Annotated in this window: 39 protein-coding genes; 26 read left to right on the top strand and 13 right to left on the bottom strand. The window is 54.1% G+C overall.

The features are described 5' to 3' along the window. Nucleotides 1-200 precede the first annotated feature (200 nt). The 6 genes from E4P00_RS20600 to E4P00_RS20575 all read left to right on the top strand — a co-directional run bounded on the left by E4P00_RS20600 (nt 201) and on the right by E4P00_RS20575 (nt 3651). Nucleotides 201-587, top strand: coding sequence for a hypothetical protein (locus E4P00_RS20600; RefSeq protein ID WP_248132784.1), 387 nt, complete (start codon nt 201-203; stop codon nt 585-587). A 57-nt stretch (nt 588-644) separates the two neighbouring features. After that, nucleotides 645-1277, top strand: a complete 633-nt coding sequence (locus tag E4P00_RS20595) for a hypothetical protein (protein ID WP_248132782.1) — start codon at nt 645-647, stop codon at nt 1275-1277. A gap of 13 nt (nt 1278-1290) precedes the next feature. Further along, nucleotides 1291-1581, top strand: a complete 291-nt coding sequence (locus E4P00_RS20590) for a hypothetical protein (RefSeq protein ID WP_248132780.1) — start codon at nt 1291-1293, stop codon at nt 1579-1581. Beyond that, a complete protein-coding gene (locus E4P00_RS20585) occupies nt 1550-1741 on the top strand; it encodes a hypothetical protein (RefSeq protein WP_248132778.1) in 192 nt (63 codons plus the stop codon). The genes E4P00_RS20590 and E4P00_RS20585 overlap by 32 nt, the downstream gene beginning before the upstream one ends. Nucleotides 1742-1873: 132 nt before the next feature. Continuing rightward, entirely contained in the window at nt 1874-2824 is a 951-nt protein-coding gene (locus E4P00_RS20580; RefSeq protein WP_248132776.1) for a hypothetical protein, read from the top strand. Beyond that, nucleotides 2821-3651, top strand: coding sequence for an autotransporter outer membrane beta-barrel domain-containing protein (locus E4P00_RS20575; protein ID WP_248132774.1), 831 nt, complete (start codon nt 2821-2823; stop codon nt 3649-3651). Before E4P00_RS20580 ends, E4P00_RS20575 begins: the two co-directional genes overlap by 4 nt. A gap of 194 nt (nt 3652-3845) precedes the next feature. Here the strand turns inward: E4P00_RS20575 and E4P00_RS20570 are convergent, their stop codons facing one another. From E4P00_RS20570 to E4P00_RS20525, 10 genes are all read right to left on the bottom strand, one after another. Continuing rightward, nucleotides 3846-4517 (bottom strand): hypothetical protein, encoded by a 672-nt coding sequence (locus E4P00_RS20570; protein ID WP_216091106.1) that lies wholly within the window; start codon nt 4515-4517, stop codon nt 3846-3848. Next, nucleotides 4514-5059 (bottom strand): hypothetical protein, encoded by a 546-nt coding sequence (locus E4P00_RS20565; RefSeq protein ID WP_248132772.1) that lies wholly within the window; start codon nt 5057-5059, stop codon nt 4514-4516. Before E4P00_RS20565 ends, E4P00_RS20570 begins: the two co-directional genes overlap by 4 nt. Nucleotides 5060-5064: 5 nt before the next feature. Continuing rightward, entirely contained in the window at nt 5065-6078 is a 1014-nt protein-coding gene (locus E4P00_RS20560; protein ID WP_248132770.1) for a hypothetical protein, read from the bottom strand. A 106-nt stretch (nt 6079-6184) separates the two neighbouring features. Continuing rightward, entirely contained in the window at nt 6185-6658 is a 474-nt protein-coding gene (locus E4P00_RS20555) for a hypothetical protein (protein ID WP_248132767.1), read from the bottom strand. Next, the gene (locus tag E4P00_RS20550; RefSeq protein ID WP_216091110.1) at nt 6655-7335 is read right to left on the bottom strand and encodes a hypothetical protein; all 681 of its coding nucleotides are present in this window, start codon (nt 7333-7335) and stop codon (nt 6655-6657) included. Before E4P00_RS20550 ends, E4P00_RS20555 begins: the two co-directional genes overlap by 4 nt. A gap of 28 nt (nt 7336-7363) precedes the next feature. Further along, nucleotides 7364-9631 carry a TcfC E-set like domain-containing protein gene (locus E4P00_RS20545; RefSeq protein WP_248132765.1) on the bottom strand — a complete coding sequence of 756 codons (2268 nt, stop codon included), beginning with the start codon at nt 9629-9631 and terminating at the stop codon, nt 7364-7366. A 75-nt stretch (nt 9632-9706) separates the two neighbouring features. Beyond that, entirely contained in the window at nt 9707-10237 is a 531-nt protein-coding gene (locus E4P00_RS20540; protein ID WP_216091112.1) for a CS1 type fimbrial major subunit, read from the bottom strand. Nucleotides 10238-10593: 356 nt separating this feature from the next. Next, nucleotides 10594-11499, bottom strand: coding sequence for an EAL domain-containing protein (locus E4P00_RS20535; RefSeq protein WP_248132763.1), 906 nt, complete (start codon nt 11497-11499; stop codon nt 10594-10596). A gap of 132 nt (nt 11500-11631) precedes the next feature. Then, nucleotides 11632-14841 (bottom strand): transporter substrate-binding domain-containing protein, encoded by a 3210-nt coding sequence (locus E4P00_RS20530; RefSeq protein ID WP_248132761.1) that lies wholly within the window; start codon nt 14839-14841, stop codon nt 11632-11634. Nucleotides 14842-14851: 10 nt separating this feature from the next. Further along, entirely contained in the window at nt 14852-15478 is a 627-nt protein-coding gene (locus E4P00_RS20525; RefSeq protein WP_216091114.1) for a response regulator transcription factor, read from the bottom strand. Between the two features lie 341 nt (nt 15479-15819). Here E4P00_RS20525 and E4P00_RS20520 point away from each other — a divergent pair, with 341 nt between their 5' ends. Together E4P00_RS20520 and E4P00_RS20515 are read left to right on the top strand one after the other, a co-directional pair. Then, complete coding sequence (locus E4P00_RS20520; protein WP_216091115.1) at nt 15820-16236, top strand: hypothetical protein; 417 nt, start codon at nt 15820-15822, stop codon at nt 16234-16236. Between the two features lie 28 nt (nt 16237-16264). Then, nucleotides 16265-16981, top strand: a complete 717-nt coding sequence (locus tag E4P00_RS20515) for a nitroreductase (RefSeq protein ID WP_248132759.1) — start codon at nt 16265-16267, stop codon at nt 16979-16981. Between the two features lie 554 nt (nt 16982-17535). Here E4P00_RS20515 and E4P00_RS20510 read toward each other — a convergent pair. Next, a complete protein-coding gene (locus E4P00_RS20510; protein ID WP_248132757.1) occupies nt 17536-18537 on the bottom strand; it encodes a PDR/VanB family oxidoreductase in 1002 nt (333 codons plus the stop codon). A gap of 491 nt (nt 18538-19028) precedes the next feature. On the opposite strand from E4P00_RS20510, the gene E4P00_RS20505 reads away from it, so the two are divergent. The 14 genes from E4P00_RS20505 to E4P00_RS20440 all read left to right on the top strand — a co-directional run bounded on the left by E4P00_RS20505 (nt 19029) and on the right by E4P00_RS20440 (nt 32287). After that, the gene (locus E4P00_RS20505; RefSeq protein ID WP_078820940.1) at nt 19029-20147 is read left to right on the top strand and encodes a cupin domain-containing protein; all 1119 of its coding nucleotides are present in this window, start codon (nt 19029-19031) and stop codon (nt 20145-20147) included. 44 nt (nt 20148-20191) lie between these two features. Continuing rightward, nucleotides 20192-21103: a fumarylacetoacetate hydrolase family protein gene (locus tag E4P00_RS20500; RefSeq protein ID WP_216091118.1), complete on the top strand. Its 912-nt coding sequence runs from the start codon at nt 20192-20194 to the stop codon at nt 21101-21103. A gap of 15 nt (nt 21104-21118) precedes the next feature. After that, complete coding sequence (locus tag E4P00_RS20495; protein WP_248132755.1) at nt 21119-22153, top strand: carbon-nitrogen hydrolase family protein; 1035 nt, start codon at nt 21119-21121, stop codon at nt 22151-22153. After that, nucleotides 22153-22908 (top strand): Asp/Glu racemase, encoded by a 756-nt coding sequence (locus tag E4P00_RS20490; protein ID WP_078820938.1) that lies wholly within the window; start codon nt 22153-22155, stop codon nt 22906-22908. Before E4P00_RS20495 ends, E4P00_RS20490 begins: the two co-directional genes overlap by 1 nt. Nucleotides 22909-22982: 74 nt before the next feature. Next, nucleotides 22983-23735, top strand: coding sequence for a GntR family transcriptional regulator (locus tag E4P00_RS20485; RefSeq protein WP_078820937.1), 753 nt, complete (start codon nt 22983-22985; stop codon nt 23733-23735). 109 nt (nt 23736-23844) lie between these two features. Beyond that, a complete protein-coding gene (locus tag E4P00_RS20480) occupies nt 23845-25080 on the top strand; it encodes a dienelactone hydrolase family protein (protein ID WP_078820936.1) in 1236 nt (411 codons plus the stop codon). 57 nt (nt 25081-25137) lie between these two features. Beyond that, nucleotides 25138-26166, top strand: coding sequence for an AraC family transcriptional regulator (locus E4P00_RS20475; RefSeq protein ID WP_078820935.1), 1029 nt, complete (start codon nt 25138-25140; stop codon nt 26164-26166). Between the two features lie 521 nt (nt 26167-26687). Further along, on the top strand, nt 26688-27794 hold the full coding sequence (locus E4P00_RS20470; protein ID WP_216091119.1) for a carbon-nitrogen hydrolase family protein: 1107 nt from the start codon (nt 26688-26690) through the stop codon (nt 27792-27794). 301 nt (nt 27795-28095) lie between these two features. Beyond that, nucleotides 28096-29445: an aromatic ring-hydroxylating dioxygenase subunit alpha gene (locus E4P00_RS20465; RefSeq protein ID WP_216091120.1), complete on the top strand. Its 1350-nt coding sequence runs from the start codon at nt 28096-28098 to the stop codon at nt 29443-29445. Next, the gene (locus E4P00_RS20460; protein WP_078820932.1) at nt 29435-29965 is read left to right on the top strand and encodes an aromatic-ring-hydroxylating dioxygenase subunit beta; all 531 of its coding nucleotides are present in this window, start codon (nt 29435-29437) and stop codon (nt 29963-29965) included. Before E4P00_RS20465 ends, E4P00_RS20460 begins: the two co-directional genes overlap by 11 nt. Then, on the top strand, nt 29962-30774 hold the full coding sequence (locus E4P00_RS20455) for an SDR family oxidoreductase (RefSeq protein WP_078820931.1): 813 nt from the start codon (nt 29962-29964) through the stop codon (nt 30772-30774). Before E4P00_RS20460 ends, E4P00_RS20455 begins: the two co-directional genes overlap by 4 nt. A gap of 141 nt (nt 30775-30915) precedes the next feature. Next, a complete protein-coding gene (locus E4P00_RS20450) occupies nt 30916-31134 on the top strand; it encodes a hypothetical protein (RefSeq protein WP_078820930.1) in 219 nt (72 codons plus the stop codon). Nucleotides 31135-31223: 89 nt separating this feature from the next. Continuing rightward, complete coding sequence (locus E4P00_RS20445; RefSeq protein ID WP_248132753.1) at nt 31224-31664, top strand: RidA family protein; 441 nt, start codon at nt 31224-31226, stop codon at nt 31662-31664. Nucleotides 31665-31693: 29 nt separating this feature from the next. Beyond that, entirely contained in the window at nt 31694-32287 is a 594-nt protein-coding gene (locus E4P00_RS20440) for a cysteine hydrolase (RefSeq protein WP_248132751.1), read from the top strand. 46 nt (nt 32288-32333) lie between these two features. Here the strand turns inward: E4P00_RS20440 and E4P00_RS20435 are convergent, their stop codons facing one another. Beyond that, on the bottom strand, nt 32334-34760 hold the full coding sequence (locus tag E4P00_RS20435; RefSeq protein ID WP_078820927.1) for a heavy metal translocating P-type ATPase: 2427 nt from the start codon (nt 34758-34760) through the stop codon (nt 32334-32336). Nucleotides 34761-35329: 569 nt separating this feature from the next. After that, nucleotides 35330-36103 carry an IclR family transcriptional regulator gene (locus tag E4P00_RS20430; protein WP_078820926.1) on the bottom strand — a complete coding sequence of 258 codons (774 nt, stop codon included), beginning with the start codon at nt 36101-36103 and terminating at the stop codon, nt 35330-35332. A gap of 276 nt (nt 36104-36379) precedes the next feature. On the opposite strand from E4P00_RS20430, the gene E4P00_RS20425 reads away from it, so the two are divergent. From E4P00_RS20425 to E4P00_RS20410, 4 genes are all read left to right on the top strand, one after another. Next, nucleotides 36380-37465, top strand: a complete 1086-nt coding sequence (locus E4P00_RS20425) for an efflux RND transporter periplasmic adaptor subunit (RefSeq protein WP_282443269.1) — start codon at nt 36380-36382, stop codon at nt 37463-37465. 5 nt (nt 37466-37470) lie between these two features. Continuing rightward, entirely contained in the window at nt 37471-40608 is a 3138-nt protein-coding gene (locus tag E4P00_RS20420; protein WP_248132749.1) for an efflux RND transporter permease subunit, read from the top strand. Beyond that, the gene (locus E4P00_RS20415; RefSeq protein WP_248132747.1) at nt 40605-42038 is read left to right on the top strand and encodes an efflux transporter outer membrane subunit; all 1434 of its coding nucleotides are present in this window, start codon (nt 40605-40607) and stop codon (nt 42036-42038) included. The genes E4P00_RS20420 and E4P00_RS20415 overlap by 4 nt, the downstream gene beginning before the upstream one ends. A gap of 196 nt (nt 42039-42234) precedes the next feature. Further along, nucleotides 42235-43401 (top strand): BapA prefix-like domain-containing protein (locus E4P00_RS20410; RefSeq protein WP_248132745.1); only part of this gene is annotated, 1167 nt, incomplete at its 3' end.

The raw sequence follows: 43401 nt of genomic DNA, 5'->3' as shown, positions 1-43401 counted from the left end.
TATAGCAGCCGTATTCGACTTAAGTCCGACAGCCTAATGATCAAAGGACAACGTGTTGCGCTGACGCCGGGGATGTCTGTTACGGCTGAAGTTAAAACAGATCAGCGCTGGGTGATTGATTATTTTTTGAGTCCGTTGCAGTAGCATGTGGATGAGAGTTTGAGGGAGCGGTAAAGACGCTGATCTACAGAGGGAATGATATGAGTGATGTTAAAGAGTTTTTGGGCGGTATGTACGATATCGTGCTTTTCCCATGTTGGCTCACAATAGCCTTTTTCCTGATTCGAAAGGGTAAGCAGTTTGCAGCCCCTCTATTTGTGTGGGGGTGCAGTTTCCCTATCACTGTGTATTGCTATATCGTCTATATATTCGATGGTGGGCGCCCCTGGTGCCATTGGGTTGTTGTGGCTATCGATCTTCTGGCGTTTGCTCAATTAGGCTGGGTCGGGGCGCTACTGATGATAGTCGATTATCTGAGGCGTGCGGATAGTTTAAAAAAGTTGGCCGTTTGGGTTTCAGGGATTTCCGTCGTCGCTCATGGATTTTTTCTAGTTGTCGGCCTGATATTTTATTGGTTGTCAAAATAGAGGTGTGATATGCCGAGAGCCAAAACATTATATCTGCTAATGGCGGTAGGAGGGTTAATGGCCGTGCTTGCTGGCTATTATATTTGGTTGTTTTCGGAGTCGCAAAAAGTGCGTTGGGTTGTGGAACTCGTCGGCGGAGCAGAAAGCCTGATCGCAAATGAAACTACTTTGTCTGGAAGTGACGCTCTTTATATAAAGTCGCTGCATCTATCGCCCGAAGAGCAGATGTATGACCGCGTTCGCGCGTTAACGCTATGCCATGATATGAGCGACGCGTGCTTGACCACCAGTTTGACCGTCGCCAATTTCCTACTGATCAATACCACGGATGTACGGGCAGCGAGGAATATCGTCGAGGGCTATGCGCGTTACAACGTTCTGCAAGCGCAGCCGTGCCCGGCGAAATATGAGACGTCCCAAATCATCAAGCAGACCCAGTACCTAGCGACGTTACCCACGGCAGAAGCAAGGAGTTTAGCCGAGCAAGAGTTGGAAAAGATTGAAGCTTCAGGCGGGCTGACTTTCTCTTTGAGAACCTCAGAATGTCGCCGCTATTTTGCAGCTCATCCGTCTATGGCCAGAGGTTATCTGGCGCATATATCGCTGTTGGTCAAAGCCGCTAAGGGTAGTACTTCAGCGGCCTGGTTGTATCTGTTATCCCGTCCGGGTGTTTACGCAATCATTAAGTAAGAGGGAATTTCAAATGGCACAAGGTACGCAGCAGACCGCGAGGGAAACGCCGCAAACACTTCCGGAAATGCTGGATGAGTTGGGCGAGGCGAAGGATAAACTGAACAAGGTACTGGAGGCCACGGGGCAGGCGGACAAGGTTAAGCATTTCGACGCCTTGCTCGATATGAGCAGCGCCATGGGGATCATTGCCTATATCACCTCGGATAAATATAACGGTACCAGTACCGAAACGAGCGTTCATATCCTGGAAGCTATTGAAAATTCCTGGCATGAAGCAAGTACAGGAAAAAACCGTCGATAAAGGCATCAGCGGTCTTCAATACGTCTTGGAGTTTACCGGCGAAGGTAAAGACAATGATGTGGCATTGGGTGGGCTTTTATACGCGCTGGCCTTATTCAGTAAAAGCACTAAAGCATCACGTGATCGGGAGTATGGACAGTCTCCCTCGCTGAATGCATAGAATGACGCTCTAGGCAGCGTTACGAAGTTCATCGATGACACCGTGGCATCGTTTGGTGATGACTACGATCCGTCTAACGTTCCCGGAATGAGTTTTTCCAGCCCTGCCGCGCGCTCAGCAGTGGAATACGCGATGTCGAGCCGTATGGATGAGTTTTTTTATGGTGTTCCCACCAATGCAAGCGCCTTTGATCTGGATGTCAATAATTCAGGGGAAATCATACGTAAGACCGCTACGGATCATGATGTCGCTGCTGCGCAAGTCTCCAATGGCCTCGTCACCAGCGGCGGGGGGTGGAAGCTAAATTACGACCCCAACAAGTTGAACCTGAACCAATATCAAGGCAACTGGGTTAACAACACCTTTACTGCCGCCGCCACCCAGATCCTGGCCGATGGTTACCGCCCCGGTAACATCAATACGGTCAAGGACGTTTTCGACTTCAGCCTGCGCAACTCCAGCCAGAGTCTCACTTACGGCAGCACTTTGGCGGCGCTGTTGAACTCGGGTGACGCACGTGCTCGCCTGACTTTGCCTACTGACCCGTTGGTGCTTGACCTCAATGGCGACGGCGTGCGCCTGACCGATTACCTGACAGCTCCTGTGTTCTTCGATGCCGACAACGATGGCGGTAGCCTTGAAGAAACCGGCTGGGTCAGCGCCCAGGACGGTATCGTTGTGGTGGACGTCAACGCCAACGGCAAGATCGACAACATCAGTGAATCCCTCTCCGAGTACTTCGGCGGCGTGGCCGGCACTAACGGTGAAACGGGACAAAAACGTTTCGCCAATGGCTTTGCAGCGCTGGCCAGTTTGGACAGCAATGCCGATGGCGTATTCGACAACGAGGACGCAGCATGGTCGAGTGTCTACGTGTGGGTAGATGCCAATCACGATGGCAAAAGCTGGGACGATCGTAACGCCAACGGGGCGATTGACGCCGGTGAAACCAGCGAACTCAAGTCACTCGCGGCCCTGGGTATCACGCAAATCAACCTGAAGAACCAATTGCAAAGTGGCGAAGTGCGTGACGGCACCGGGGGGAAGTGCTCGCGCGCGGGACCTTTGTGCAAAATGGCGTGAGCAAGGAAGCCATTGCCGCGAACTTCATCGCCAACCCCAACGGCCACGTTTTTACAACAAACGGCTCGGGTACTGTGGTTTCAACCCAGGGCTCCGAGCAAGTCGCTGCCGTGAAAGGTTACGTATCGGCCTCGACGACCGGCGAGACCATCGACGTCGCGCAAAAAGGCGTCAACAACGCTACCGGCAGCTCGGGTAACGATGCACTCCAAGGGGATGCCCAGACTAACTGGCTGGCCGGCGGTCAAGGCAGCGATACCTTCTACGGCGGTGCCTGGCATGAGATCGACAGCAAACGCGATGTAGCCCACAAGAATGGCTCCACGCGACTCAAAGGCAACTATGACGGCAGCACTCGTCAAGCCTTTGCCGAGCTGTCCCACAACATTCACTTCAACACAGTGACGCTGGAACCCTTTATCGGGCTCAACTACGTCCACGTTGAAACCAAAGCATTTTCAGAGAAGGAAAACCTCTTCGCCCTCAGTGGCAAAAAAAGCCGCATGGACGTGACCTCGGCCCGACTCGGTGCACGCGTGAGCGCTGTTCATCCTCTGGCCAATGGCATGGCCGTGCGTCTGAATGGTAGCGCCGGGCTGCAACACGCATTCACGGAGAAAACCACGCACACTCGTTTGAAGCTGCAGTCCCAAGGAGACTTCGTGAATATTTCCGGCTTGCCCGTGCAGCAGGACACGGCTCAGTTGGCGTTCAGCGCTACGTTGGATTTGACGCCGGCCTTTTCCGTGGGGCTGAGGTACACAGGCGAAATAGGTAAGCGCTTTCACGACGAGAGCACCTCTGCCATAGCTTCATGGACGTTCTAGGAACAATCAGGCCACAGGGCACTGCGGTTAGCTGATGGCCGCAGGAGTTATGAAATGATTGGCTGCGGCCCGGACTCAAGTAGGCCGCCACCACACCCGGCCGCCAATAAACGATAGTTCAAGTTATTTCCGCTCGCAGGCTTAGGGCCGATTCGATCCCCTACATGCTAACTGCGGCAGTATCATCAGCTTTATCAACGGCCAGATTTGCACGGAGGATGGCCAGGAACCTCAACTAAATGGCCGGTCACTTTGTGAGGAACGCCGGGATAAATATTAAAACCGGGCTCCGATTTTCCATCGACGTGCAAGCTATTTATTGAATGGCGCACCGTCCCGCTTGCAATCAGTTCAGCTCCGTCTGAGACACAGACTACCTTCAGGGTGTCAGTTTCAGTGGTTGGTAACTGGCGAACGAGCGCACTGAAGCTAAGGTTAATGATTACACCTTTGAATTTTTCTGGCCCGTTCTCTTCCCGAGGTCGTATGACTGGTTTGATGTCCAACCGATATACTGTTTCTGCTTCAACTGCTCTGACAGGTTTGAGTACGATTTTTTTACTCTGCCCTGGGGCCAACGTAACCTGGAAGGGGAATGCGTAGAGTGCAGGTTGCGCTATGTCAGCAACCGCCTCAAGTGTTTCTTCCTCTATGCGCACGCCAGGGTTCTTTAGCAGACGTAAGGAAATGGACACGTATTCAGCGCGGTCCCCACTATTAATAATATGGACACTCAAAGGAACATTGCGTATCTGAACTTCCTTGGGGAAAATATCGATTGTGGCATCAGCGCGTTGGGAGGCAAATGAACCGGCCACGCAAAGAACCAGCGCCGGAATAAAACGCGAGTGTGGTAAGCGATTCACGGAACTTTGACCACGGGTTCGAAGGTCAGGGAGAGCACTCCTGTATATACTCCGATAGTGCCTGTGAGCGCGCCTTCGGGCGGGTAGGCTGAAACAGACAAATTATAGTAGCCGAGAGAGTCTTCTCCCTGTCCAGTAGAAGCAGGGTTATGAAACACTGTGCTTTGCTCAATCATCAACCGCTTGTTGACTCCACCTTCGTTACCCAATGTTACGGTAGGATTTCGAAAAGCGAGCATTGGGTTTTTTGTATGCTGAATGCGCACGGGGTCATCTAGACGAACCTGGAATTCGCCACTGCTGGACAACACGCGTATGCGTGCCTCGACTTGATATGGAGCATCCCTGTCCCCCATTTGTTGTAGCTCCAGGCCTTGGTCGAACCAGGAGCCTTTATCATCTGTAACAATTAATAAGTCAGGATGAGTGACGCTAGCACTAATCCAAGTCCTTGTATTGCCCTTTAGTACCACCTCAGCAAATGTATGGCTGGACGCTAGGGTAGTTAACAATGTGATGCTGGCGATAAATTTTTTTTTCATGGTCGTTATGGTTTGGTGGTTACGTTAAAGTTAAGGATGTCAAAGTAGCTACCCTCTAGCTGAGACTTTGAAATATTTGTTCTGATAGTCGGTGAGAAGCAGGTACGCCCGCTGGAGTCGAGAGTAATAGTATTTCTCGTATTGTTAGGGATCTTTAGTGGTTTGTTTTTTCCGTCGTTGAGAATCAAGCTGTAAGGGAAGCTACTTAAATTCGTAAGATGTCTTAATCGGTAGTTGTTGTCGATAAGTCCGTGGGTGTTGGAAGCATTTATAACAAATTTTTGCCCTATGGTCTCAGCGCTATTATAAGTAAAGCAAAGTTGGTCTTTAGTGTTGCCAAGTGTTTTTTCGGCAATGCCAGGTTGTAATTCGCCAAAGTTCCATGATGGTACACTGACGTTCAGGGTGATATCCTGAGGGGGTGGGGTTTCTGGGTTAATTATCCTGCAGGAACCGGCGGGGCCATCGGTTTGGGGAATGTAAACTGCGCCTTTTGCATCAAAATAAGTTTCTTGATTCACTTGGGGTGTGCTTGCATAGTTTGCTGTCCTAATTGCGATACCTGGCCAATCAGAGACGCTGTATTTGGGAAGGCGTACTCTGATTTCAGCATCAAATGCATCGTGATTAGTCCAGGTGTAGTGGCCCGAAATATATATTTGGGTATTGAATGATGGATAGTGAAAGGCAGCACTGATGTCGTTAATATAGACAGTGGCATCGTATGTGTTTGAGGGGGTTCCATCTTTGCCATAAGTATATACAGCTATTGCCCGGCTATAAAAGCTATGACGCGAGGACGAATTTTCACCAGGTTTGACTTGGTTGAATGGAACGGTGACGTAAAAATTCAATTGACCATCGCCAGTGTCTTGAAACCGACAATTGCGGTATTCACCTGAGACATTTCCGGTCGGCTGATCCATCGCGCTTACGATTGGGCAAGAAACAAAGATAGCAGCTGTGTATAAAGTCATTGGCAACTTTGATTTCATTGCTTTGTAGGGGGTGGTATTCAATGGTTAGCATTTCCTGGTGCGTAATATAATGTATTTTCTACACGGAAGTGTTGGCATGTGTCTGCGGAGTTTTAATCTGTAGCCTCTATGTTTTGTCTGGTGGTAACTAATTCCTTCGGTCGTTTTTTTGGTAAATGACTGCTCCGTATCCAACTTTAAAAAATATTGGAGTGGCATTTTTAGTGGGCTCGCCTTCTACAACCAGATGCTCGCTTGGTCGAAAGGTAATGCGCCAGATATGGTCTTGCTCAACCTGCTGGATAATTTTTATATTTAATTTATATCTTTGTCCCGGAGCAATGGTTATGCGGTTCGGAGTCACCAATAAACTCGGTTTTTTAACCTGTGAAATAGGCACTAAGCGCTCGGGTAATTCACCAGGGTTAGTCAGCAAAGCTTGATCCACCTGTAAATATAATGGTGTGTCCCCAACGTTTTCTGCAAACAACTCTCCGGCGGGATGTCCGGGCAGCAGAGACAGTTCGTTGCTTGATAGTTTAAGTATTCCGGTGGCCGTGCTTGAGGCCGAATATATGGCTGCAAAAAATCCAAGCATCTGCAGGTGTGAACGTTTTTTCATGGGCATACCAGCGATTGTGGCTGATCTTCAACGCTCAGATTTATTCGAGAACTTTTGAAGTGTCGTGGTACACCAGGAAATACCGCTATGGTTTGCTCCGATACGCTCTCTCCTACAACAACGCGGGTGAATAATTGCCGTACATTTCCGTTATTAACCAGCGTAAGGCCACCCTTTTCGCAACGGTATGTCCAGGCCACGTGTTGATTTTTGGGGGAGGGCATATGTCGAATAAGCACCCCGTAACCGATAGAGACTGACATCGGTGCGGTAATCTTGTCCTGTGGCGCGTCTTCAACTCGCAATGAGCGTACTGGCACTATGTAAAGTCGATAGAGCGACTCTTGATCGGGTTCGACAAGAGATTTCAGTGTGACCACGCGAGTTTGATTTGGGCCTAAGGATAATTTGTCCGGGCTGGAAATCAGTTCAGGATGAGCCAGCTCTGCTAACGCCACTTTTTTTTCAGGAGCCAATCCGGGGTTTATGACTTTTTGGAGATTGATGGATAGATACAGCGTGCTGTCACCCATGTTGCGTAGTTTGACTTTCTGCTCGTGGCTGTTGAAGACCTTGGTGCTGGCAGGCATAACCATTAACTCTCCTTCAGCCAAGGCAAGGTTTGAGGTGAAATAAAAAAATACAAAAAATGGTGTCAGTAATGTTCGAATTTTCAAGGGAAGACCTGTGAGTAAAAGTTTGCATTTAAAGGCAGTGGTAGTAGCTGCCGGTGGTTTTAGTGAGGTCGCAGGTATAGCGACGCCCCATCTGCGTCACACTGATTTTGGTCAATAACGACTTGCTGAAAATGGAAAATAAACCATTCTGGTAGACGGTATCGCCGGTCTCTAATATTGTGCCGCTAATTGGCTTCCCTCCAGCATCAATCAGAAAACCACTATAGATCATGCTGATTTTTACATTCGCCTCTGAACTGTAGACTTGGCCTGGATGTGAGCGAGTAATATTCGCCGGCACTTCGATGTTCATGTCCATATCGAGGCTTTCGCTGATGACTCGGGCAAACGGAAGGTCGCTGTAGCTGCTAAGAGGGATCGCATACAGGCTATTTCCAGCCACGGGGTAACCCTCAACTTGAAAGCCATAGTCGGTATTGTTTACTTCCGGGGTTTTAAGCAGCATGGAAGCCCCGCTGTTGCTATAACGGCCAAAAGCGAGCCCTTGAGAATTGGCAGCAAACATACCCCTGTAGTTAGCATCAATGTTGCTATTGTCGTTGTCGTGTCCAATATTGACAGAGGCTTCGCCACGGGTACCAGAACGGCTGCCATACATATTGATACTGTTGCGATCGTTGATGTGGTTGGCTGTCACGCCTGCAGTTGTAATGCCATAGGTGTCTTGAAAGTCCTTGCGATAGTCTCCACTTAATTGAGTTTTTCCTCCAGAATATGTCGAGCTGACGGAAGATTGGGAGTTGTCCAGGGTCCAAGTCGTATTAATGTATATGCCGAAGTCATTGCCACTTTGCTGGTAACCGCCTTTTTGTAGCCCCACTGAAAAGGTCGACCATAAGCCATTGGGGCGGTAGTTCCACCGCGCTTCAAGCTGTTGTGACTCGCCGCTCAGGTATTTCTGGTAATTGTAAGCCAGCGTGATGCCTCCCAGGATATTGCTGTAACTAATACTCGAACTTGGGGACCCTTGATAGAATTGAGAAATGTTGTTGTTCTGGTATCGGCTTACCATAAGATTACCTAGTTTCTCATGACTGACCAAAACACTGGCGTAACCGCCTGTTGCGCGCTCACCGCTGAGCAGGCCCACCGTTGGCGTGAACTGAGTTTCCCCGACTTGGCTTGGCCGAGTGATATTAATTTCGCCGGCATTGCGGTGTCGGTTTCCGCTTATCACAGAGGCATTCAAAAAAAACTGACGCAAGTTTCGGCTCACGCCACCTTCGAGTAAGCTACCACCTTCAGTCATGTCTTCTCCGACCGTCAGATGCCAGGCATTTCCACCACTACCGACAAAATCCAGGTTGTTTATCTCTTGAGTAACCTCACTGATCTGATTCCCGTTCCGGTCCACCAGTTTTAGCTGTACTGAATAGTACCCGCCCGGCAAGTCAGCCAGGTTTATCTGATTTCGTCCTAAAGTCGCGGGTCGTTTGAGGATCAGACGCCCGTTTCGGTAGAATTCATAGTTGCCCTCTGTCGTCGAGTAAAGCAACAGCGTATTAATATTTCGATTCGCTTGTAGATGGTTTTGGCTACCCAGGGTTATGAATTTATCAAAACTTGGAGATAATAAAGTATTGACTGACCCCGACGTGTAGTCGAGGCTGTTCTGTTTGCCAGCACGCAAATAAGTATTTGATAAGTTTTTCTGAAAATAAAAGGATGAAATGTCCTGGTTGCTACGACTGTAGTTTCGGGTGCTTTGGCGGCCAGCATACCAACTCATATAACCGAAACTCTGACCGGGCATGCCCAAAAAGGTATTGCCATTTATATTCATGGCGCGGTAGCCTTCGGTAGAGGCTCGCAAGTCGACGGATTGGTTGTTTACTAATCCCCACGCAGTATTTGGAACAATAACGTCCTCTTGGGTATCTCGGATGGCTACGGTGCGCTTGATTTTGTCTACGGTGATGTAATGGTCCATGAGTTTTAGGTCGCAGCCACTTTTGCATTGACTGTAGTTAAGTTTGCTCAATACTTGTCGTATAGTAGAGATGTCTTGTAGAGAAATGCCGTTCTCATGATATTTTTCCGCGTCAAATATTAATGTCTTTTCTGAAGGTTCAAAGGCCATCACTCCGGGAAGCGTTCGACCATTGTAAGTCGCAACATAGCTTGCGCTAGTGTCCATTTCCACTTCGCTGAAGCCTTCAGGTATGCCATAGGAGAATTTAACTTCGGCGCTCGATGAGCCGGATTTTAAAAATAGCGCACTTAGCAATAATGTTGTGACCAAATGCTGGCGCCTACAAGCAGAGAGGCCTTTCATTTCTTAATAGAGCACCAAGGAAAGGAAAGCCTCGAGTATCTCAAGGCTTTCTAGCGGTAAGTTATAATTAGGGGATTATGGGCCTGTAGCTGCAACGGGTTCGAATACCATGACCAGATCACCACTGTAACTACCGTTGGTGCTCAACTGGCCATTTTGGACGGGGGCGTCGACTTTTATGTTAAGGTCGTGAATTTCATCAAAGCCGCCGTTGCCGGCAGTGATTTGAGTGATTTTTTGCGAGTTCCCGAAGGAAACGGGGACTTCACCTTGGCCACTACCGATGGTGACTTCTGGATTAGTCATCTCATAGTTTCCGTTGCTCATTTTTAATGGTTGAGCCAAAGAAACATTGAATTCGGAGTTCTTGCTCCATACACGTACTGGTAGAGTTTTGCTGAATTTCTTCTGCTGGTAATCATCTGCGTCCAGTTCTTCTGTGCTATACCATGTCGAACCATCAGGCTTGGACACGAAAATCGCATCATTGATCTGCGCAGTCAGCGTGATCTTCTTGGATACTGAATCCTTAGGGGCGGCAGCATGGGCGGCGCTGATGAGTGAGGTTGCAATGCCAATGGCGAGGACGAGTTTACTGAATTTCATCTTTGGCTCTTCTATATTTTAAAAAAGTAACTGTTGGTGACTCATCTGCAGTGACGCATGAGTTGAGTTCACGGACAAACTATACTTCTTATTAAAAAGCGGAGGGGAGAGCGCTATTCTTGCGTTTCGACCGGAAAATTCTTGTTTTTTGGCTGGAGGGATCTTGGGTCGAGCGCTCAGTCAGGATCATTATATTAAAGTCAGCCGGGTCTACTCTTGTGCTGACGAGTCCAGCCAAGTCATTGGTGAGATCAATAGGAAGTTTGCGTGTGTTCGCGTAGCTGTGGTGGAGGCGTTGGATCATGATGGGAGGAAAGAGGCGTTTAAAGAAGATTACTTGCCTGCTCCCCTCGTATTTATAACTTCAAGTTGCAGATCAGCGTCTGGAAGCGCTGATACAGCTTTATCTTCCAGCTATCAAATTCTTCAAGCGACATAGGCTTGGCACACAAGTAACCCTGGCCCACCCGAGCGCCCATGTCGACCAGGAGATTGCGTTGTGAGAGTGTCTCGATACCTTCCACCACTGCCTCCATACCTAACGCATTAGCTAATGCCAGCGCATTGCGAACAACCGCCCGATGGCGCTCTGAACTGTCAACCGACCCAATGAAGTCTCTGGGCAGTTTGATTTCATGGAACACCACCTTGCACAGTCTCAGCAGTGATGAATAACCCGTCCCGAAGTCATCGATTGACAGGCGAATGCCCAGGCGGCTCAGGCGGTTGAGTTGCTCAATGTGCGCATCGGAAAGGTCGGCAGGGCCGTCTTCGGTAATCTCAAAAGTCAGTGACGAACGTCTTACGGGATGCTCGAGTAACCGTGTTTCCAATCGCTCGACAAGCTTGCTGCTGTTTAATTGGCTGAGTGACAGGTTAAACGCAAGTTTGAGAGACCGCCCCATGCGGTGAAGCTGGAGCTGGTAAGCCAGCCCTTGCTCCAGGAGTGCAAATAACAAGTCGTCGAGCCAGCGCTCCTGCTTAATGAGCGGGAGGAAGTGTGCAGGGCCAAGTACGCCGTGCAGTGGATGGTGCCAGCGCGCGAGCACTTCCGCGGCATTGACCTCTCCGGTGTGAAGGTCGAATTTGGGTTGTAGATATGCACGAAACTCTCGCAGCCAAAGGCCCAGTTGCACATCTTTCGCGCTGGACAGTTGAGCGGGGGGTGCTAATTCGTCAGGGCAGTCCGATTGCCTGGGTAAAATCTCCTTTGTTCGGGGAAGCAAGCTCGATAGAAACGAGCTTGAAGCGCTGTAGTGCATGAGGGCCAAGCCTGGTGTTAGTACTCGCAAAGCTTATGGGAATCCTCTTTGGCATTGCTAAAGAAGCATCTGTCGTTCGGGCGCGCTTTTTCCTGAGTTTTACCGAGATTTTTCTTGGTGGCTGATGGGTGGTCATTCCGGTCGTAGCGACTGACTGATTGTTTCCAGTAGCTGGATCAGCTCCGTCACAGCCTCGACGGTTTCATCGGATATCACGCCTTCAGCGCACATGTCTTCGACCTCATTGCAGTGGTCGAGCAGCCTTGCGTGATTGAGCATGTAAGCCGTGCCCTTGAGCTTGTGTGAGATGCGTTTGATTTGAGCCAGGTCCCCTGTATCAAGGGCCTGCTTCAAGGCCAAGGATTCATCGGTATTACTCGCGGCTACCTGCTCGACCAAGTCTTGTCGGATGTTGTTCATCGCTGAGGAGGCTTGGTTGAGGTTCTCGGCGTCGATGTCGAGCATGGGAATCCAGCGGTTCAGCACGGCCAGCGTGATCGGCTTGGCCAGTGAGTGATCCATACCCGAGGCCAGAGCGCGCTCATGCGCTTCGGGCTGGGCATCGGCCGTCAGCCCAATGATCAAACATGGGCGGATACCTTGAGCTTGCTCCATTGCACGGATGTTTCTGGTCATCTCGTGGCCGCTCAGCTCCGGCATGTTACTGTCGGTGATCACGACATCAACAGCGTGCTCTTGCCACATAGCCAAGCCTTCCAGGCCGTTACTGGCGGTCAGCGCGTGGTGCCCAAGATAGGAGATCTGCTGGTAGAGCAAATACTGGCTAGGTAGATGATCTTCGATTATCAACACGGTCAGGGGCTCATCACTGTCGGCTTTCACGGGCTTGCAGGCGTTGTCTTCACAGACTGCGCGCTCTGAGCTGACGCGCTCGAGTTCGACACTGAGCGTTATGCGGGTCCCGGCACCCGGGGTACTTTGAGCGTCCAGGCTTGCGCCCATTAATTCGCTGATTTCCTTGCAAATTGCCAGGCCCAGACCTGCGCCGGCATTAGGGTCGCTGACGGCAGCGTTCGTCACGAAGAATGGTTTGAAAATTTGATCGATTTGCTCGGCGGGAATGCCTGCGCCGGTATCGGTAACGCTGATCTGAAAGTGCAGGCGTGTATCGCTCGTCGGTTTTACCTGGCAGCGAACCTCGATACTTCCACGCTCAGTGAATTTGATTGCGTTGCTTAAAAGATTGGACAAGATTTGTTTGATTTTTAGCCCGTCGACCCAAACCCATTCCGCCGACAGCGGGGCGATATCGAGCCGCAGATCTAACTGCTTCTGCCGCGCCAAGCCTGAGAACACATGGCTTGTCGACTCCAGAAGCGTATTGATCCGGTTGGGCTCTGGAACTAAGCTGATTTTTCCAGATTCAATCCGCGATATGTCGAGAATGTCACCAATGAGGGCCAGCAAACCGGTTGCTGACTCGTACGCGATGTGTACCGACTGTGTGTTTAACTCGGCTTTGTTTTTGCGAGTAAGCACCAGTTCCAGCATGCCGATGATCGCATTGAGCGGCGTGCGAATTTCATGGCTCATCGTAGCCAGGAACACTGATTTGCTTCGGCTGGCTGTCTCAGCCGCTTCCTTGGCTACCTGCAGTTCATCCAGCAATATCTGCCGTTGCTTCAAGTTCTGGCGTTTGTGCAGAATGCGGCGGCGCTGCGTCACGATCCACAACCCGGCGATCACTAGTAGTGCGCCCAGAATTTCAAACGATCGCCAGATGTAAGCGGCTATCCCCTCCCAGTATTTTTCATCGGTTGCCGAGTTGGCACGCCAGCGACCGTGAATCTGCACGAACTCCCGCGGGGGGATTTCAGCCATCACTCTATCGACTATAGAGATCAGCTGTGGATGATGCTTGGAAGTAGCAAACACAACGCTGGCGTTGGGGATATTAACAAGGCCTCCAACTTTCAGACTGCTCTCGAATTTGTACGAAAGGTAGTAGCGTATGACGCTCGCGGGAGCGAGGACGATATCCACGTCGCCATCACGAGCAAGCTTGAAGGCTTCACCCAATGTGTCGGTTTCCTGGATACGTACATGGGGGTATTGTCGGGCGAGGATCGGGGACAAAAGATAGCCTTTCGCCACTGCCACTGTTGCCGTGCTTTGGTCATTCAGGACTGTCTGGTGGTCCTTGCGCGTGGCAAAAAGGTAAGCATTAGCCCCCACCGGGCGGCTGCGCAGGTACCGTAAAGGTGCGTGACTGGCCTCTGTGAGAATGCCGAGGTCTGCCTTGCCATTCGCCAGTAGGGTATCAACCTCACCCAATGAGCTCACACGGATGATCTGGAACTGAATGCCTGACTTGCGGCGAATAATTTCCAGCAAGTCAGAGGCAATTCCGTTCAAGCGACCATCGCTGTCGAAAAAGGCGTAGGGTGCCAAATCCTCGCTTATTGCCAATTTCACAGTCTGGGTGGTGTCCAGCCAAGTGCGCTCGGAATCGGTAAGACGGTCGCGAAAACCGTACCCATCACATCGCTGGTTATCACCCCAGAAATATTGGGCGTCAGCCAGTTGGCAGCGCGTTAACCCGCCTAGTGCGCGTTCGAACAGGCCAGCCAGCACCGGGTTATCGGGGGCAATCGCAAAGCCGATTTTGATCTCTGGCTGCGGTGTGCGCTGGCTGACGCCTACTCTCGTGCTGAACAACTGGCTGGATAGAGAGTAGGTGGAGGCAGGATCGCCAAGGTAGGCGTCATTAGTGCCCCTCAACACTGACGTCATTGCCGCCAACGATGAAGGGTATGAAGTGAATGTGCCTTGACCTCCGTTGCTTTTGTACAGTGCAAGGGCAATATCATTGGCCACAGCGATCTTTAGGTCGGAACCCAGCGCGTTGTTTTCGCTACGGTCGCCACTTTCGGTAAACAGGGTCAGGTGTGTCACTGCATAGGGGGGCGTCAAAAGTGCATCGGTACGCCTGGTATTCAGGATTGTCGCGTACGCAACCAGATCGATTTTCCCCTCGCGCAGCGCACAAAAGACCTCCTCACTCGAGTCGAACGGCCTGACCTTGATAGGCACTCCCAACTCACGCTGCAGTGCCACGAGATAATCCGCTGTAAGTCCTTCAAAAGTCGAGTGGTCGTTGATGATCCGGTAGGGCGGCAAGGATTCAATGCTCACGCCGACGATTAATGCATGCTTGCGCTTGAGCCAGGCCCGTTCTTGCTCGTCGAGCTGGATTTTCACGGCGTTAAGCGCTTGTCGCGCCTTAGGCTGAAGATCACCGGTTTCGGCAAAAACCTGACTGCAAGTCCCGAACATCAGCACAAAGAGGAGGGCACTAATTTGGGGAAATATCGTCTTCACGAACGCAGGCTCAGATGAGGTTATGTTGTTTGGCGATGTTAGCCAGCTCCACTACCGAGGTGACGTTTAGCTTCATGAGAATGTTGATTTTATGGCCGCTGATCGTTTTGGTGCTGAGGTTGAGTTTCTGTGCAATGTCACGGTTGGAAAAACCTTCAGCCAGCAACCGCATCACATGCATTTCGCGATTTGTAAGATTTTCCAAGGCGCCAGTTTCCCCTGCTACAGAGGTCCCTGAAAAAAAAGGCATGACATCCCTTGGAAAGAGCACATAGCCGTCAGCGACCGTTTCGATCGCCTTGAGCAGTTGGACCATGGGCTCGCTCTTGCTGACAAACCCGCTGGCACCGGCCTGAAAGCACCGGCTGGCAAAGGTATCTTTGGTCTGTGATGTGTAGACGAGCACTCGGGTTTCAAGTTTTTCCCGCACGATACGTTTCAACACCGTCAGGCCGTCCACTTTTTCGAGGCCAATGTCGAGAATTACCACGTTTGGCTTCAACGACTCGATCAATTGGACGGCGTCGGCTCCATCGGAGGTCTCGCCTATTATCTGGAATCCGATGGACTCAAGGGCTACGCGAATACCGTGACGAACCATTGGGTGATCATCGACGATCAGTACTTTTTTTCTCATTTTTCAGTTGTTTAGCCTTATGGAATGCAGAAGGGGATTCAGGAGTTCGCCGCGCTGTTTCCATGCGACTCGGTACTGACCTGGTTGAGTATGGTTGAATTTTTTACGTCAACAGTCTGTTTATCGTAGTGAGCCATTATTGCAGACCCGGTATGTGCTCAGCTCCAAGTTTTGCGCTCTACAACGGGGCGAAATTTCTTGCCGGAAATCGAGAAAAATCTTGCTTTCTTTGTGAGTAGTACGGTTTTTGAATTCCAAGAAAAACCAAGAAAATGCCGAGATTTATCCCGTAGGCCCATCGACGACAAAGGGGTAATTTGGCGCTTTTCGAGGAGCAAGCCGTGCATACCGGATCGGGGCGAATTCTTATCATCAGCAAGAATCCCAGCACGCTTTTTGCCTATGCCCGCACGCTCAATGATCTGGGGTATTTCTTACTCTGCTTGTGCAACAACGTCAGTGAGGTGGTCGATGCTCTGGAAGGGGGCAAGCACTTCGAATACTTGGTGTATGACGCATTTGACCTGCCTAACGATGCAGAGAACTTAAAATTGTTTACCCGATACCGCGCGATCTTATCGGTTGTTGCGATTGCCGACGTAAATTCTCAACAGCGTCAAAACCTGGTTCTCTGGGCGAAAGCTCATGACATTCCCCTTCGAGGGGTACTGCAAACACCTCTGCGTCCGTTGGAGCTTTATGCGTTGATAGGATGTGGTCGCAATGGCTCATTGCTCAATTTACTACTGGGCGCCTGAAATTCTTATACTTGATCAAGAGAAAATTATGACACTTGCAATGGCTGGTTTGAATGACGAAACGCCGATGGATGACACTTTGTCGTTTCAAAAAACAGCACGGAGCCGACGGTCTTTCCGTGGTTTTTTAAACACCCCTGTACCTGATCACATCCTTCAAGAAGTTCTGAAAGACGCCCAGTGTGCGCCTTCCAACTGCAATACCCAGCCGTGGAACGTGCATATAGTCAGTGGCCAGAAATTAGTAGAGCTGTCGCAGGTTCTTCATGCGAAAAATGCAGTTGGCGAATTCACTCCTGACTTTTCATTCGATATGGACGCTTTCTACGGCATTTATGCGGATCGTAAGAACGCGCAGGGCAAAGTCTATTACGAGGCGATGAACATCACGCGCGAGGATGAGGCGGGGCGCCGTCAAGCAACAGCCTTGAATTTTTCCTTTTTCAACGCACCCCAGGCGGTCTTTTTATTTATGCCGGTTTTTGGTGACAGTGTCCGGACGGCCGGAGATATTGGTATGTATGGTCAAACCTTTCTCTTATCGCTTGCCGCTCGGGGCTTAGGCGGTATCCCGCAAACCTCCCTCGGTTTTTTCGCAAAGGCGATCAGGGAGGTGCTCGGTATTTCTGACGAAATGAAAATGCTGTTTGGAATGTCGTTTGGTTACCCGGATGAGAGTACACCCGGCAATCAGGCAGCTAGTGATCGCGCGCCAATCACCGACAGCGTTACGTTCCATCGCTGAAGAATCGTATTTTTCAACTCTTTCAGTGGGTGTGTGACGCAGATTTAAAAAATATGAAATGTAATGGGAGATCATGTATGAAATTTTCTTGCGTTCAACGGCGCTGTACTGCTCATCGCGGGTGACTGGAAGTAACCAGCACGCGGGATACCACAAACAGCTCAGAGTTCCAGGCCTTTGTGAATGCGGTCGAGGGGGCAGACGCCGCTAAATTACAATGCCTGAGATTCGTTGGCGCATTTAAAGGCAATCGCGTCCGCTCAAGAAGGGCGGACATCATGTCGTGCAGATCAGGGAGGATAGCCTGAGGAGGTCGCCAAGCAGTTGAAGGGGCTTTCGGAAATGCGTCTGAAGGCCAAAAAACTTGCAAACCATTGGAAATATCCAGCTTCAAAGGCACTTTGCCCTAAGTGTGAATTGCCAGAGCCTGGGCGTTGCCCGTGCTGCGCTGCCGGGCAGGACTTTCGCGCTGCGCATCGACTCCTCGCCACCCCTTCGGACTTTAGTCCCAGACGTCTCCGATCGGTAGCAGCTCTTATAGACAGATGTGTACGTTATAAATCGAGCACAAGAACGGCAGACTTGCTGCGTGAAACGCAGGGATATATGACGCTGTGGGTCGCACGTTCACGCTCCGACAGCACGTAGTCGCGATGATCGATTTCACCAGAGATGACTGCTGTAGAACACACGCCGCACTCTCCGCGCTTGCAATCGAACATAGGGTCGCAGCCTTGCTCAATGAGTACCTCGAGAATGCTCTTATCCGCCGGGATGTGGAGCGTGCGATCACTGGCGGCCAATACTACGTCAAAGGCGCTATCGCCCTCGGTAGCAGCAGGGGGAGAAAAAAGTTCGAAGTTCAGTCGCCCGTGAGCCCAGCCGCGCCGCTCGGCTTCTACGATCATGCCGTCGATTAGGGCGCCAGGGCCGCAGATATGAATGTCGTCGTCATTGGTGAATTCGTCGAACAAGGCCCTCAGGTCAACCGGGGCTCCAGCCTCGCTATCGGCGTGCACGTGCAAATGCTCGCCCAGCAGGGTTTGCAATTCATTGATGAGAGCCATGGAGGCCCGCTCGCGTCCGGCATAAAGCATTTTGACATCACGTCCGTGAAACTTGCAGGCTGCCGCCATGCTTGTCAGCGGTGTTACGCCTATTCCGCCTGCGATCAGGTATACGCGTTTACCGGTGCTACGCATGGGAAAGTCGTTTCGTGGTGCGGTGATGTCGATGATGTCACCGACATTCAAGCCCTCGTGCAGGTAGCGCGAGCCACCACGGCCCTTCGCGTCGAGACGAATGGCAATCAGGTAGGACTCGGGTGGGGTAGTCAGGCGGTCCCTGTGTTCGAGCTCGATCAACGAATACTGTCGCCACTCCTTTTGCGAGTCTTGCAGTTGTACTGAAACGCCAATATGCGCCCCCGGCGTAAAGTCCGGCAGTTGCTGAGTAGGTGCACAGGCGCGCAGCCGAAGCATGCGTACACCCGTCGCAAGGATCGTCGCCTCGGATACCTGCACGTACAAAGTCTGCTCATTCTTCATTGGCTGCATAGTCATCAAGTCCTGTTTCTAAATGCCGAACGTGTGCTCATCCGTGAAGGGGCAACGAAAGGCGTGCTCACTCGCGTAATTCCCACCCTCTGTATGACTGCCAGTACCACCTTATGGCGACGGAGAGCGTCATGGGCATGCGAAAGAAGTCTAGGTAGCACTGAAGGTGGGGTATATCCGGAAATCGCAATTTTTGCGGTGTGCTTATCCGTTTATGGCGCGGATCAATGCTCTGGGGCGCGGCATGTAAATTAAGAGGCAGCGTGGATCAGGGGCGGCGCTGGCCGTGGTGTCGTCTGTAAAAATTTGAATATTTTATAAAAAATCATGTCTGTGAATGATGTGGCGACCCTTTCGAATTTATTTTTGTATATTAAGTCATTGATATATATAGGTTTTGTGTTTTTTTCAATTTTTTGTGTGACGTTGAAGTTGATTAAATTTATTTCATTTTATAAAGTTTTTCCGTCGGGACTAATAAGGATGTAGCTATGGCTGACCAGAAATATGATGCGCATCGCGAGACGGTTGCAGGGCGTGCTGATGTGGAGGACACCCCTGAGTTAGTGGCGTATTACAGTGAGTTGGAGCGACTCAAGGCGGGGGCGCTTTGGACGATAGCTAACAAGATAGAGCCGTGGGAGCCCAAGTCTGTTTCGGTTCCGGTTTTATGGCGCTATAGCGATCTCAAGTCTCATGTGCTGCGTTCAGTCGAGCTTGTAACGCCTGAGAAGGCAGGCCGCCGGGTGGTCTTTCTCAATAACCCCGGCAGGCAGGATGTATCGGCGGCCGTAGGGATGTTGTACTCCGGGTTGCAGGTCATGCGTCCTGGGGAGGCGGCCTCGGCTCATGCACACTCCGCGTCCGCACTGCGCTTTATCATGGAAGGAGAAGGGGCCTACACCATTGTTGACGGTCACAAGATGACACTCGGTACCAATGACGTCGTGCTCACTCCAAATGGCTCCTGGCATGAACATGGTGTTGAGGCCACCGGGACTACGTGCATTTGGCAAGATGGTCTGGATATTCCATTGACCAACGCACTGGAGGCCGGTTTTTACAAGGTGCACCCGGATTTGGCACAAGCGGTTACCGCGCCTGTGGATGACTCCATTGGTCTATGGGGTGGGGCTGGCTTGCGCCCGCAAAACGTAATGTGGGACAAACCGTATTCACCATTGTTTAAATACAGTTGGGCAGATACCTACAACTCGCTTTTGCGTTACGCGAAAGCGGCGCCGGCCAATGCCTTCGATGGCCATCTCATGCATTACACAAACCCGGTTACCGGGGGGCATGTGATGTCGACCATAGGTGCGAGTATGCAGCGCCTCGCACCGGGCTTTCGAGGCAAGGCACACAGGCATACAGGCAGCTTTATCTATCAAGTTGCCAAGGGGCATGGCTACTCCATCATTAATGGAGAGCGTTTCGACTGGAAAGAGCGAGATATATTTTGCGTGCCTTCCTGGGCGTTTCATGAACACAGCAATAGTTCAAACGACGAAGATGCCTGCCTATTTTGTTTCAATGACCTTCCCGTTATGGAGTCGTTCGACTTTTACCGAGAACAGGCATTTATGGATAACGACGGCTATCAGCGCTGAGTCTTCCGGGGGCGCACCTATCATTTAAATTCAAGGGGTTTTGTATGCGTTTAGTCACGTTTCGTCCAACTGTTAATGCTGCGTCCCGCTTAGGGGCATTGGTGGGTAGCAACGTTGTAGATCTGTGTAAGTTAGGAAACATCCACGGCCACCCTATCCCGGATAATATGCTCGATTTTATTGAGATGGGGCCTTCTGCAATAAAAACTACTACGGCTTTGTTAAGCGTTTTCGAAGGAAACTTTCCAATGGGCGTTTCGATACCACTCGAAAACGTAAAGTTACTGGCCCCAATTCCCAGACCCAAGAAGAATATTTTTGGTATCGGCCTCAACTATGTCGAGCATGTCGCCGAGTCCAGCAAGGCATTGGATACATCGCGGGAGCTGCCCACGGAGCCGGTGATTTTTTCAAAACCCCCGACCGCCGTCATTGGTCCGGGTGATGCCGTTGAACACAACAAGGCGATCACGCAGCAGCTTGATTGGGAGGTGGAACTTGCAGTCATCATCGGGAGTACGGCAAAAAAAATCACCCATGATCAAGCGCTGACCTATGTGTTCGGTTATAGCCTGATGATCGACATGAGTGCCCGTGATTGCCGGCGGGCAGGGCAATGGATCTACTCCAAAGGGCAGGATACCTATGCTCCTTTCGGGCCGTGCATCGTCACGGCTGATGAAATCCCTGACCCCCACACACTCGATCTCAGTCTGCGGGTCAACGGCGTAGTCAAGCAGCGTTCGAATACCCGCCACATGCTGTTCAAAATCCCACAGTTGATCACCGATATCAGCGCTGCAATCACCCTGGAGCCTGGCGACATCATTGCCACGGGGACACCAGAAGGCGTTGGGGCGGGCAGGACGCCGCAAGAGTGGGTATGGCCCGGAGATACCATCGAGGCTGAAATCGAAAAAATTGGATATCTGCGCAATCCCGTGGTCGCCGTATAAAACAAGTCGAGGTGCATGATGCTCAAATTAAATGCTTTTAAAGCAGCAGCGGTTCAAGCATCTCCGGTGTTCCTGGACACTCTCGCCACGGTAGAGAAAGCATGTGACTTAATCGCCGAAGCCGCTCGCGAAGAGGCAAAATTAGTAGCGTTTCCCGAGGTGTTCATTCCCGGCTATCCCTACTGGAATTGGTTGATGAATCCAGTGGAAGGAAGTCCTTGGTTTGAAAAACTTTGCAAATCAGCTATTGAAATCCCTGGACCGGAAATTCAACGAATCCAACGTGCCGCGCGCGCGAACTCCATAAATGTTGTCATCGGTTTGAACGAGCGTAGTCCAGTTGGAATTGGCACTCTATACAACACGGTCGTCACGATCTCTGACGAAGGGGAGATTCTGGGGCGGCATCGGAAACTGGTTCCAACGTGGGCGGAGAAACTCACGTGGTCAAATGGTGATGCTTCGTCTCTTAAGGTCCACCAAACGAGTATCGGGCCACTGGGGGCGCTGGCGTGTGGTGAGAACACCAATACGTTGGCGAGGTTCAGTCTCCTTGCTCAAGGCGAGCTAGTGCATGTAGCAAGCTATATCGCCCTGCCTGTAGCCCCCTCGGATTACGATATGGCCGAAGCTATCAAGTTGCGCGCAGCTGCTCACTCCTTTGAAGGCAAGGTATTCACCATCGTTTCGTGCTCTACGGTGTCGGAAGAAATAATCGAAGCGATGGCCGAGACGCACCCGCAAGCGCGTCAATTACTCGCCCGGAAAAATAGTGCTTTTAGCGGCATTCTAGGTCCGGACGGCCGAGTCATCGGCGACCCGCTTATCGACAAGGAGGGTATTGTGTATGCCGATATTGATTTGTCACGCTGCATTCAGCCTCGGCAAATGCATGATATTACCGGGCACTATAATCGCTTCGATATCTTTGACCTGAAAGTGAATCGCCGCGCATTGAATGCCGCTACGTTTTTCGACAATTTGACAGCGCATGCAGTCAAGCGCGAAGAAGATGTTCTACCTGACAATCGTAAAGAGGGGACAGAGTAATGGACAAACGTATCTACCGTATTGGTCAAATAGTCCCCTCCTCGAATACCACTATGGAGACTGAAATCCCTGCGATTCTCCAGGCTCGTGAGCGAGTGGAGTTAGAGCGATTTACCTTTCACTCCAGCCGCATGCGGATGATGCGTGTCACTAAAGAAGAACTGGCGGCGATGGACTCGGACAGCGAAAGATGTGCGTTGGAGTTGTCCGACGCGCGCGTGGATGTGCTGGGATATGCTTGCCTGGTTGCAATCATGAGTATGGGGGTTGGTTACCACCGTGTTTCCGAGGCGCGTCTTCATCAACGAACTGTTGAAAATGGTGGCCCGGCCCCCGTCGTCACAAGTGCAGGCGCATTGGTGCAAGGGCTAAAAGCGTTGAACGCTAAAAAAGTGTCCATTCTGACACCCTATATGAAGCCGCTGACTAGCTTGGTGATCGACTATCTTGAACATGAAGGGATTGAGGTTGTCGACAGTATTTCCCTGGAGATCTCCGATAACCTTGAAGTAGGCCTGCTAAATCCCTATGCGCCGGCTGAAATCACCAAAAAACTTAAAGTCGATGGCGTCGATGCCATCGTCGGCTCTGCTTGCGTGCAAATGCCGTCACTCCCTTCCATCCAGTTGATTGAGGACCGTACAGGGTTACCTGTCATTTCCTCCTCGATTGCAACGACCTACATGATATTGAAACAGCTCGGCCTAAAAACATCTGCGCCTGGCTGTGGCTCTCTTTTATCTGGCAGATACTGATAACGTGATGGGCCGATGGATGTGAACACGGCACCGTTCAGTATGAGCGGAGCCGGTAACCGAATGGAACTAGCATGAACTCATTAGATGAAGAACCTCAGCTGTCTCTCGTCCCGGAAGGTAAAAGCGCTGGCGTCAATGAGGGGACGCTGGGGGAGCAGGCCTACAACAGACTGAGAAAAGACATTATCTGCGGAGTGTTCGAGCCGGGTCAGGCTCTGAGGCTGGAAGCTTTAAGAGAACGATACGGCATAAGTTTTTCGCCTATCCGAGAAGCACTCACTAGGTTACAAGCCGAAAAATTAGTGTTCCTGGCGCCCTCGAAGGGATTCAGGGTGCTCGCGATTTCTATCCCCGAGATGTGGGATGCAATCAATACCCGAATCCTCATTGACTGTGAGGCGTTACGTAAATCGATTGAGCGTAAAGATGCAGCGTGGGAGGGGCGCTTGACTCAGGCATACGCTGCGCTGTGCCTGGCACGGCAGAGGCCGAGTCCTGATGAACTGGACATGGTTCAGCATGCTGAACTTCTTGAGCAGCGACACAAGGATTTTCACTACAGCATGATCTCCTCGTGTGGTTCTGACTGGCTGCTCACATACTCCACGCAGCTATATGCTCAAACTGAGCGGTATAGAAGGCCCAGTTTAGCCTCTATGAAAGATGAACATGTCAGGGGGGTAGACAAAGAGCATTTGGCTTTGCTCGAGGCATCCCTGGCGAGAGAAACAGACCTTGCCTGCGCACTCTTGGCCAAACACTACAGGGATACCGGTTTTGCCATTCAGCGTGTGCTTGAGCGAAAACAGCAGGGACTCGCCTGACCTGATCAACGTATTCAAATTGCAAACGAACGTCTACCCGAAAGCAGCGCAACTCAGAGCGCTGTGCATATAAAAACTATCATTGCATGCTTGTATGAGGACTTTGTTGATGGGGCACTATATTAATATTCAGGCTCGTCATGGCGAAGGGGCTTTCAAGGCGTATTTGTCCGTGCCGGCCTGCGGTAACGGCCCTGGCCTCGTGTTGGGGCAGGAAATATTTGGTGTTAACGCCAACATGCGTGAGACCGCGGATATGTACGCCGAAGAGGGGTATGTGGTGCTCGTCCCGGATTTGTTCTGGCGCTTGGAGCCTGGCGTAGAACTGGGCTATACCCCTAAAGACTTCGATAAGGCGTTGGGGCTGAATGGTTCGTTGGATCTGGACAAGGCTGTAGATGACATTGCAGCTTCAATCGACGCCCTTCGTGAACTCAACGAAGTCGACCAGCCAAGTATTGGCTACGTGGGGTATTGCCTGGGAGGGAAGCTGGCTTTTCTGGCAGCAACCCGTACCGATCTTGCGGTATCGATCGGTTATTACGGTATGGGCATCGAAGGTTTTCTTGACGAAGCGGACGCCTTGCAGGGAGGGTTGGTACTCCACCACGCAGAGCTGGACAGTTATTGTGACGTCGAGGCCAGAACCCGAATTGCTGCAGGTTTGGCTGGACGCAAAGGGGTGGAGCTTTATACATACCCAGAGGCTGACCATGCCTTCGCGCGTTTGGGCAGCGAGCACTATCACAAATCGTCTGCCCATATGGCTCACGGGCGGACAATTGGAGCGTTGAAAAAATACATCGGCCCTGAATACAACCTTTCGCATCTTTGGGATCAGCACGTTCATCACGAGTTCGTCACGCGTGACGTACCGGCGACCATGGCCACCATGGTAAAGGAGCCCTACGTCAATCACATCCCGACTCTGACAGGTGGGGTTGGCAGTAAACAGCTCTCACGTTTCTATGAGCATCATTTTGTTCACGCAAATCCACCGGACATTCGTTCGATCCCTATCTCACGCACCGTCGGTGCGTTTCAGGTCGTCGATGAGTTCATCATGTGCTTTACCCACACCACCGAGATCGACTGGATGCTGCCAGGGGTAGCCCCTACTGGAAAGTATGTGGAAATCCCCATGCTTGGGGTCATCAATTTCAGAGGCGACAAGCTCTGCCACGAACACCTTTACTGGGATCAAGCGTCGGTGCTGGTGCAAATCGGCTTGCTGGATCCGGTTGGCCTGCCCGTCGCAGGTATCGAGACAGCCAAGAAGCTGATCGATGAATCGCTGCCATCGAACACGCTGATGCGGCGCTGGGCCTCGAGTGAAAACCTTTGATGATGCGCGCGGTGCTTGAGCGCGCAAGTTAAACCTTCTCTTGCTGCCGTGAGAGCCATGATGAACGCATTTTTTCAAACACTCGACTTGTCACGGATATACAAAAATCTTGTCTTTCAGTCCCACTGTGCGGTGGAGTTTCAAAAGCATCTTAGCTTTGCACTCAATGACCATATGATGAGCTGGAGCGCAGGTGAGGTGGACTCGGCCCTGTACAGCGTCGATACCCGGCACCTCAGGCTGATGATTCTGCGCTACGGGCCTGCAGTTGAAGTCCGGCCTGAAGTGTTTGATGGGTTCATCTTGGTGCAGGTACCTCTGCGAGGGCGCTCGGTCATCAAAAGTGATGGCCAGACCTCGTCCATCGGTCCCGGCCAGGTTGCGGTTCTCGCTCCACGACGCGAGATCTGCTTTCGCTGGAGCGAGCATTGCGAGCAGCTCATTCTTCGGGTGCCCAACGCCTTTGCCAAGGATGCGGCGGCGCGCCTTGGTACCCCGCTCAGCAGCGTGAATGAATGGGAGGGTTTCGCCCCTATTTCTGTGCTTGACAGCGATGTGGCGGCGCAGTGGTGCAATCTCCTTCAATCGCTGATCAATCAGATAGGGCCGGGGCAGGGCGATGGCTTCGGTCACTGTCATCCCGCCTGGTTGGAGTATTTGGAGATCGGCCTCGCGTTGCTGCTTCTGACCCAGGCGCGAAGGCAACCCGATAGCGTAGTCTGCAATACGGCGCTCGCCCAGGCCCACACGCTTTCGCCACTCGAGGCGGCTCGGCAGTACAGCCTGTCTCATCTATGGGCGCCGATATCGCTGGAGGATCTGGCTCGGGCGGCAGGAATCAGCTCGCGGTCACTGCATACCTACTGCAAGAAAGCGTTTGGGGTAGGCCCAATGACGTGGTTGCGCGATATCCGTTTGGACGAGGCCCGCCGGAAAATCCAGGCCCGGTCACAGTACAGCATTACGGACATCGCACTGGCGGTCGGCTTCGGCCATCTGGGCCGGTTTTCCGCGTACTACAAGGATCGGTTTGGTGAGCTTCCAAGCGACACGGTGATATTGCACAAGAGTCCCATGCCGTCGTGATTTGGCTGCACCTGGCCGATGGGATAAACCCGTTGGTGAGGGGGCTTGCTATCAGTGCGCGAAAATTCTCGCGTGTGGCAAGTGCCTCTGGTCTGGTTCCAGGCAACCGAAACCATCATCAACAGCTAGATCCACTCCAGTAGTCCAGGACGCGGCTTTGGAGCATACGACGGCGAACGCAACGCCCTGTTGTCTCCAATGCTGATCAATGAGCCAGAAAACGTGAGGTACAGTTCGAATTACGTTCAGCGGCAATAAAGAAATTCAACGTCACGCTCGACAGCTTTCTGCCAGTGCCAGAAACGGATAATTTCGCAATGCACGATTGCGATTTCCGGCTATCCGTCCTGTTTGCCGCTACCTAGACTCTGACCAATCTTGCCCTCCGTACTTGAAAGTACGGTTATGTATTGCTCTTTAGCCATAACAATGGTTTGGAACGAAAGTCTTAAAAACAGGGGGCCGATAATCGGTAATTCAGATGTGCAGCGACCTACAACCGTGCAAAGCGAGGAAATTATATGAGGCCTACAAAAAAAGTTCTAAATGGTCACGCTGAAGTAAAAGTCGCTATCGTGCAGACGGCTCCGGTCTTCCTCGATCGTGACCGCACCATCGAAAAAGCCTGTCTGAAAATCGCTGAGGCGGCCGCTCAAGGCGCTCAGATCGTTGTGTTCAGCGAGGCTTGGATTGCCGGATATCCTTATTGGGGGGAAGGCTGGGAGTCACGCATTGGTGATTGGGTAGATGTACGCGGCAAGTTTTTCGACAATGCTTTGGTCATCAGCCAGGAAGAGTGCGCCCAGCTATGTGCTGCTGCTGCGCGAGCGAATGCGGTAGTCGTGATCGGTTGTAACGAAATGGACCCCCATCCAGCGATCCACACCATTTACAACACCCTGCTGTACATTGATAACCACGGTCGGATTCTTGGGCGGCACCGCAAGATCATGCCGACCTTCGCAGAACGCACCGTCTGGGGTCGTGGCGATGGAAGCGATCTGCAAAGCTTTGAGACGGACTACGGTCGTATCAGTGGTCTGATCTGTGGAGAAAACCTGATAACACTGGCCCGTGCCCACCTGATTTCACAAGGCGAAGATTTTCATGTGTCGGTATTTCCGGGGGCGTTTACGTTGCACACAGGGCCAAGACTCGAAGAGTTGGATGCCGATGGGCAAAGTTTCTGGGGCTACTCCAGTTGTCGCAACCATGCTTCTGAATCTGGCGCTTTTGTATTGGGTTCCTGCGGTTACATCACGCAAAGCGATTTCCCCGAGGACTTCGCGCTGCGTGACACCTTGAATATCGACTATGCGCAAGGCGGTAGCGCGATCTATTCACCGATTGGGGTTCCGATTACCCCGCCGACCTATGGCGACACCATTGTCTATGCCACCTGTGAGGCGCACAACATCAAGGTCGCCAAGGCGATCATCGATACTGTCGGACATTATTCCCGATCAGATATCTTCACCTTGAACGTGCACCCTCGCGTGAGTTGCGGTGCAAAAATTGTGTCGAAGCAAGCTGTCGAGTCCATTTCTCAAGATGGGTTGAACCGCATTGCCGATCGGCATGAGGTGACTGTCGCGGCTATCGAAGAGGCTGTCCTGGCAGCTTCTTGATCTCTGCATCGCTGTCGTTTTGACTGCATGAGGGGCTGTTGCCGTTGGGTGGCGGCCCCTTTCGCATAACCTGTGTGAGGGTTACTTGCGGTGATTGATCCCGGGACTGGTGCTGGCTCAGGCCGACGAAAAACTTAACCTTATGTCTGGAGGAAGTTGGCCATTACCTCTCTCGTCGAGCGAAATACGGATAGTGCCTTGCGATTCTCGGCTATTTGATCGTTAGAGGAGGCGGCAAAATCGTAGCCCGCAGTGTGCTTTAAGCGGCCTTTCGATCAGCCAGTCACAAGAGGTTCCCTCCATGATCAGCACGGATGAATTGAGGCAGCTTGTACGTCCAGATGGCGTTCACAAGCGTGTCTATACCGACCCCGAGATCTTTTCCCTGGAAATGCAGAGAGTCTACGGACAGGCCTGGATTTATGTGGGTCATGAAAGCCAGGTGCCGAAGACTGGTGACTATCACACCACCCAGCTTGGCGATCAGAAAGTCATCATGGTGCGGGTCAATGACCAGAAGATCAGCGTGCTTTATAACCGCTGCCCACATCGCGGGGCCAACCTGGTGGCCGATGGTGAGGGTTGCGTCGGTAAGTTCTTCCGTTGTTCCTATCATGCCTGGACTTTCAAGCTGGATGGCTCATTGCTGAGCACTCCCATGCGTGCAGGCTTCGAGGGCACGACCTTCGACCCGACCAGCCCCGAGGTTTCCATGGTGCCGGTGGCTCAGGTCGATAGCTACCGAGGGTTTGTCTTTGCCAAACAGAGCCTGGGCGGCCCAGGCTTGGTTGAGTTTCTGGGAGGCGCGGCGAGTTCGATCGACAACCTTTGCGACCGTTCGCCTATTGGCAAGGTCGAGGTGGCAGGCGGCGTATTCCGGGTAATGCAGCTGTCGAACTGGAAGATGTTCTACGAAAACCTGCATGACACGATGCATGGGCCGGTTACCCATGAGTCCTCGGTGATCGCCGCGCGCGAGCAGGCCGAGGAAATCGGCGAGATGCCATTCGAGTTGTTGATTCAGGATGGTAACGGCGAGCCGTACAGCTTTTGGGAAAAACTGGAGCTGCGTGCCTATCACTATGGCCATGGCTACATGGAAGGTATTTTCGATCCCGCCGCAGCTACGCGCGATGACGTTTCACGTCGGCATTTCGCGTGCTTGAGCGAGGCCTATGGTGAAGAACGGGCGCATGAAATCCTCGGAATGAGCCGGCATAACACGATCATTTACGGGAGTGGCTCTCCTCACAATGTGTTCCAGCAGTTTCGCGTCATTCGCCCGGTATCGGTGGACAGGACTTTGGTCGAGATCCAGGTTTTCCGCTGTGTGGGCGCACCGCCGGAAGTGTTCGACCGGGCACTCACGTACGCCAACGTGGTGAACTCGCCGTCTTCGAACGTCATGCCGGACGATGTCGAGGTGTATCGCCGCTGCCAGGTCGGTAATACGACGGCAGGTGGCGATTGGATCAGCCAGCACCGTTATGCGGGTACGGATGTGGTCTTGCCCGATGGCGCCGTCTCGATCAATGGCACCAGCGAGCTGCCGATGCGCAATCAGTTCGCTGCCTGGCTGCAGTACATGGAAAGTGAGCTGTTGACACCACATAAAGAACAACAGCAGCTGGAGGTGCATTGTGTTGAATGATGGCTTTCTCGATATCTCGATCGAACCCATACAACCGATGTTGCCGGACGCACAACTGACCTTCCAGGTGGAGCAATTTCTGTTTCGCGAAGCGTCGTTGCTTGATGAACGAGCGTTCGATGGCTGGCTGGCGCTCTGGGTCGAAAACGGTCGCTACTGGGTGCCGCGAGCCCCCGACCAGGCGAGTCCTCACGAGCACATTTCAATTTTTTGGGAAAACGCCATGCTGCGTGAGACGCGCGTGCGGCGTCTGCTCAACGAGCGCAACTGGTCACAACAGCCGCCGACAAGAACCAGTCGCGTGGTGAGCAATGTCTGCGTGCTGGGACGTGATGTTGAAGGGCGGCTGATCGTGAGTTCCCGGCTGCATGTCAGCGAATACCGGCTCGACCTGAGGTATCTATCCGGTCGTGTGGTGCACAAGCTGGTTGAGTCGCCCGAAGGTTTCAAGATCGCACTCAAACGGGTTGACCTGGTCAATTGCGACAGTGTCTTCACCAACATCGAGGTGTTCCCTTGAGCGTTGGTGGCGCCAGCGCAAAAGGTCCTCTGGCGGGCAAGGTGGCGATTGTCACCGGCGCTGCGCAGGGGGTGGGACTGGATATCTCCAGAGTGCTGCTTGGTCAGGGCGCGAAGGTCGTGTTGGCCGACATTCGCCTGAGCGACGACGTGCTTAGGCTGCTGGGTAAAACCTGCCTGTTCGTTGCGACCGACGTGCAGAGTGATGAGCAGATCGATACCTGTATCGCACGCACACTTGAGCGTTTTGGTGCGGTGGATGTACTGGTTAACTGTGCAGGTATCTATCTCGATCAGGGGCTTGATTCATCGAGGCAGGACTGGCACCGCACCTTAGGGGTGAACCTGGTTTCCGCCGCGATTTTTGCCCAGCGGGCAGCTGTCGTCATGGGACCGGGCTCCGTCATTGTCAATCTGGGCAGTACCGGGGGGAAGTTCGGTGCTTCGGGCCGGGCGGTATATCCAGCCTCCAAGGCGGGCTTATTGCAGATTACGAAGAACATCGCCGTCACACTTGCCCCACGGGGCATACGTTGTCTCAGTGTTTCCCCGGCCTGGACATGGTCGCCGACGCTGGCCGAACACAGCGCGGGATCGATTGATCGGGCCGATGAGGTTGGTGCCGCGCTTCACCCGCTCGGCCGGGTCGGCAGGGGAGAGGAAGTTGGCGCGGTGGTCGCATTTGCCTGTTCTGACACGGCTTCCTGGGTTACCGGAGCGGACATACCCGTCGATGGTGGCTTCAGTTGTCTGGGGCCCGACCAGGGGCGCTCGCCACGCGCCTGGTTTGCCACGTCTCGCCAGGAGTAGTTCTGAAAGGCCGGAACCTCTCGACTGAGGCAGGGCCCGCCTCGCCTGATCACGCCTGGTGAGTCCAGGGAACTATCACGATGTGCCTTCAGGGTACTTGTGAGCTTTTGCCTTTTTGAAAACCGTAAAGGGGACGCCGCTATGAACGTTATTTTGAAAGAATCGCTGATTGCAGGCCTGATCGGCGCAACCATGTCAGCCGTCATGTCTTTTTTGGTCAATCAGAACTTACCTCTTCCTCTTTCCTCTCTGGATAATTCAATAGCACATGGCATTACCGGACTTATCAGTGGTTTGATCAGCGCCTTTATGGGGGTGTTCATGGTACTTCGCAAAGTCAACAGATCGACGGCCAAATAACGTGCTTGTGTGCAGGTGCAGATAGCCATAACCACCACTCGTGATTAGCAATCTCAGACACCACAATGAAGTGGTACAGAGGGAACACCATGAACCACAACGAGCAAGACGTTTTCACCCACGCACCTCTGCTGACATTGACAAACCCATTGGGGTTGTACGATCCGAGTGGCAATGGGTACTCCCACATGGCGCAAATTGCTTCGGGCGCGCGGTTAGTATTTATCTCAGGGCAGGGCGGTGAAAACGCCAAAGGGGAGCTGGCCGCCGATTACGTAATGCAAGTACGGCAAGCGTTGGATAACCTGCAAATCGCCTTGGCTTCGGCAGGCGCACAGGTCAACCAGGTAGCCAAACTGACCGTGCTGATCGTTGATCACAACCATGATCGCTTGGCGATTTTCGGCAAAGCGCTGAGCGAAGTGTGGGGCGCATCGACAAAACCTGCTTGTACGTTGATCCCGGTACCGCGTCTAGCACTCGACGGTATGTTGTTTGAGATCGAAGCCATCGCAGTCATTCCTGACTGACTCAATGATACCGATAAGGAATGAAGCTCATGACTGTTCGTACTGCCGTGCTTGCCTTGCATTACCAGAACGAAGTGCTGCACCCCAAGGGGCGCATTCGCGTGGGGTTGGCTGAGAACGATCCGATGCGCGACCAAGTAATCGAGGCGGCCAGACGACTGCTTGCGGGCGCCCGTGAGAAAGAGCTACCGATATTGCATGTGCGCATTGCTTTTCGCCCCGATTATGCTGACTGTCCGAGGAATACGCCGATATTCCGTAAGACCGTGGAATTGGGCGCGGTGCGAAATGGAGAGTGGGGTGCGCAGTTCTTGGCGTCGCTTGCGCCGCAGCCGAGCGAGCGTGAGTTCGTGATGACGCACACACGTATCAGCGCGTTCAAGGGCACCTCCGTCGAGCAGACGCTACGTATGTTAGGGGTGGAGCACCTGATCGTTGCGGGCGTGGCTACGCATTCGGTGGTCGACAATACCGTGCGCGAAGCTGCAGACCTGGGCTATGCCATCACGGTAGCCGCCGATGCCTGTGCGGCTGCAGCGCCGCACGTGCATCAAGCCGCGCTGTCCGCCATGGCGCTGATTGCTGATATCTCGACGGTGGCTGGCGCGCTACAGGCCGAGTGAAACTCTGCACGCTACGAAGGGCAGGGACGCTCGCTCCATGCCCTTTTCATGGGTTTGGGCCGGAGCGTTGGCGCGGCATCTGTGTCAGACGCAAGGCGTTGAGTACCACCGTCAACGAGCTGATGGACATGCCGACTGCGGCCCAGATGGGTGTGATCCAACCCAGGGCGGCGAACGGCAGCATGAGGCCGTTATACAGCGCCCCCCACAGCAGGTTCTCAATGATTATCCGACGTGTGCGCCGTGCCAGGCGGAAGGCTTGCACCAACGCATCCAGGCGGTTGGACAGCAGCACCGCATCGGCGCTGGTCTTGGCCAGGTCGGTGGCCGAGCCCATGGCCACGCTGATATCCGCAGCGGCCAGCACCGGTACATCGTTGACCCCGTCGCCGAGCATCAGTACTTTGCGGCCTTGGCGATGCAATTGTTGCAGCATTTGCAGCTTGTCATTCGGGCTCAGGCCGCCGCGGGCCTCGTCAATGCCCAGTTCGGTGGCGACGCTGGCAACCATTGGCGAGCTGTCGCCCGACAGCAGCAGCGTGGTCCAGCCACGCGCCTTGCAGGCGGCAAGCAGCGCGGGGGCGTCGCTGCGCAGGTGGTCGTCAAGGACCAGCCAGGCCAGCGGCCCTTGGCTATCGCCCAGCAGCAGCCATTGGCCGGCTTCATTCGGCATCGGCGGAACTGCACAAGCGCTCAGGTCACACACGAAGGCTGGCTGGCCGATGCGCAGGTGTTGCTCGCCCACTCGGCCCTCCAGACCCAACCCAGGTATGTTCAGCACGTGTTCGGCAGCCAGCGACGCACGGCCGAAGGCTCGGGCTATCGGGTGTTCGGAGCGGTTCTCCAGCGCGGCGGCCAGGCTCAGGCATTGCTGACTGTCGAGATCGCCCAGCGGGTGAATCGCACGCAAAGTCAAGCGGCCCTCGGTGAGCGTGCCGGTCTTGTCGAAAATCACCGTATCGATCTGATTCAAGCCTTCGAGTACATGGCCGCGAGTCAGCAGCAGGCCAAGTTTGTGCAGGGTGCCGGTGGCGGCAGTCAATGCGGTCGGTGTGGCCAGGGACAGGGCGCAGGGGCAGGTGGCGACGAGCATTGCCAGGACGATCCAGAAGGCCCGTGAGGCGTCCAGTTGCCACCAGAGCAAACCAATGGCGGCTGCAGCGATCAGCGAGAACAGCAGGAACCATTGGGCGGCGCGGTCGGCGATTTCGGCCAGGCGTGGTTTTTCGGTCTGGGCTCGCTCCAGCAGATGGACGATCGCGGACAGGCGAGTGTCCTGGCCCAGGGCCAGGACCTCCAAGGTCAGCGTGCCATCGACGTTGAGGGTGCCGGCGGTAACCGCGTCGCCCGGGCTGCGCGGTTGCGGCAGGTATTCGCCGGTGAGCAGGGATTCGTCGATGCTCGACTGGCCTTCGAGGATCTTGCCGTCCGCTGGCAGAATGGCGCCGGGATGCACCAGTACCTTGTCGCCCAGGCGCAGTTCGCTGAGCAGGATGCGTTGGCTCTGGCCGTCGGCGTCCAGGCGCAGGCACGAGGCCGGCAGCAGATTCACCAGGCGCGCGGTGGCGGCCGCCGTACGCTCGCGGGCTCGGCGTTCCAGGTAGCGTCCGGCGAGCAAGAACAAGGCGAACATACCCACGGCATCGAAGTACAACTCGCCGACTCCGGTAATCGCGGTCCAGATCCCGGCGATATAAGCGATCCCTATCGCCAGGGACACCGAGACGTCCATGGTCAGGTGGCGGGTGCGCAGGTCACGCAGGGCGCCTTTGAAGAATGGCGCGCAGCTGTAGAAGACGATGGGTGTGGTGAGAAACAACGCTACCCAGCGCAAAATCGTGTGCAACTCGGGGCTCAAATCCAAATTGAATTCCGGCCAGGTCGCCATGGTCGCCATCATCGCCTGGAACCATAGCAGCCCGGCAACACCCAACTGACGCAGGGCCAGGCGGTTTTCGCTGGCCAGTTGTTCGGACGCATGATCGGCCTGATAGGGGTACGCGGCGTAGCCGATCTGTCTGATCTCGTTAAGCACCTGGCTCAGGGGTAGCTGCTGGTCATCCCAGCGCACGTTCAAGCGATGGTTGGACAAGTTCAGTCGCGCTTCAGCCACCGCCGGCAGAGCGCGCAGGTGTTTTTCGATCAGCCAGCCGCAGGCCGCGCAGTTGATGCCCTCGATCATCAGGAGAGTTGTGGCCAGCTCACCCTCATGCTGGACGAAGTGTTGCTGTACATCTGCCCGGTCGTATAGCACTTGCTCATCCGGCAACTGCTTTGCCAACGTTTCGGGGTTGGTCGAGGCTTCACTGCGGTGGCCGTAGTAACCCTCCAGATTATTGGCAGCAATGGCTTGGGCCACGGCCTGACAACTCGCGCAGCAGAACTCGCGGGTCGTACCCAGGATGACTGCGGTATAGGGGCTGCCGACAGGCACGGGAAGGGTGCAGTGGTAGCAGGGAAGTGGCGTGCTCATCACGGTCTCCTGTCCTCGCACGGATCGCATCACTGCCAAACCAGCGGCATCTGGCTGCTTCGCGTTGAGGGGCGATGCTTCACTAGAAAAGGAGTTCACCCATGCCAGCTGCAAGTCCCCCGGTAAGGCTGCTTCGAAACGCTGGCTGGGCAAACGCTGTAACGCTGAGAGAGAAATGGGTCAGGTTGAGTCTCGGACTCTTGCCGGCCGTGGATTCGACTCTCGGCGATACCGGGATGCGGTTATTGCGTCGGTGTAACTGACAGGCTTTCTATGATCTCCTGCAGGCAGGTTAGAGGCGTAAAAAAGCCGCTTCGCGAAGTGGAGCACATCGATGCGAGCGGCCATGAGATAACTCAAAGGAGGAACCCCAAAAATACATGGGGGGATGAGCCAGCTTATGTAGGAAATTTCCCAGGGCTTTGCTCAAGTTGGAGTTGGTCAATGCGCCGCCATAGAAACCGGGCCGCAAAAAAGCCACCGAGTAGAATAAAGGCCAATTGCTTATCGCAACGCCTTTTTCAGCGCTCGGCCGTGATAGCCAGGGCTGGCAAGTTGGGTGTTGTAGCTCAATTGTGTTGGCGGCCAATCACACGTTCTATGGCGTCTTTGGTCTCGAGCAACGCGGCCTGAAAACGTTCGGCATGAACCTTTGCCCGCGAGGCCGGGGCCACGACCGTGATGGAGAAATTGCCCAGGTAGGTGCGGATGATGGTCGCGTAGGAGCAAATACCTTCGATGTACTCTTCCGTTTCCTGGGCGATGCCGCTGACACGGATCTGTTCCAATTCTGCCAGCAGGGCCTTTTTGTTCAGCGTGGTGCTTGTCAGCGCCGGCAGCTGTTTTGGCAGGATTGCTTCGAGGTCCTGAGATGACAGGTCGGCCAGGAGTATCTTGCCGCTGGACGTTGCAAACGATGGGGGGTTGATGCCGATTGGAAAAACAATGCGCAATTCCCGTTCAGCCACCACTCGATCGATCACATACACCTTGTCGCCGATCAAGGACGACAACGTCACCGACTCGTTCAACAACTGGCCAAGCTCGATCAGAAAGGGCTGAACCGATGAAATGATGTCGGTCTGGGTCTGGTTGATCAGCAAGCCCAATGCGGTCCCCAGCCGAAAGCCGCCCTGTGGGCCGATGGATTCAACCAGGCGTTCTTCTTCCAGGGCGGTAATGATCCGTTGCACCGTCGAGCGAGGCAGGTCGACGGCTTGTGCAATCGCCGCATGGCTCAAGCCCTTTGGGTTGTTTCCCAGTGCACGCATGATGGCGGCAGCCCGCGCAATGACCTGAATGCCACCGTTTTTTTGTTCCTGCTTGAGTGTCTCGTCGCTCATGTCTTATTCGCTCGCCTTTTTGCCGGGCGCCCATCTTACCCGATAGCGCCCTCAGGTCCTGGTGATCACCACATTTGGCGCACGTGATTGCGTGATGTTTGAGCGTTCGCCAAGGGTTTTTGAAAAGTACAGATTGATTTTGGTGAATCGTATAGTGATACACTGAACCTTATCGTGGTTCACGTATCTTTTTTTTCATCTTCCTGGGGAGTGCTTCTGGTGAAGCTCAGATGGCCGTCGCGTGCTGTACATATTCTTCCGCTCACCACCGCGTTACTGGTGGGCTGTAATCAATCCGAACAGGTTTCGACCGCCAGTGCTCCGGTGGAGGTTGGGGTCTATACGGTCAAGGCCGAGTCCTTGGTCATGACCACTGATCTGCCTGGGCGAACCTCGGCTTATCGCGTTGCGCAGGTACGCCCGCAAGTCAGTGGCATTCTGCAAAAGCGTCTGTTTGAAGAAGGTGCTCAGGTCAAGGAAGGGCAGCAGCTCTACCAGATTGATCCGGCGACCTATCAGGCCACCCTGGCCCGCGCGCAGGCCAACCTGGACACCGCGCAAAACCTGGCCAAACGCTACGCGAGCCTGCTGGAAACCAAAGCCATCAGCCGCCAGCAGCATGACGACGCGCAAGCGGCGTGGAAGCAGGCCAAGGCCGATGTTCAGGTCGCCAGCATCAACGTCCAGTACACCAAGGTGCTGTCGCCGATCAGCGGGCGGATCGGGCGCTCCAACATCACTGAAGGTGCACTGGTGACGAACGGGCAGGGCACGGAACTGGCGACGGTCAACCAGCTGGACCCCATCTATGTCGATGTGACCCAACCCATTACTCGCATGTTGGCACTGGAGCGTGCGCTGGAGTCTGGCAGCTTGCAGAGCACGGGTGCGGGGCAGGCACACGTCACCCTGACCCTGGATGATGGCAGTGCATACCCATTGCCGGGTACGTTGAAGTTCTCTGAAGTCAGCGTTGATCCCGGCACAGGCTCTGTGACTCTGCGTGCGGTGTTTCCTAACCCCAACGGTAAGTTGCTGCCCGGGATGTTCGTCCATGCACAACTTAAGGAAGGCGTGCGCGAGGCGGCCAAACTGGTGCCGCAGCAAGGCATCATTCGCGACAGCCGGGGCGTCGCCACGGCTTGGGTGATCAAGCCGGATGAGACTGTCGAGCTGCGTGAACTGCAAACCTTGCGCACCGTGGGTAATGCCTGGCTGGTCGGCAAGGGGATCGAAGCTGGAGAGCAAGTGGTCACCGAAGGGGTGCAACGCTTGCGCGCGGGAGCAAAGGTCAAGGCCAGCCCGGCCACTAACGTTGAGTTGATCAGCGACTTCAGCGCCACGACCGGCGAAGGGAGCTGATACCCATGTCCCGTTTCTTTATCGACAGGCCGATTTTTGCCTGGGTTATCGCCTTGATGCTCATGTTGGGGGGCGCGTTGGCGGTGATTTCGCTGCCCGTCAACCAGTATCCGAATATTGCGCCACCCGCCGTGCAGATCACCGTGACCTACCCGGGTGCGTCAGCGCAGACCGTGCAGGACACGGTGGTGCAGGTGATCGAGCAGCAGCTCAATGGCCTGGATGGGTTGCGTTATATCTCCTCATCCAGCAACACCGATGGCAGCATGCAGATCATCGTCACCTTCGATCAGGGCACCGACCCGGATATCGCCCAGGTGCAGGTGCAGAACAAGCTGCAACTGGCTACCCCCATGTTGCCCGAAGAGGTCCAGCGCCAAGGCATTAGGGTGGTGAAGTATCAGGTCAACTTCATGTTGATTCTGGGGCTGGTCTCGACCGATGGTCGAATGTCGGACTTCGACATGGGCAACCTGATTGTCGCCAATCTCCAGGACCCTATTTCACGGACCAAGGGGGTCGGTGACTTTTTAGTCCTGGGTTCACAGAACGCCATGCGTATCTGGCTCGACCCCGGCAAGCTCAACAGCTATCAATTGGTGCCCCAGGACGTCATGAGCGCGATCTCGGCGCAGAACGTCCAGGTGTCATCCGGGATGCTAGGTGGTTTGCCTGCACGTAAAGGTATTGAGCTGTCGGCCACCATCATTGGCAAGACGCGCATGACCACCGTGGACGAGTTCCGCGAGATCCTGCTCAAGGTCAATCCCGACGGCTCGCAGGTGCGTATCAAAGATGTGGCCGAAGTGGGGCTTCAAGCAGAAAACTTTTCCATTTCCAGTCAATTCAATGGCAAGCCTGCCTCGGGGCTTGCGTTGCGCCTTGCCACCGGTGCCAACCTGTTGGATGCGGTCGCGGCGGTCAAGAAAACCGCGGATGAGCTCAAACCTTACCTGCCGGAAGGGGTCGAGATTGTATTCCCCTACGACACCTCGCCCGTGGTGGCAGCCTCGATCAAGTCGGTGATCTACACCCTGTTCGAAGCGATCGTGCTGGTGTTTCTGGTGATGTTCCTGTTCTTGCAGAACGTTCGGGCCACGCTGATTCCTTCGTTGGCGGTACCGGTGGTGCTGCTGGCCACGTTCGGCGTGTTGTTCGCCTTTGGTTTTACCATCAACGTGATGACCATGTTTGCCATGGTGCTGGCCATTGGTCTGCTGGTGGACGACGCCATCGTGGTGGTGGAGAACGTCGAGCGGATCATGGCCGAGGAGGGGTTGTCGCCTAAAGAGGCGACACGCAAATCCATGGACCAGATTTCCGGAGCCTTAGTGGGTATCGGCCTGGTGATCTCGGCGGTGTTCATGCCGATGGCATTCTTCAGTGGCTCTGCGGGTGTGATCTATCGGCAATTCTCGATCACCATCATTGCCGCGATGAGCTTTTCGGTGCTGGTTGCCCTGATATTTACCCCAGCGCTGTGTGCCACCTTGCTCAAGCCGCACAAAGCCGGCGCGCACGAGAAAAAGGGCTTCTTTGGCTGGTTCAACCGCACGTTCGAAAAAAACACGCTGCGCTATGAGCGCAGCGTCAAAGGCATCCTCACGCGGCGCTGGCGCTTCATGGGTATTTACCTGTTATTGACCGTGGGAGCCGGGTTGCTGTTTACCAAGATCCCAATGGCATTTTTGCCTGACGAAGACCAGGGCATCATGGCGGTTCAGGTGCAACTGCCACAGAACGCCAGCGCAGAACGGACCGAAGACGTCCTGGGGCAGGTGCGTAAATTCCTGTTGGAAGATGAAGGCGTCGGCATTTCATCGGCCTTCACCGTGAACGGTTTCAACTTTGCCGGTCGCGGCCAGAGCAGCGGGATCGTGTTCGTGGCCTTGCGGCCGTTTGCCGAGCGTACATCGCCTGACCTATCGGTGTTTGCTATCGCCAAGCGCTTGAACGCGAAGTTTGGCTCGATCAAAGACGCCAACGTGATTGCCCTGGTGCCACCCGCGATCCTGGAGATGGGTAACTCGACCGGGTTCAACGTGTTCCTGCAGGACAACGGCAATGTCGGGCATGCCGGCCTGATGGCTGCCCGTAATCAGTTCCTGGGGTTGGCGGCACAAGATCCGACGTTGATGTTGACCCGGCCTAACGGCCTGGATGATGAAGCGCAGTACCAGGTCATCATCAATGATGAGCAGGCGCGGGCGCTGCAGGTGTCCATCGCCGACATCAACCAGACGATGTCGGTCGCCTGGGGCTCGGCCTATGTCAATGACTTCATCGACGGCGGCCGCGTCAAGCGGGTGTATGTACAGGGTGATCAGGATTCACGCATCGCGCCTGAAGACTTCGACAAGTGGTACGTACGCAACGCACAGGGCGAAATGGTGCCGTTTTCGGCGTTCGCCACGGGCAAGTGGGTGTATGGTTCGCCGAAGCTGGAACGCTACGGGGGTATCTCTGCCATCGAACTCCTGGGGACGCCGGCACCTGGCTACAGCACCGGCGATGCCATGCTGGCAGTTGAACGTATTGCCGCAAAAATGCCTGCGGGCATCGGGATGTCCTACACCGGTTTGTCCTATGAGGAGCGACACGCGGGTGCGCAGGGGCCAATGCTGTATGTCCTCTCATTGCTGATTGTATTCCTTTGCCTGGCCGCGCTGTATGAGAGCTGGACGATTCCGGTGTCGGTGCTGTTGGTGGTGCCACTGGGTATTCTTGGCGCTGTGTGCGCCACCTTGCTGCGCGGGCTGTCCAACGACGTGTTCTTTCAGGTCGGGATGCTCACCACCATGGGCTTGGCAGCGAAGAACGCGATCTTGATCGTGGAGTTTGCCAAAGACCTTTATGAGCACCAGGGACGCACGCTGGTCGAAGCCGCCGTGGAGGCTGCCCGCCTGCGTTTGCGGCCGATCATCATGACCTCGATTGCATTCATTATGGGCGTGTTGCCCTTGGCCCGGGCTGTCGGCGCGAGCAGCGGCAGCCAGCACTCCATCGGCACCGGCGTGGTGGGCGGTACGCTGGCGGCGACCTTCCTGGCGATCTTTTTCGTGCCGCTGTTCTACACGTTCGTCACCGGCCTTTTGAACAAAAAGAAAACACCGGATAACGCCCCGTCGGGAGAGCAAGCATGAGACTTAAAGCATTGACGCTCTGCGTTTGTATCGGACTTGGCGTGTCGGGGTGCAGCCTGATTCCGGAAAAGTCCTGGCTTGAAGTTCCTGCTGAAAATGCGTGGCCGCAAGGGGCTGCCTATGCCCAGCCCGGCATGATCGAGGCCAATGCACCTCGTGTGCTGTGGAATGACTTTTTCCGCGACGATGGGCTGCGACGGATGATCGCCGTGGCTCTGGAGAACAACCGGGATCTGCGTGTCGCGGCCCTGAATGTCCAGGCGTATCGTGCGCAATACCGGATCCAGCGCTCGGCGCTGTTTCCCTCTGTGGATATGAATGGCAGCGGCAACCGGCAGCGGTTGCCGGCTGATCTGTCGAGTACGGGGAGCGCCGGTATTCAGAGTCAATATGGGCTGAATGTCGGCATCACCTCTTATGAACTGGATGTATTTGGACGCGTCAGCAGCCTCAACGCGGCGGCCCTGGAAAATTACCTGGCCACCGCACAGGCACAGAACAGCATCCGTATCGGCTTGATCGCCGATGTGGCGAGCGCGTATCTGACGTGGCGTACCGACCAGGCGTTGCTTGAGCTGACCACCAGAACCTTTGATAGCTACAGCGCCAGCCTGAAGCTGATCAGCCAGGCGCATCGGGCAGGTACGTCTTCCGAGCTCGATGTGCGTCAAGCGCGCACTCAAGTCGACACGGCCAAGGCGCAAATGCTGCAATACACACGGCAAGTCGCCCAGGACGTCAACGCCTTGCGGCTGCTGCTGGGCGCCAACCTGCCGGATGATCTGCCCAATGGCACGCCACTGGAGGGCGCCGTCCTGGCAGATATACCCGTGGGCCTGCCGTCCGATCTGCTGCGCCACCGTCCGGATATCCTGCAGGCCGAGCACCAGTTATTGGCCGCGAATGCCAACATCGGCGCAGCTCGGGCGGCATTCTTTCCCTCGATCCGCTTAACTGCGACGGCTGGGTCGGCCAGCAGTGAGTTGGGTGACCTGCTCAATGGCGGCCAGGGCAGTTGGAGCTTTGCCCCGCAGATCAGCGTACCGATTTTCAATGGAGGACGGTTGCGTGCGAGCCTTGATTACGCCGAAATCCAGAAAGACATCAGCGTTGCCCAGTACGAAAAGAGCATCCAGACCGCGTTTCGCGAGGTAGCCGATGGCTTGGCAGCTCAGGGCACCTTTGGCAAGCAGTTGCAAGCCCAGCGTGATCTGGTGATGGACAGTCGCGCCTATTTCGATTTGGCGCAGCAGCGCTATGAAACGGGTGTTGACAGCCATTTGACCCTCCTCGATGCCCAGCGACTGTTGTTCACGGCCGAGCAAAGGCTGTTGAGTGATCAACTGCTTAAGCTGGACAGTCAAGTCCAGCTATACAAGGCGCTAGGCGGAGGTTGGGAGCCCTCTCAACTGATCAGTTCCGCTCGATAGTCACGTCAAAAAAACGGGCCAGCGTTGGCTGGCTCGTCAACGATCGCTATGAGTTTTCTCTCCTTTTTTCTGAAACGCCTGCTCGAGTCAGTCGTGATGCTGCTGGGAAATGTCCTACATATTGGCAGGAAATTTCTCACGAGTATGTGCACCGGTAAATGTCCGATCACCGCATGTGTGACCGGACGTTATTGGTTTGGCTGACCAGCCCTCGACGTTGTTTGAAGGGCGCTCAGTCCGATTTCTCATAGTTGGAGCGAAAGCACGTATGGCGCAGGTTAGTTTGATAGATATCAAATCTGGAAAACTGGTAGAGCAGGCAACGGGTAATTCCACCACCGTTGGCAGCCCCAGTATCGTAAAGATTTCGTTGAATCCTGAAACGCTGAAGTCTGCTTCGCGGGCTGGCGACGATTTGGTCATCGTGTTGAAGTCCGGTGAGCAGGTCGTGCTCAAGGGCTTTTTTGTTGTGGCGGCTGACGGTCTGCACAATGAGTTGGTGTTGGAAAACGAAGGGAAATTCTGGCACGCGACTTATGAGCCAAGCCAGGCATCACTTTCTTTAAAAGAGATTTCCAATGTAGATGAGCTGCTTGTGGAGGACGGTGACAACACCTTCATGTGGCTCCTTGGCGCACTTGGGCTCGGCGGCGTGGTGGCGTTGGCGACTCACAGTGGCGGCAGTGGGGGCGGTGGTGGTGGCGCAAACGCAGACGCTGCTGTCAGCGCTACCAAACCGTCTGCGCCTGTGATCAGTTTCGATACCCAGGCCAACAAGCTCGCTATCCAGGGCCGCCCTGGCGCTACATTTGAGGTCAAGGGGGAGGGTGGTCAGGTACTTGCCTCCGGCACGCTGGGTAATGATGGCCGTGTGCAGGTCGAGCTACCTTCAAGCGCCAGTCATCAAACTATCACCACGACTCAGACGGAGAATGGCCTTCAGTCTGATCCTTCCGTAGCACTCACCCTGCCGCTGATGAAGCCTACGCTGGGCACGCTAAATCCCGACACTGGGGAATTGCCGGTCACCGGCAAGCCAGGTGCGACCGTGCAGGTGCAAGACCAGAACGGCAACCCGATTGGCAACCCAGTCACTTTGGACGACAACGGTCAGGGCACCGTGACGCTGCCGGGCAACACCAGCGGCCAGCAGGTCGGTGTGGTGGTCAAGGACGGTGACACGCAGTCGCCTGCCACCAACGTTGATGTGCCGCTGTTGGCACCGCAGTTGGGCACTGTCGATCCAGCCACTGGCAACGTAGTAGTCACCGGCAAGCCAGGTGCGACCGTGCAGGTGCAGGACCAGACCGGCAATCCGATTGGTAAACCAGTCACTCTGGACGACAAAGGCCAAGGCACCGTA

The organism is Pseudomonas sp. B329, from assembly GCF_023127835.1.
Taxonomy (GTDB): Bacteria; Pseudomonadota; Gammaproteobacteria; order Pseudomonadales; family Pseudomonadaceae; genus Aquipseudomonas; species Aquipseudomonas synxantha_A.
This window is presented reverse-complemented; position numbering and strand designations above follow the sequence as displayed.

Coding starts and splice junctions, on each gene's coding strand:
- E4P00_RS20600 (WP_248132784.1), top strand. CDS start 201: ATGAGTGATGTTAAAGAGTTTTTGGGCGGTATGTACGATATCGTGCTT.
- E4P00_RS20595 (WP_248132782.1), top strand. CDS start 645: ATGGCCGTGCTTGCTGGCTATTATATTTGGTTGTTTTCGGAGTCGCAA.
- E4P00_RS20590 (WP_248132780.1), top strand. CDS start 1,291: ATGGCACAAGGTACGCAGCAGACCGCGAGGGAAACGCCGCAAACACTT.
- E4P00_RS20585 (WP_248132778.1), top strand. CDS start 1,550: ATGAAGCAAGTACAGGAAAAAACCGTCGATAAAGGCATCAGCGGTCTT.
- E4P00_RS20580 (WP_248132776.1), top strand. CDS start 1,874: ATGTCGAGCCGTATGGATGAGTTTTTTTATGGTGTTCCCACCAATGCA.
- E4P00_RS20565 (WP_248132772.1), bottom strand. CDS start 5,059: ATGAAAAAAAAATTTATCGCCAGCATCACATTGTTAACTACCCTAGCG.
- E4P00_RS20555 (WP_248132767.1), bottom strand. CDS start 6,658: ATGAAAAAACGTTCACACCTGCAGATGCTTGGATTTTTTGCAGCCATA.
- E4P00_RS20545 (WP_248132765.1), bottom strand. CDS start 9,631: ATGAAAGGCCTCTCTGCTTGTAGGCGCCAGCATTTGGTCACAACATTA.
- E4P00_RS20540 (WP_216091112.1), bottom strand. CDS start 10,237: ATGAAATTCAGTAAACTCGTCCTCGCCATTGGCATTGCAACCTCACTC.
- E4P00_RS20535 (WP_248132763.1), bottom strand. CDS start 11,499: ATGCACTACAGCGCTTCAAGCTCGTTTCTATCGAGCTTGCTTCCCCGA.
- E4P00_RS20525 (WP_216091114.1), bottom strand. CDS start 15,478: ATGAGAAAAAAAGTACTGATCGTCGATGATCACCCAATGGTTCGTCAC.
- E4P00_RS20515 (WP_248132759.1), top strand. CDS start 16,265: ATGACACTTGCAATGGCTGGTTTGAATGACGAAACGCCGATGGATGAC.
- E4P00_RS20510 (WP_248132757.1), bottom strand. CDS start 18,537: ATGCAGCCAATGAAGAATGAGCAGACTTTGTACGTGCAGGTATCCGAG.
- E4P00_RS20505 (WP_078820940.1), top strand. CDS start 19,029: ATGGCTGACCAGAAATATGATGCGCATCGCGAGACGGTTGCAGGGCGT.
- E4P00_RS20500 (WP_216091118.1), top strand. CDS start 20,192: ATGCGTTTAGTCACGTTTCGTCCAACTGTTAATGCTGCGTCCCGCTTA.
- E4P00_RS20495 (WP_248132755.1), top strand. CDS start 21,119: ATGATGCTCAAATTAAATGCTTTTAAAGCAGCAGCGGTTCAAGCATCT.
- E4P00_RS20490 (WP_078820938.1), top strand. CDS start 22,153: ATGGACAAACGTATCTACCGTATTGGTCAAATAGTCCCCTCCTCGAAT.
- E4P00_RS20485 (WP_078820937.1), top strand. CDS start 22,983: ATGAACTCATTAGATGAAGAACCTCAGCTGTCTCTCGTCCCGGAAGGT.
- E4P00_RS20480 (WP_078820936.1), top strand. CDS start 23,845: ATGGGGCACTATATTAATATTCAGGCTCGTCATGGCGAAGGGGCTTTC.
- E4P00_RS20475 (WP_078820935.1), top strand. CDS start 25,138: ATGATGAACGCATTTTTTCAAACACTCGACTTGTCACGGATATACAAA.
- E4P00_RS20470 (WP_216091119.1), top strand. CDS start 26,688: ATGAGGCCTACAAAAAAAGTTCTAAATGGTCACGCTGAAGTAAAAGTC.
- E4P00_RS20465 (WP_216091120.1), top strand. CDS start 28,096: ATGATCAGCACGGATGAATTGAGGCAGCTTGTACGTCCAGATGGCGTT.
- E4P00_RS20450 (WP_078820930.1), top strand. CDS start 30,916: ATGAACGTTATTTTGAAAGAATCGCTGATTGCAGGCCTGATCGGCGCA.
- E4P00_RS20445 (WP_248132753.1), top strand. CDS start 31,224: ATGAACCACAACGAGCAAGACGTTTTCACCCACGCACCTCTGCTGACA.
- E4P00_RS20440 (WP_248132751.1), top strand. CDS start 31,694: ATGACTGTTCGTACTGCCGTGCTTGCCTTGCATTACCAGAACGAAGTG.
- E4P00_RS20435 (WP_078820927.1), bottom strand. CDS start 34,760: ATGAGCACGCCACTTCCCTGCTACCACTGCACCCTTCCCGTGCCTGTC.
- E4P00_RS20430 (WP_078820926.1), bottom strand. CDS start 36,103: ATGAGCGACGAGACACTCAAGCAGGAACAAAAAAACGGTGGCATTCAG.
- E4P00_RS20420 (WP_248132749.1), top strand. CDS start 37,471: ATGTCCCGTTTCTTTATCGACAGGCCGATTTTTGCCTGGGTTATCGCC.
- E4P00_RS20415 (WP_248132747.1), top strand. CDS start 40,605: ATGAGACTTAAAGCATTGACGCTCTGCGTTTGTATCGGACTTGGCGTG.